Annotated in this window: 57 protein-coding genes, 1 tRNA gene and 1 pseudogene (1 of these 59 cut by a window edge); 35 read left to right on the top strand and 24 right to left on the bottom strand. The window is 66.2% G+C overall.

Going from position 1 to position 54838, the window contains the following annotated elements; genetic code table 11:
* Positions 1 to 385 carry the 5' portion of a dienelactone hydrolase family protein gene (locus tag MUB46_RS22180; protein ID WP_261618160.1) on the bottom strand. Its footprint begins 278 nt before the window's first position, so the window shows 385 of its 663 coding nt (coding positions 1–385); its start codon is at positions 383 to 385; the stop codon falls past the left edge of the window.
* A gap of 84 nt (positions 386 to 469) precedes the next feature.
* Between MUB46_RS22180 and MUB46_RS22175 the strand changes: the two genes are divergently transcribed.
* Entirely contained in the window at positions 470 to 1531 is a 1062-nt protein-coding gene (locus MUB46_RS22175) for a hypothetical protein (RefSeq protein WP_261618159.1), read from the top strand.
* A gap of 43 nt (positions 1532 to 1574) precedes the next feature.
* Here the strand turns inward: MUB46_RS22175 and MUB46_RS22170 are convergent, their stop codons facing one another.
* The gene (locus MUB46_RS22170) at positions 1575 to 2546 is read right to left on the bottom strand and encodes a ribose-phosphate diphosphokinase (RefSeq protein WP_261618158.1); all 972 of its coding nucleotides are present in this window, start codon (positions 2544 to 2546) and stop codon (positions 1575 to 1577) included.
* A gap of 21 nt (positions 2547 to 2567) precedes the next feature.
* Positions 2568 to 3032: a YbhB/YbcL family Raf kinase inhibitor-like protein gene (locus MUB46_RS22165; RefSeq protein WP_261618157.1), complete on the bottom strand. Its 465-nt coding sequence runs from the start codon at positions 3030 to 3032 to the stop codon at positions 2568 to 2570.
* A 121-nt stretch (positions 3033 to 3153) separates the two neighbouring features.
* Here MUB46_RS22165 and MUB46_RS22160 point away from each other — a divergent pair, with 121 nt between their 5' ends.
* Positions 3154 to 3645, top strand: a complete 492-nt coding sequence (locus tag MUB46_RS22160; RefSeq protein ID WP_261618156.1) for a CDP-archaeol synthase — start codon at positions 3154 to 3156, stop codon at positions 3643 to 3645.
* Between the two features lie 3 nt (positions 3646 to 3648).
* Here the strand turns inward: MUB46_RS22160 and MUB46_RS22155 are convergent, their stop codons facing one another.
* Positions 3649 to 4590, bottom strand: a complete 942-nt coding sequence (locus MUB46_RS22155) for a metallophosphoesterase (protein ID WP_261618155.1) — start codon at positions 4588 to 4590, stop codon at positions 3649 to 3651.
* A gap of 216 nt (positions 4591 to 4806) precedes the next feature.
* On the opposite strand from MUB46_RS22155, the gene MUB46_RS22150 reads away from it, so the two are divergent.
* Together MUB46_RS22150 and arcC are read left to right on the top strand one after the other, a co-directional pair.
* Positions 4807 to 4932 carry a hypothetical protein gene (locus tag MUB46_RS22150; RefSeq protein WP_261618154.1) on the top strand — a complete coding sequence of 42 codons (126 nt, stop codon included), beginning with the start codon at positions 4807 to 4809 and terminating at the stop codon, positions 4930 to 4932.
* Positions 4929 to 5876, top strand: a complete 948-nt coding sequence (arcC, locus tag MUB46_RS22145; RefSeq protein ID WP_261618153.1) for a carbamate kinase — start codon at positions 4929 to 4931, stop codon at positions 5874 to 5876. The genes MUB46_RS22150 and arcC overlap by 4 nt, the downstream gene beginning before the upstream one ends.
* On the opposite strand, the gene MUB46_RS22140 is transcribed toward arcC, so the two are convergent.
* On the bottom strand, positions 5873 to 7219 hold the full coding sequence (locus MUB46_RS22140; RefSeq protein WP_261618152.1) for a cyclic 2,3-diphosphoglycerate synthase: 1347 nt from the start codon (positions 7217 to 7219) through the stop codon (positions 5873 to 5875). The two genes, arcC and MUB46_RS22140, sit on opposite strands and share 4 nt — an antisense overlap.
* A gap of 175 nt (positions 7220 to 7394) precedes the next feature.
* Between MUB46_RS22140 and MUB46_RS22135 the strand changes: the two genes are divergently transcribed.
* The 4 genes from MUB46_RS22135 to MUB46_RS22120 all read left to right on the top strand — a co-directional run bounded on the left by MUB46_RS22135 (position 7395) and on the right by MUB46_RS22120 (position 12852).
* On the top strand, positions 7395 to 8030 hold the full coding sequence (locus MUB46_RS22135) for a DedA family protein (RefSeq protein WP_261618151.1): 636 nt from the start codon (positions 7395 to 7397) through the stop codon (positions 8028 to 8030).
* Between the two features lie 83 nt (positions 8031 to 8113).
* Positions 8114 to 10597, top strand: a complete 2484-nt coding sequence (locus MUB46_RS22130; RefSeq protein WP_261618150.1) for a DUF3772 domain-containing protein — start codon at positions 8114 to 8116, stop codon at positions 10595 to 10597.
* Complete coding sequence (locus MUB46_RS22125) at positions 10594 to 11121, top strand: CAP domain-containing protein (protein WP_261618149.1); 528 nt, start codon at positions 10594 to 10596, stop codon at positions 11119 to 11121. Before MUB46_RS22130 ends, MUB46_RS22125 begins: the two co-directional genes overlap by 4 nt.
* A gap of 102 nt (positions 11122 to 11223) precedes the next feature.
* Complete coding sequence (locus MUB46_RS22120) at positions 11224 to 12852, top strand: acyl-CoA synthetase (protein ID WP_261618148.1); 1629 nt, start codon at positions 11224 to 11226, stop codon at positions 12850 to 12852.
* A gap of 12 nt (positions 12853 to 12864) precedes the next feature.
* Here MUB46_RS22120 and MUB46_RS22115 read toward each other — a convergent pair whose 3' ends face one another.
* From MUB46_RS22115 to MUB46_RS22100, 4 genes are all read right to left on the bottom strand, one after another.
* Positions 12865 to 14073 (bottom strand): GNAT family N-acetyltransferase, encoded by a 1209-nt coding sequence (locus MUB46_RS22115; RefSeq protein WP_261618147.1) that lies wholly within the window; start codon positions 14071 to 14073, stop codon positions 12865 to 12867.
* A gap of 83 nt (positions 14074 to 14156) precedes the next feature.
* Positions 14157 to 15548: a lipopolysaccharide biosynthesis protein gene (locus MUB46_RS22110; RefSeq protein WP_261618146.1), complete on the bottom strand. Its 1392-nt coding sequence runs from the start codon at positions 15546 to 15548 to the stop codon at positions 14157 to 14159.
* 91 nt (positions 15549 to 15639) lie between these two features.
* Positions 15640 to 16188: a DUF924 family protein gene (locus MUB46_RS22105; RefSeq protein WP_261618145.1), complete on the bottom strand. Its 549-nt coding sequence runs from the start codon at positions 16186 to 16188 to the stop codon at positions 15640 to 15642.
* A gap of 81 nt (positions 16189 to 16269) precedes the next feature.
* The gene (locus tag MUB46_RS22100; protein WP_261618144.1) at positions 16270 to 18069 is read right to left on the bottom strand and encodes a long-chain-acyl-CoA synthetase; all 1800 of its coding nucleotides are present in this window, start codon (positions 18067 to 18069) and stop codon (positions 16270 to 16272) included.
* Between the two features lie 197 nt (positions 18070 to 18266).
* Here MUB46_RS22100 and MUB46_RS22095 point away from each other — a divergent pair, with 197 nt between their 5' ends.
* Positions 18267 to 18521, top strand: coding sequence for a sulfurtransferase TusA family protein (locus MUB46_RS22095; RefSeq protein ID WP_261618143.1), 255 nt, complete (start codon positions 18267 to 18269; stop codon positions 18519 to 18521).
* Between the two features lie 17 nt (positions 18522 to 18538).
* Here the strand turns inward: MUB46_RS22095 and MUB46_RS22090 are convergent, their stop codons facing one another.
* The 4 genes from MUB46_RS22090 to MUB46_RS22075 all read right to left on the bottom strand — a co-directional run bounded on the left by MUB46_RS22090 (position 18539) and on the right by MUB46_RS22075 (position 23708).
* Entirely contained in the window at positions 18539 to 19780 is a 1242-nt protein-coding gene (locus MUB46_RS22090; protein WP_261618142.1) for a D-alanyl-D-alanine carboxypeptidase family protein, read from the bottom strand.
* A gap of 62 nt (positions 19781 to 19842) precedes the next feature.
* Complete coding sequence (locus MUB46_RS22085; RefSeq protein ID WP_261618141.1) at positions 19843 to 21525, bottom strand: PAS domain-containing protein; 1683 nt, start codon at positions 21523 to 21525, stop codon at positions 19843 to 19845.
* A gap of 102 nt (positions 21526 to 21627) precedes the next feature.
* A complete protein-coding gene (locus MUB46_RS22080) occupies positions 21628 to 22992 on the bottom strand; it encodes an ATP-binding protein (RefSeq protein ID WP_261618140.1) in 1365 nt (454 codons plus the stop codon).
* Positions 22989 to 23708 (bottom strand): response regulator, encoded by a 720-nt coding sequence (locus MUB46_RS22075; RefSeq protein ID WP_261618263.1) that lies wholly within the window; start codon positions 23706 to 23708, stop codon positions 22989 to 22991. Before MUB46_RS22075 ends, MUB46_RS22080 begins: the two co-directional genes overlap by 4 nt.
* A gap of 241 nt (positions 23709 to 23949) precedes the next feature.
* Between MUB46_RS22075 and MUB46_RS22070 the strand changes: the two genes are divergently transcribed.
* The gene (locus MUB46_RS22070) at positions 23950 to 24567 is read left to right on the top strand and encodes an EF-hand domain-containing protein (protein ID WP_261618139.1); all 618 of its coding nucleotides are present in this window, start codon (positions 23950 to 23952) and stop codon (positions 24565 to 24567) included.
* 571 nt (positions 24568 to 25138) lie between these two features.
* Here the strand turns inward: MUB46_RS22070 and MUB46_RS22065 are convergent.
* A tRNA-Leu gene (locus tag MUB46_RS22065) sits at positions 25139 to 25225 on the bottom strand.
* Positions 25226 to 25339: 114 nt separating this feature from the next.
* On the opposite strand from MUB46_RS22065, the gene MUB46_RS22060 reads away from it, so the two are divergent.
* Both MUB46_RS22060 and MUB46_RS22055 read left to right on the top strand, forming a co-directional pair.
* On the top strand, positions 25340 to 25921 hold the full coding sequence (locus tag MUB46_RS22060) for a YqaA family protein (protein WP_261618138.1): 582 nt from the start codon (positions 25340 to 25342) through the stop codon (positions 25919 to 25921).
* Positions 25922 to 25956: 35 nt separating this feature from the next.
* A complete protein-coding gene (locus MUB46_RS22055) occupies positions 25957 to 26466 on the top strand; it encodes a disulfide bond formation protein B (protein WP_261618137.1) in 510 nt (169 codons plus the stop codon).
* 58 nt (positions 26467 to 26524) lie between these two features.
* Here the strand turns inward: MUB46_RS22055 and MUB46_RS22050 are convergent, their stop codons facing one another.
* Positions 26525 to 27082 carry an HNH endonuclease gene (locus tag MUB46_RS22050; RefSeq protein ID WP_261618262.1) on the bottom strand — a complete coding sequence of 186 codons (558 nt, stop codon included), beginning with the start codon at positions 27080 to 27082 and terminating at the stop codon, positions 26525 to 26527.
* Between the two features lie 156 nt (positions 27083 to 27238).
* Positions 27239 to 27892, bottom strand: coding sequence for a DNA-3-methyladenine glycosylase family protein (locus MUB46_RS22045; protein WP_261618136.1), 654 nt, complete (start codon positions 27890 to 27892; stop codon positions 27239 to 27241).
* Positions 27893 to 27969: 77 nt separating this feature from the next.
* Between MUB46_RS22045 and gluQRS the strand changes: the two genes are divergently transcribed.
* Positions 27970 to 28854 carry a tRNA glutamyl-Q(34) synthetase GluQRS gene (gene gluQRS / locus MUB46_RS22040; protein WP_261618135.1) on the top strand — a complete coding sequence of 295 codons (885 nt, stop codon included), beginning with the start codon at positions 27970 to 27972 and terminating at the stop codon, positions 28852 to 28854.
* Between the two features lie 2 nt (positions 28855 to 28856).
* On the opposite strand, the gene MUB46_RS22035 is transcribed toward gluQRS, so the two are convergent.
* On the bottom strand, positions 28857 to 29822 hold the full coding sequence (locus MUB46_RS22035; RefSeq protein WP_261618134.1) for an AEC family transporter: 966 nt from the start codon (positions 29820 to 29822) through the stop codon (positions 28857 to 28859).
* A gap of 236 nt (positions 29823 to 30058) precedes the next feature.
* Between MUB46_RS22035 and MUB46_RS22030 the strand changes: the two genes are divergently transcribed.
* The 3 genes from MUB46_RS22030 (at position 30059) to MUB46_RS22020 (ending at position 31978) form a co-directional block, all read left to right on the top strand.
* A complete protein-coding gene (locus tag MUB46_RS22030; RefSeq protein WP_261618133.1) occupies positions 30059 to 30646 on the top strand; it encodes a response regulator in 588 nt (195 codons plus the stop codon).
* Positions 30647 to 30848: 202 nt separating this feature from the next.
* Complete coding sequence (locus MUB46_RS22025) at positions 30849 to 31298, top strand: cysteine rich repeat-containing protein (protein WP_261618132.1); 450 nt, start codon at positions 30849 to 30851, stop codon at positions 31296 to 31298.
* Positions 31299 to 31390: 92 nt separating this feature from the next.
* Positions 31391 to 31978 (top strand): OmpA family protein, encoded by a 588-nt coding sequence (locus MUB46_RS22020; RefSeq protein WP_261618131.1) that lies wholly within the window; start codon positions 31391 to 31393, stop codon positions 31976 to 31978.
* A gap of 69 nt (positions 31979 to 32047) precedes the next feature.
* Here MUB46_RS22020 and MUB46_RS22015 read toward each other — a convergent pair whose 3' ends face one another.
* The 3 genes from MUB46_RS22015 to MUB46_RS22005 all read right to left on the bottom strand — a co-directional run bounded on the left by MUB46_RS22015 (position 32048) and on the right by MUB46_RS22005 (position 35743).
* Positions 32048 to 34033 carry a protein meaA gene (locus MUB46_RS22015; RefSeq protein WP_261618130.1) on the bottom strand — a complete coding sequence of 662 codons (1986 nt, stop codon included), beginning with the start codon at positions 34031 to 34033 and terminating at the stop codon, positions 32048 to 32050.
* Between the two features lie 123 nt (positions 34034 to 34156).
* The gene (locus MUB46_RS22010; RefSeq protein ID WP_261618129.1) at positions 34157 to 34411 is read right to left on the bottom strand and encodes a GlsB/YeaQ/YmgE family stress response membrane protein; all 255 of its coding nucleotides are present in this window, start codon (positions 34409 to 34411) and stop codon (positions 34157 to 34159) included.
* A gap of 108 nt (positions 34412 to 34519) precedes the next feature.
* Positions 34520 to 35743: a hypothetical protein gene (locus MUB46_RS22005; protein ID WP_261618128.1), complete on the bottom strand. Its 1224-nt coding sequence runs from the start codon at positions 35741 to 35743 to the stop codon at positions 34520 to 34522.
* A 182-nt stretch (positions 35744 to 35925) separates the two neighbouring features.
* Here MUB46_RS22005 and ccrA point away from each other — a divergent pair, with 182 nt between their 5' ends.
* Both ccrA and MUB46_RS21995 read left to right on the top strand, forming a co-directional pair.
* Entirely contained in the window at positions 35926 to 37221 is a 1296-nt protein-coding gene (ccrA, locus tag MUB46_RS22000; RefSeq protein WP_261618127.1) for a crotonyl-CoA carboxylase/reductase, read from the top strand.
* A gap of 102 nt (positions 37222 to 37323) precedes the next feature.
* Positions 37324 to 37791, top strand: a complete 468-nt coding sequence (locus MUB46_RS21995) for a hypothetical protein (RefSeq protein ID WP_261618126.1) — start codon at positions 37324 to 37326, stop codon at positions 37789 to 37791.
* Here the strand turns inward: MUB46_RS21995 and MUB46_RS21990 are convergent.
* On the bottom strand, positions 37786 to 38757 hold the full coding sequence (locus tag MUB46_RS21990) for a YihY/virulence factor BrkB family protein (RefSeq protein ID WP_261618125.1): 972 nt from the start codon (positions 38755 to 38757) through the stop codon (positions 37786 to 37788). The two genes, MUB46_RS21995 and MUB46_RS21990, sit on opposite strands and share 6 nt — an antisense overlap.
* A gap of 112 nt (positions 38758 to 38869) precedes the next feature.
* Here MUB46_RS21990 and MUB46_RS21985 point away from each other — a divergent pair, with 112 nt between their 5' ends.
* Entirely contained in the window at positions 38870 to 39784 is a 915-nt protein-coding gene (locus MUB46_RS21985) for a DMT family transporter (protein ID WP_261618124.1), read from the top strand.
* Positions 39785 to 39878: 94 nt separating this feature from the next.
* Entirely contained in the window at positions 39879 to 41552 is a 1674-nt protein-coding gene (locus MUB46_RS21980; RefSeq protein WP_261618123.1) for an acyl-CoA dehydrogenase family protein, read from the top strand.
* A gap of 42 nt (positions 41553 to 41594) precedes the next feature.
* Here MUB46_RS21980 and MUB46_RS21975 read toward each other — a convergent pair whose 3' ends face one another.
* Positions 41595 to 41885: a hypothetical protein gene (locus MUB46_RS21975; RefSeq protein ID WP_261618122.1), complete on the bottom strand. Its 291-nt coding sequence runs from the start codon at positions 41883 to 41885 to the stop codon at positions 41595 to 41597.
* A gap of 134 nt (positions 41886 to 42019) precedes the next feature.
* Positions 42020 to 43018 carry an NAD-dependent epimerase/dehydratase family protein gene (locus MUB46_RS21970; protein ID WP_261618121.1) on the bottom strand — a complete coding sequence of 333 codons (999 nt, stop codon included), beginning with the start codon at positions 43016 to 43018 and terminating at the stop codon, positions 42020 to 42022.
* A 143-nt stretch (positions 43019 to 43161) separates the two neighbouring features.
* On the opposite strand from MUB46_RS21970, the gene MUB46_RS21965 reads away from it, so the two are divergent.
* The 13 genes and pseudogenes from MUB46_RS21965 (at position 43162) to MUB46_RS21900 (ending at position 51535) form a co-directional block, all read left to right on the top strand.
* A complete protein-coding gene (locus MUB46_RS21965) occupies positions 43162 to 44055 on the top strand; it encodes a LysR family transcriptional regulator (protein WP_261618120.1) in 894 nt (297 codons plus the stop codon).
* A gap of 12 nt (positions 44056 to 44067) precedes the next feature.
* The gene (locus MUB46_RS21960) at positions 44068 to 44910 is read left to right on the top strand and encodes an SDR family oxidoreductase (RefSeq protein WP_261618119.1); all 843 of its coding nucleotides are present in this window, start codon (positions 44068 to 44070) and stop codon (positions 44908 to 44910) included.
* A gap of 74 nt (positions 44911 to 44984) precedes the next feature.
* A pseudogene (locus MUB46_RS24470) lies at positions 44985 to 45487 on the top strand (TspO/MBR family protein).
* A 34-nt stretch (positions 45488 to 45521) separates the two neighbouring features.
* Positions 45522 to 45719 (top strand): twin transmembrane helix small protein, encoded by a 198-nt coding sequence (locus MUB46_RS21945; RefSeq protein WP_261618117.1) that lies wholly within the window; start codon positions 45522 to 45524, stop codon positions 45717 to 45719.
* A gap of 12 nt (positions 45720 to 45731) precedes the next feature.
* The gene (locus MUB46_RS21940; RefSeq protein WP_261618116.1) at positions 45732 to 46319 is read left to right on the top strand and encodes a cob(I)yrinic acid a,c-diamide adenosyltransferase; all 588 of its coding nucleotides are present in this window, start codon (positions 45732 to 45734) and stop codon (positions 46317 to 46319) included.
* A 38-nt stretch (positions 46320 to 46357) separates the two neighbouring features.
* Entirely contained in the window at positions 46358 to 47077 is a 720-nt protein-coding gene (locus MUB46_RS21935) for a rhomboid family intramembrane serine protease (RefSeq protein ID WP_261618115.1), read from the top strand.
* Between the two features lie 232 nt (positions 47078 to 47309).
* A complete protein-coding gene (locus MUB46_RS21930; RefSeq protein WP_261618114.1) occupies positions 47310 to 48059 on the top strand; it encodes an electron transfer flavoprotein subunit beta/FixA family protein in 750 nt (249 codons plus the stop codon).
* On the top strand, positions 48059 to 49003 hold the full coding sequence (locus MUB46_RS21925) for an electron transfer flavoprotein subunit alpha/FixB family protein (protein ID WP_261618113.1): 945 nt from the start codon (positions 48059 to 48061) through the stop codon (positions 49001 to 49003). Before MUB46_RS21930 ends, MUB46_RS21925 begins: the two co-directional genes overlap by 1 nt.
* Before the next feature lie 89 nt (positions 49004 to 49092).
* Complete coding sequence (locus tag MUB46_RS21920) at positions 49093 to 49995, top strand: 3-hydroxybutyryl-CoA dehydrogenase (RefSeq protein WP_315902773.1); 903 nt, start codon at positions 49093 to 49095, stop codon at positions 49993 to 49995.
* Between the two features lie 340 nt (positions 49996 to 50335).
* Positions 50336 to 50539, top strand: coding sequence for a hypothetical protein (locus MUB46_RS21915; RefSeq protein WP_261618112.1), 204 nt, complete (start codon positions 50336 to 50338; stop codon positions 50537 to 50539).
* Between the two features lie 129 nt (positions 50540 to 50668).
* The gene (locus MUB46_RS21910) at positions 50669 to 50872 is read left to right on the top strand and encodes a hypothetical protein (RefSeq protein WP_261618111.1); all 204 of its coding nucleotides are present in this window, start codon (positions 50669 to 50671) and stop codon (positions 50870 to 50872) included.
* An 87-nt stretch (positions 50873 to 50959) separates the two neighbouring features.
* Positions 50960 to 51163: a putative motility protein gene (locus MUB46_RS21905; RefSeq protein WP_261618110.1), complete on the top strand. Its 204-nt coding sequence runs from the start codon at positions 50960 to 50962 to the stop codon at positions 51161 to 51163.
* 21 nt (positions 51164 to 51184) lie between these two features.
* Positions 51185 to 51535, top strand: a complete 351-nt coding sequence (locus tag MUB46_RS21900; RefSeq protein ID WP_261618109.1) for a hypothetical protein — start codon at positions 51185 to 51187, stop codon at positions 51533 to 51535.
* Between the two features lie 12 nt (positions 51536 to 51547).
* Here the strand turns inward: MUB46_RS21900 and tlpA are convergent, their stop codons facing one another.
* Positions 51548 to 52204 (bottom strand): thiol:disulfide interchange protein TlpA, encoded by a 657-nt coding sequence (gene tlpA, locus MUB46_RS21895; RefSeq protein ID WP_261618108.1) that lies wholly within the window; start codon positions 52202 to 52204, stop codon positions 51548 to 51550.
* 69 nt (positions 52205 to 52273) lie between these two features.
* Between tlpA and argH the strand changes: the two genes are divergently transcribed.
* Positions 52274 to 53656: an argininosuccinate lyase gene (argH, locus tag MUB46_RS21890; protein WP_261618107.1), complete on the top strand. Its 1383-nt coding sequence runs from the start codon at positions 52274 to 52276 to the stop codon at positions 53654 to 53656.
* Positions 53657 to 53698: 42 nt separating this feature from the next.
* Positions 53699 to 54811, top strand: coding sequence for a 3-isopropylmalate dehydrogenase (gene leuB / locus MUB46_RS21885; RefSeq protein ID WP_261618106.1), 1113 nt, complete (start codon positions 53699 to 53701; stop codon positions 54809 to 54811).
* The last annotated feature ends 27 nt before the right edge of the window (positions 54812 to 54838 follow it).

The following is a 54838-nucleotide window of genomic DNA, read 5'->3' as shown; positions in this document are numbered from 1 at the left end:
CCGGCATGCCGGCCGCCGCCACCAGCGCCGCCGCCGCGCCGGTGCTGGCGCCGAACAGGCCGAGCGGCAGGGCCGCCGTGTCGGCCTCGCCGTGTGTCCACGCGATCGCCTCGACGAGCCGCGCCGCCAGCCTGGGGATGTCGAAGACGTTGTGCCGGTCGGCGGCCTCCGTCTCCGTCAGGAGATCGAACAGCAGGGTGCCGAGGCCGCGCGCGCGCAGTTCGCCGGCGACGAAATTGTTGCGCGGGCTGAACCGCGAACTGCCGCTGCCATGGGCGAACACGACGAGCCCGCCCGCCCCGTCCGGCAGCTCCAGCCGGCCTTCCAGCGCCTTCGGCCCGATTACGACGTCCCGTGCGGTATTGCCCATCGACGACCGTTCCATGGTTGAATGCTCCCATTGGAACCCGGAATCCGCCTTGATGGCAATCAAGGCGCGGGCGGATGCCGGCAGGATAACGAAGAAGCGATGTCCGATTCCGATCATGCGCCCCCGGCCGGCGCCGCAACCAGGCCGCCGTCGCTTGCCGACAAGGTCCGCTACCTGAGCGACCCGGCCAGCTATCCGCACCGCCCCCGCGCCGTGCGCGCGGTGGAGACCCACATGTCCTGGGTCTTCCTCGCCGGCCCGCTCGTCTACAAGCTGAAGAAGCCGGTCCGCTATCCCTTCCTCGACTTCGGCACGCTCGCGGCCCGCGAGCATTTCGTCCGCGAGGAGGTGCGTCTCAACCGCCGGCTCGCGCCCGACGTCTATCTCGCCGTCACGCCGCTGTCGCGCGATGCCGCCGGCGCGCTGGCGCTCGGTCCGGGCGTTGCCGTAGTCGACTGGCTCGTCGCCATGCGCCGCCTGCCCGAGCAGCAGATGCTCGACCAATTGATCCGCACCGGCGAGGCAACCGGGCCGATGATCGCGCATCTGGCCGACGTGCTAAGTGATTTCTTCGCCCACGCGCCGTCCGAGGCACCCGACCCGCACGACTACACCGAGCGCTACCTGGTCGAGCAGGCCGAGACCGCAGCCGTCCTGAGCGACCCCGCCTATCGCTTCGACGGCGCCCGCATCGAGGCGGCGTTCGCCCGGTTCGACGCGGCCTTCGCGGCCGCCCGCCCCCTGATCGAGGCGCGCATCCGCGCGGGCCGCATCGTCGAAGGCCACGGCGACCTGCGCCCCGAACACGTCTGCCTGGACGAGCCGGTGGCGATCATCGATTGCCTCGAGTTCAACCGCGACCTGCGCCTGCTCGATCCGTTCGAGGAGATCGCGTTCCTCGGCCTCGAATGCGCGCGCGACGGGGCGGACTGGATCTTCCCGTTGCTGCTGGAGCGCTGCGCCGATGCCCTGGACGACCGCCCGCCGGCGCCACTGATCCGCTTCTACTGGATCTATCGCGCCCTGCTGCGCGCCCGCCTGTCGCTGGTCCACCTGGCCGAACCGACCCCGCGCACGCCGGAGAAATGGCGCCCCCTCGCCTGGCGCTATGTCGCGCTGGCCGAGCGCGAGGACATCGTCCCGACCCCGTTCAATCCATAAGCCCGGTTCAATCCGTAGGCCCAGCTCAATCCATATGCCGGGTTCAGTCCATCGGCCCGGCCAGGCCGCTGATGGAGCCGCCGCCGGAAAGCCGGCTGATCGCCTTGGCCACCGCCGGCGCCGCCGACACGATCTCGACCCGGTCGCGCGCCTCTCCACCCAGGCGGAACGGCGGCACCGTATCGCTGACGACGATGCCCGACAGCACCGGGTCGGCAAGCGTCTCGGCGGCATGGCCGGTGAACAGCCCGTGCGCGGCAAGCGCCCGGACATCGGCCGCGCCGTGCGCGCGGCAGGCCTGAGCGGCGCGCGTCATCGTCCCGCCCGAGGCGATAATGTCGTCGACGACGAGCACCCGCGCGCCGGCGACCTCGCCGACCAGCAGGTCGCCGCTGACGACGCCGGCGCTGCGCCGCTTCTCCATGAAGGCCTGGCCCACTGGCCGGCCGATGCGCGCCTCCAGCGCCTCGCGGAAAAGCTGCGCCCGCTTGACCCCGCCGGGATCAGGCGAGGCAACGACGATATCGCCCCCGGCCAGCGCGGCGGCGCGATCGAGGAAGACCGATCTGAGATCGAGATGCACGCTCTGGCAGCGGAAGGCGTTCTGGAAGGCGACGACATTGTGCACTTCCAGCGTCATCACCCGGTCGACGCCGACGGCCTCGAAGAGCTGCGCCACGTAGCGCGTCGTCACCGGATCGCGCGGCTTGGTCTGCCGGTCCTTGCGGGCATAGGCCAGATAGGGGACGACGGCGGTGACCCGCGCCGCGCCGTTCTCGCGCAGCGCCGCCAGGAAGAACAGCAGCCGCACCAGCTTGTCGTTCGGGCTCTCGTCCGGCCCGCCGTGCAGGCTCTGGATCACATAGGCATCGGCCCCGCGCACGCTGACGAGCGGACGCGCCTTGTGCTCGCCGTCCTCGAAGGCGCGCTCCTCATGCGCGTCGAGATCGACGCCGATTGCGGCGGCGACGCTTTCGCCGAAGGCGCGCGAGGCATTCAGCGCGAACAGGCGCATGAGGCGGTCCCCAACTGGTGATCAGCGGCCATAGTAGCCGATCAGTTCCACGGCCTCGATCTCCAAGGGACGGGCCATCCGCTGGATCTCGACGCAGCCGGCACCCGGTCCCGCCGCGGTGATGCGGCCGTTCAGGGCGCTGAGCCGGAAATGGTAGGCATGCGGCCTGTGCCCCCTGGGCGGGCACGGGCCGCGATAACCCGGCGAACGGAAATCATTGATCGCCTGCGCGACGTCGGTCTCCGGCGTCTCCGGACCGTAGCCGCCGCTCAGGCTCCGCCGGTCGGCGGGAATGTTGTAGGCGGCCCAGTGATGGAAGGTGCCGCCGGGCGCATCCGGATCGTCGCAGACGAGCAGGAAGCTCTCCGTTCCCTCCGGCACGCCGGCCCATTCGAACGGCGGCGAGCGGTCGTCTCCCTCGCATGTGTATTGCTGCGGAATACCGCCGCCCTCCGCGAAGGCCGTGGTTGCGAGCGTCAAGGCCATGGTGGTCCTCCCGGTTGCGGTGCCGGATCTCCCGATAACGGCGCGGGATGCGGAAAACCGCGCGCGTGGCCGCGCGATACGGTATTCCTCTGACACCGCCATTCAACGACGTTCTCCATCCATGTTGCAAATCGTCCCTGTGTTCGAGGTCCTGGCGCTGCTGGCGCTGGCGAACGTCAGCCCGATTGCGGCCAAGCGGATCATGGGAGACCGGTTGTCCCGGCCGCTCGACGGCGGGATCCGCCTTTTCGACGGACAGCCGCTCTTCGGCGCCTCCAAGACCATCCGCGGTCTCGTCGTCGCGCTGGCTATGACGGCGCTCGGCGCCGTCCTGCTCGGCGAACCGTGGACGCTGGGCCTGGCCATCGGGGCGGCCTCGATGGCGGGCGACTTGGCGTCGAGTTTCATCAAGCGCCGGCTCGGCCTTCCCCCCAGCGCGCGCGCGACCGGCCTCGACCAGATACCCGAGGCGCTGCTGCCCGCGCTCGCCGCCATGCCGCTGCTCGGCCTGACATGGCCGGATGTGGCGCTGACGGTCGTGTTGTTCTGGCTGGGCGGGGTGGTCCTGTCGAAATGGCTTTTCCGGCTGGGCTTCCGCGACGAGCCGCACTGAGGCTCAGCGCGCCACCTCCAGGCGATGCAGGGTGATTTCCGGCGCGCAGTTGAACCGCACCGGCACGATCGACGTGCCCGCGCCCCGCGAGGTGTAGCCGGCCATGCCGTGATGCGCCCAGGCGCCCGCCCCGAGCCGGCGCGGCAGCTCCGAATCCAGGGTGATCGGGATGCCGCCGGGCAGGCAGATCTGGCCGCCATGGGTATGGCCGCAAAGCATCATGTCGAATCCGGCATGCGCCGCCTGGCGGTAGATTTCCGGCGTGTGCGCCAGCAGGATCGAGAAGTCGTCGTCCGGCACCGTGGCGACCGCCTTCTCGATGTTCTCGGCGCGGTAGAAATGCGGATCATCGACACCGACGACGTGGATCCGCGCCCCGTCGCGCTCAATCACCGCCGCCTCGTTCATCAGCATGCGGATGCCGAGATCCTCGAGATCCGGCACCATGCGCACCGTGTCGTGGTTGCCGAGGATGCCGAACACCGGTGTCGTGATCGCCGGCAGCAGTTCGGCGACGATCTTGACCGCGGGGCCGTGCGGGCCGTGCGTCGGCCCGCGATAATCGCCGGTCAGGACGCAGAGATCGTAGGTGAGGCCGCCGATCATCTCGCGCACCCGCGCCATCGCCCGCAGGCTGGCGTCGCCGTGCAGGTCGCTCAGCTGCAACACCGTGTAGCCGTCGAAGGCGGGCGGCAGCACGGCGGATCTGACGATGTTCTCGCGCAGGACGACGCGGGTCGCGTTGCGCTTTCCCCGCCAGTACAGACCGGTGGCCTTCAGGCCATATTCGACGGCGAGCGCGAACAGCCGCGAGTTTTCCAGATGGAAGAAATTGCGGCCGTATCCGAAGATCTGGGCCTCGTGATCCGTCTCCACGCCCAGGCGCTGGCGCGCGTGCAGCCGGCCGAGCCGCGTCTCCAGGCGGGATAGATCGGGGTCGTTCAACGTTCTCGGTCCGATATGCGGCGTGGCGTTCCGGTGGCGTTGCGATGCCGTGGCCGAAGCCGGCGCCTCCTCATATAGGCGATTATCGGAAAAAATGCTTGTCGCACCGCTCCGGCATCGGCGCGGCATCGGCGCGGAGCCTCGACAGGACCGCGGCCGGACCGGTTTAGTGCGCTAGTATCACGCCTGCCCCCTTGGCCGCGAAGGAGACCGGCAATGCCCACGCCCAGCCATGAAGAGGGTCGAAAATGGCGCGGCGACATATCCCGCCGCGCGATCGCCGACATCATGGCCACCGGCGCTGCCATTCCGGACCGCGAGGTCGCGCCGCCGTGCGGATGAGGCCGCCATCGACGCGTCTCGTCGCCGCGCTCGGCGGCAACGCCTTGCTCAGGCGCGGCGAACCGCTGACCGCCGCCAACCAGCGCCGCAACGTCGCGGTCGCCGCCAGCGCGCTCGCCCCGATCGCGGCGTCCCACAGCCTCGTCGTCACTCACGGCAACGGCCCGCAGGTGGGCCTCCTCGCCCTTCAGGGGGCCGCCTACCGCGCCACGGACGCCTATCCGCTCGACGTCCTCGACGCCGAGACCGAAGGCCAGATCGGCTACCTGATCGAGCAGGAGCTGATGAACCGGCTGCCGGCCGGCCGTCGCTGCGCGACGGTACTGACCCAGATCGAGGTGGACCGGAACGACCCGGCCTTCGCCGCGCCGACCAAGCCGATCGGCCCGGTCTATTCGCAAGCCGACTCGCGGCGACTCCAAGACGACCGCGGCTGGACCTTTTGCCGCGACGGAGTCGGCTATCGCCGAGTGGTTGCCTCGCCGGAGCCCAGGCGCATTTTCGAGATCGGCGTCATCGAGCTGCTCGTCGAAAACGGCGTCATCGTCATCTGCGCCGGCGGCGGCGGCATCCCGGTCGTGCGCCGCGACGACGGCGGTCTCGTCGGCGTCGAAGCGGTGATCGACAAGGACAAGGCAAGCGCCCTGCTGGCCACGCAAGTGCGGGCCGGGGCGTTGCTGCTGCTTACCGATGTCGACGGTGTCTATCTCGACTGTGACACGCCCAAGGCACGGAGAATAAAGCGGATTTCGCCGGACGCGATCCGCCGGCACCGCTTCGCCGAGGGCTCCATGGGCCCGAAGGTCGAGGCCGCCTGCCGCTTTGTCGAGGCGACCGGCGGCACCGCCGGCATCGGCGCGCTGAAGGATGCCGCGGCGATACTTGCCGGCGCGGCCGGCACCGCGATCACCGCGCGCGCGACCGCAACGGAGTTCTGGGATTAACCGCGCTCGCGCCGTTCGAGGAACGCCTCGACAAGGTCGCCGAGCCCCGGTTCGTCCATTTCCGCATAATCGTAGCGCACCCGCACGATCGGCACGCTCACATCGATCAGACCGGCAAGATCGCAGGGCGTGGCCGAGATCACGACATCGACCTTCGCGGCGTTGATGGTTCTGCGTAGCGCGTCGAGCTGGTCGTCGCTGTAGCCGACGGCCGGCAGAACCGCCCCGATATGCGGATACTTCGCATAAATCGCTGCGATTTCCGGCGCCGCCGCCGCCGCCGCGCGCGGATCGACGATCTCAGCGCCGGCACGCATTGCCGCGACATAGCCCGCGCCGTAGGCCATGCCGCCATGAGTGATCGTCGGCCCGTCCTCTATCACCAGCACGCGCCGGCCCTTGACGCGCGCCGGATCGTCGAGCGTCACCGGCGAGGCCCCGCGCACGATCCGGGCGTCCGGATTGAGCCGCCGCGCCGTCCCGCTGACCTCGGCTATCGCGCCCGCGTCGACCGCGTCGGCCTTGGCGACGAGCACGATATCGGCCATGCGCAGCACGGTTTCGCCGGGGTGATAGGCCGTTTCGTGGCCCGCCCGCATCGGATCGACCAGGGTGATCATCAAATCGGGCACGTAGAAGGGAAAATCGTTGTTGCCGCCGTCCCACAGGATGATGTCGGCGTCGGCTTCCGCCCGTTTCAGGATCGCGCGGTAGTCGACGCCGGCATAGACGACGGTGCCGAGCGCCAGATGGGGCTCGTATTCCTCGCGCTCTTCCACAGTGCAGTCGGCCGCGTCGAGATCGCCGCGCGTTTCGAAGCGCTGCACCGCCTGCCGCTGGATATCGCCATACGGCATAGGATGCCGCACCACGGCCACCCGCAGCCCCTTCTCCTTGAGTAGCCGCGAAAGCCAGCGGGTTACCTGCGACTTGCCGCAGCCGGTTCTGACGGCGCAGACGGCGATCACCGACACCTGGGCGTTGAGCATCGTGTGCTTCGGCCCGAGCAGTGTGAAATCGGCGCCGGCGGCAAGCGCGATCGACGCCTGATGCATCACATGGGCGTGCGTCACGTCGCTATAGGCGAAGACGACGGTATCGATGGCCTCTTCCCGGCAAAGCGCGGCCAGGCCGGCCTCGTCGATGATCGGGATGCCTTCGGGATAGAGCGCCCCGGCGAGCGCGGCCGGGTATCGGCGCCCGGCGATATCGGGGATCTGGGCGGCGGTGAAGGCGACGACACGGACACTGCGGTCGCCGCGATAGACGGTGTTGAAATTGTGAAAGTCGCGCCCGGCCGCGCCCATGATCACGACGCGCCGCGGCGCACCCTCGTCGCGCATTGCCCGCCTCCCTGTTCGCAACGATGAAAACCGACGGACCAGCGAGATTGACCGCGGACCGTCCAGATAGCAAACAGGAAGGAGACGCGAGGCAGAACCGGACTTTCGGCATGACGGCACGGCCTTTGATATCGCTTGCGGCGCGAGCCGCGTCTCCGCCTGTCCCGCGGCCATGATGATCGAGTCGCTTTTCACCGATGCGGAGGGCTTCGTCCGCGCCCATGGCCCGGTCGCGGCCGGCGCGATCATCTTTCTGGAATCCTTTGGTGCCCCGCTTCCGGGCGAATCCCTGCTGATTCTGTCCGGAACGCTCGCCGCCCGCGGCGAGATATCCTTGATCGCCCTGCTCGTCTGGGCGTGGTGCGGCGCGGTCCTCGGGGACAGCGTCGGCTTTCTCGTCGGGCGCACGCTCGGCCGCACCCTGATCCTCCATCACGGGCGCCGCTTCGGCCTCACCCACGAACGGTTCGCCAAGGTCGAATCCGTCTTCACCCGCTACGGCCCGATCGCCGTCGTTTTCGCCCGTTTCTTCGACATCCTGCGGCAACTGAACGGTCTTGTCGCCGGTACCGCCGGCATGCCGTTCCCGCGATTTCTGCTGTTCAACGTGATCGGAGGCTTCCTTTGGGTTGGCACCTGGGGGCTCGGCGCCTGGTACTTCGCCGGACATGTCTCCAGCATCTCCGACCTTGCGCATCGCCTTGGCCCCTGGGGGATCGCTGCGGCCGTCGCCACGGCGCTCTGCGCCGTCGGCCTGGTCCTGCTCCTTGCCAGAACGGTGCCATCATCGGCCCCGACCGACCGCCCCTGATCCGCTGTTCCGCGCGATGGCCTGCCCTCGTCCCGCCTGGAATTCCTGTCTATTGTGACCGTCGATTCGGAAGGAGAGCGCCCATGACAGCGCGCCGCGGGCGATTTGCGGTGATTTTCACGATCCTGGCCGTCCTGGCGGTATCCCTGCCGGCGCATGGCTTCGCGCAAACCGGCACATCCGGCACGGCAGGACAACCGCAAGCCGGCACCGCGCTCTCGGCACCGGCTGCGGCGCAATCCGCGATCGGCCAGCGGGCCGACGCCTGGAAACTCAACCTCGACAACACCCTGCTCGCCATTCAGCGCGACGGCGTGACGGATGAGGAGCTCGCGGCCGCACGGACCGCAGCCGAGGACATCATCGAACAGGCGCGCGCCCTGGCCTCCCAGATCGAGCCCGATGTCGCGGCGATCCAGGCGCGGCTCGATCAACTCGGCCCGGCGCCCGGCGAGAACGATCCGCCGGAGACACCGGACATTGCCGAACGCCGCAGGGCGGAGACAGCCGCGCTGGCGGCGGCGGACGCGACCCTGAAGAAGGTCCGGCTCGCCATCGTCCAGGCCGAGCAGGTCGTTCGCGAAGTTGCGGCCGAGCGACGTGACCGCTTCTCCCGGTCGCTTTTGGTGCGCAACCACAGCATTCTCAATCCGTCTCTCTGGATTGACGGGCTGCAGGACGTTCCGAAAGTCACGCGCGGCTTTACCCTGCTGATCACAGATTCCTGGGCGGTCGCTGTTTCTCGAATGAACGTCGAATCAGCGCTAGTCATCGCCGTGGCATTCATCGTTGCGATCGTGATCGGCGTTTTCGTGCGCCGCTTCATGCGCAAGTTCGCCCCGCCGATCGGCGAAGCCGACACAGAGGTGCCGCGTCTTCAGAAGCTGTCCCGCGCGGTTCTGGTAATGGTGACGGACGGCATCCTACCGGTGGTCGCCATCGCGGTCGTCTATCTGGCGCTGGATACCAGCGGCCTGCTCACGCCCCGCCTGATCGAGATGAACCGCGGCATGTTCGCTGCGGTTGCCAGCTTCAGCTTCCTGTTTGGACTGGCCCGCGGCATCTGTGCGCCGCTGCGGCCGGCCTGGCGCCCCATCAACCTGTCCGATGCCGCTGCAGCCCAGACCGTTGCATCGGTGACCCTGATCGCCGGCGTTCTCGCCGTCGGCGGCTATCTGGAAACGGCCAACGACGTGCTGGTCGCGCCGGTTTCGGTCGAGATCGTAAAGCGCGCTCTGGCCGCTCTGTTGATCGCCGCCCTCATAGCGAGCGCATTGCGGCGGCTTGCCTCCGCCTGGCGCGAGATCCCTCTTGGCGAAGCCGGCCAGACCAGCCTTATCTGGCAATGGATGCACCGCATCATCTGGCTTTCGACCTTCGCCATCTTCGCGGCACTGATCACCGGATTCATCGCGCTCGCCAATTTCCTCGCTATCCAGCTCGTACTGGCCGGCGCCGTGTTCGCGATCGTCTGGCTGCTGCTCGGACTGATAGAAGAAACGGTCAATGCCGTTCTGGTTCCCACCAGCCGTATCGGCAGCTTCGTCGCTTCGGCTTTCGGCATCAGCGAAAGCGGTGTCATGCAGCTCGCTCTGGTGGCGAGCGGCCTGCTGCGCATTCTGGTCGTCATCTGCGGCGCCGTTCTGGTCATGCTGCCCTGGGGCTTCGATACCCGCCAGTGGAACCAATGGATCCAGAATGCCTTCTTCGGCTTCAGGATTGGCGGCGTAACGATTTCGCTGTCGTCGATCCTCGGCGCGCTGATCGTGCTCGTCATCGGCCTGGTGGCGACGCGGGCGATCCAGAGCTGGCTTGCCAATCGCTTCCTGCCCAATACGCAGCTCGATCTGGGCCTGCGCAATTCGATCCGGACCATTGCGGGCTACGCCGGCGTCATCCTCGCCGCGATCCTCTCCGTCACCTATATGGGCCTCAACCTGGAGAACGTCGCTCTGCTGGCCGGTGCCCTGTCCGTCGGCATTGGTTTCGGTCTCCAGTCGATCGTCAGCAACTTCGTTTCAGGCCTTATCCTTCTTGCCGAACGGCCGATAAAGGAAGGCGACTGGATCGTCGTCGGCGCCGAACAGGGCAATGTCCGGAAGATTTCCATCCGCTCGACCGAGATAGAGACCTTCGATCGGGCGACCGTCATCGTCCCCAATTCCGACCTGATTACCGGTACGGTCAAAAACTGGATGCATTCCAACATGATGGGCCGCGTCGTCATCCCCATCGGCGTGGCCTATGGCGCCGATCCGGAGACGGTGCGCGATATCCTGCTCGATATCGCCCGGGGGCATCCCAACGTTCTGGCCTATCCCGAGCCGCGGGTCTATTTCATGGACTTCGGCGACTCCTCGCTCGTGTTCAACCTCTTTGCCTATATCGGCGACGTGAACAACTCGCTGACCGTACGCAGCGACTTCCGGTTCGAGATCCTGAAGCGCTTCCGCGAGGCCAGCATCGAAATTCCGTTCCCGCAGCGCGACATCAACCTGCGCGACATCGACCGGCTCGAGGAAGCGATCGGTGGGCGCTCCCGCTCAACGGAGAAACCGGCCGAATGATCCCGTTCGCGCGCGCGTTCGTTCTGCGGCTGGCCATAGCGGCGGTCGTGCCGACATTGCTGACCGGCTGCTTCGGCCCGGACTCCGGGTCCCGGTCACCGCTCTACGCGAACCTCGCCGAGGTCGCCGGCGACCTCGACGAGGCCTCGGCACTCGGCATGGTTAACGCCTATCGCGCCAAGAACGGCCTGTCGGACGTCACACTCGATGACAGGCTGAACGGCCTCGCGCGCGACTACGCCCGCGATCTCGCGGCAGCCGCCAGCAAAGGCGCGGCGATCCGGCCCGACGGCAAGCTGGAAGCGCGGCTCGCCGCAGCCGGATATGAGACCGCAGAGGTCAAGGAATCGGTCAGCGCCGGCTACTACACGTTGGCCGAGGCGTTTTCCGGCTGGCGCGACAGCGAACCGCACCGGGACACCATGCTGTTCGAGCCCGCCGAGAACCTCGGCATTGCCGCGGTCTATCTGCCCGGCACCAAATACAAGGTCTACTGGGTGCTGATCATGGCCAAGCCCACCTGAGCCCCCCAAAAGGCCGTCTGCCCAGCAGTTTGTTACCCGGAACGTTGCAATAAACCGCTCCGGTTTCTACGATCCGGCCGCCTCTTACGATGAAGGCGCGCCATGCTGCCGAACGCCTCCTCTTACGACGAGCTCGTCAAACGGTTCCGCTGGGACATCCCGGAACGGTTCAATATCGCCCATTTCGCTTGCGACCGCTGGGCCGCGCGGGACCCCGGCCGGGTCGCGATCCTGAACAGGCTGGCCGACGGCTCGGTCGAGAAGATCACCTACGGAACGCTGAGCGACCGCTCGAACCGGTTCGCCAACGCGCTGTCCGCCGCCGGCGTCAAACGTGGCGACCGGGTGGCACTGCTGTTGCCGCAAGGCCCGGAAACGGCGATCGCGCATCTCGCAGCCTACAAACTGGGGGCGATCGTCATACCGCTCGCCATGCTGTTCGGCGTCGACGCGCTCGAATACCGGTTGACCGACTCCGGCGCCTGCGCGCTCGTCACCGGCGCGGACGGCCTTACCAAGATCGCCCGTCTCGAAAATTATCCCGAGACGCTGCACACCATCTTCTCCGTCGACGGGCCCGGCGGGGATAGTCCGGGTGGCGCCGAAGACTTTCACGCAGCCTGCGACCGCGCCTCGCCGCATTTCGAAATCGCGGACACCGGCCGAGACGACCCGGCCCTCATCATCTACACCTCCGGCACCACCGGCGCGGCGAAGGGCGCCTTGCACGGCCATCGCGTCTTCCCTGGCCATCTGCCCGGGGTGGAGATGCCGCACGAATTCTTCCCGCAGCCCGGCGACATCGCCTGGACGCCAGCCGACTGGGCCTGGGCGGGCGGCCTGCTCAATATCCTGTTTCCCGCGCTCTACCACGGCGTGCCGGTCGTCGCCTGCCGGTTCGAGAAGTTCGATCCCGAATTCGCCTTCGCGCTGATGGCCGAGCTCGGCATCCGCAACGCCTTCATCCCGCCGACGGCGCTTCGGATGATGCGCGGCGTCCGCAACCCGCGCGATCGCTGGAACATCTCGCTGCGCACGGTCGGTAGCGGCGGGGAATCGCTGGGCGCCGAGGTCTACGACTGGGCGAAGCAGGCGCTGGGCCTCACCGTCAACGAATTCTACGGTCAGACCGAATGCAATCTGGTGCTGTCCTCCTGCGCGGCCATAGGCGTGTCGAAACCGGGCGCCATCGGCAAGCCGGTGCCCGGCCACGACGTCGCGGTGATCGACGAGGACGGCAACGTTCTCGCTCCCGGCGAGATCGGTCAGATCGCCGTGCGCAGGCCCGATCCGGTGATGTTCCTGGAATACTGGGGCCGGCCCGAGGCGACCGACGACAAGTTCGTCGGCGACTGGATGAAGACCGGCGACCAGGGCCTCGTCGACGAGGAGGGATATTTCTTCTTCGTCGGCCGCGACGACGACGTGATCACCTCGGCCGGATACCGCATCGGCCCCGGCGAGATCGAGGACTGCCTGATCGCCCATCCCGCCGTGGCGCTGGCCGCCGTCGTCGGCAAGCCGGACCCTGTCCGCACGGAGATCGTAAAGGCCTTCATCGTTCCGCGAGAGGGCGTCGAGCCCGACGACGCGCTCGTGACCGATATCCAGGACTTCGTCCGCGACCGGCTGGCCGCCCACGAGTATCCGCGCGAGATCGCGTTCCTCGAGGAGATGCCGCTGACGACGACCGGCAAGGTCATACGCCGCCTGTTGCGCGATAAGAGCTGAGCCCGCGTCGGGCTAGCGCTTGCCGATCGCGGAGAGCGCCCGCTTGGCGAGCCATTCCATCCGACGCCGCCACGTTTCCAGGCGCCCGGCCATCCCCCGCAATCCGCCAAGCGTCGCCGGCGCGATCAGGACATCGGCATAGGGCCGGCGCTGGCGCCACAGCCGCTCGATCATCGGTATACCGGGCAGCGCGCAGGAGTCGTAGGTCTCGTCGTCCCGCGCGGCAATCGCGGCCTGGGTGATCTCGGCGACGAGCTGGACACCCGGGGAATAGGTAGCGAAGTCCTCGTCATAGGCGATCTTCCAGAACCACCAGTCGGTGCCCTCGCCGCAGCTCACCGCGACGGCGACGGGCTTGCCGTCGACCGTGAGCGCATCGACGCGGATCTGTCCGGAAGCCGCCAGGCCCGCGGCGATGGCCTTGAACATCCGCGCGATCTCCGGCGACAACGCTGCCGCCGTCCCCCGTGCGCCCTTCCAGCCGGCGGCCTCCAGCGCCAGGAACGCGTCTATCCCGGCGGCGACCGTGTCAGGGGCCTCGGCGCGGGTCACGGTCACTTCGCCATGATCCGCGAGCCTGCGGCGAAGGCGGCGATATTCCTTCCGCCGTTTGCTGCCAAGCGCGACATCCAGATAGCGCTCATCGACGCTGCCGCCGTCGAACACCGCCCGATGGTAGGCGCCATGACGGCTGAGCGCGGCTTTGCGCAGGCCGGCCGCATCGACAAAGGCCGCGTGCAAGGAGCCGTCTTCCGGCAGGAAGCGGAACAGCCAGGCCGCCGGCGACGTGTCGCCCTCAAGCCAGTCGAGGAAGGCTGCGACGGTCTCCGGGACCGCCTGCCTGTCGACCAGCGGAGCGGAGGACATGGCGTAGGGATGGATGAACGCCTCGCCGACGCTGAGCGGGACGCTCCAGCGCCGCTTCGCGATGAAGGGAAACACGCCGGTCAGCCTACGCCCGGACGGCCCGTCGTCGCACCACACCAGCAGTGCACGAATGGCGGCGCCGGCAACGAGGCCTTCGATCGCCGGCAACGCGAAATCCGGATCGTAGAAGACATTCGGCTCGGCGGCCCGGCCGGCGAGCGCCTTCCAGGCGTCGCGGATGCGGACAAGGCCCTCCCGATCGACCGTTTCGGTGACGAATCGAGCGACTTCGGCGCGCTCCGGCCGCGCGCCGGCGGATGCCGCTTTCGCCGCGCGGTCTGTGCCCTTTCGCATCAGTATCGCACCTGTGTCGACGGATGACGTCGCCATACCGTATTCCCGCACCGGATGTCCGGTGTCCCGTTTCGCGACGCGGATCAGCGCTTGCCGTTCAGAATGAAGACATGCAGGCCGAGCCGCGCCCTTGCCCCGAAGAACAGCAAGATCGATTCCGCGATCAGCGCGAGGCTCGTCGCCCAGGCGGCGCCGGCAAGCCCGAACAGCGGGATCAGGGTGAAGTTGAGCACCAGATTGAGCGCGAAGGCGACCGCGTAGATCAGCGCGCACACGTTCTGCTGGCCGAGCATGTTCATGACCCGGTCCACAGGCCCGACCATCGCCCGCGCCATCAGGCCCAGCACGAGAATGAACAGCAGCGGATAGCCGTCGACGAATTCCGGCCCGAACAGCCACAGCAGCGGCTTGCCGGCCGCGAGCATCGCCAGTGTCGCCGCGAGCGCCGGCCAGAACGTCCAGTTCACGGTATCGCGCACGAAGGCCTCGAGCTTGGCCCGGTCTCCGGTCGCGCCGTACTCAGCATATTTGTGCGCGGAGGCAGCCGTCACCGCGAAGGGGACGAACGAGATCAGCGCCAAGGTCTTCACCGCGGCATAGTAGATGCCGATCTTGTCCGGGCTTTCGTAGATCGACAGCACCAGCACGTCCGTATTGGTGAGTAGCATGTAGAAGCTCTCGACCAGGAAGATCGGCAGAGAGGTGATCACCCACGGCTTCCAGGCGTAAACACGCGCGACTTTCGGCACGCGACGCCGGAGCCGCAGTTCGAGTAACAGCGTTTGCAGCACACCGGTGAACCAGATCGCGCCGATCAGCGCGTAGGCACCGGTGATCGCGTCGGCGCTACCGGCGGCGAGCATGGTGCCGCCGACGATGGCGATGATGATCAGCGGCCGCACCAGATAGGGCAGGGCCAGCGCCAGGTCGATCCACGAGTAGTTGCGCGCGATGCCGTCCTGGACCTCCATCAGCGCATAGGCCGGCAGGCAGACGAGGATCAGGTAGAGCGGCAGCAGGTATTGCCGGTCGATCAGGTCGCCGAACAGCCATAGGCCGAGGGCGCCGAGCAGCGACACTGTCGTGCCGATCGCCACCATCAGCAGGCGGCTGCCGTCCAGGAAACCGCGCAGCAGGCCGGACTGGCCGGCTTCGGCATATTCGGCGATGAACCGCTGGCCTGCCGTCGGAAAGCCCATCGGCAACAGGCCGCCGACGATCACCAGCGTCACGAAGGCGAAGGCGAAGACGCCATATTCATGGCTGCCCAGCCAGCGCGCCAGCAGGATCTGCGAGACGAGCGCGATCGCCGCACTCGACGCACGGATGAAGAAGGCGATGACGGCGGTGCGCTGGGCCAGCGTCCGGTCGGTCTCGGCGCGCAGTATGTCGACGACCAGACGGCGCCCGCGGGCGATCCGCCCGCGCGGCACACCCGCATCGTCCTGCTGGTTCGCGGAGGTTATCTCGCTCACCCTGGCCCCTGTCCTGTCCGGTTCCGGAATACGGGCGGGAGCCTAGATAAAAGCGCTTAAGAAACGGTTCCGGACCGCACGTCAGGCCGGTTCAGGCAGAGAACCCGCCGGAGTCCAGGTAGGCCCGCTCCTCCGGCGTCGACTCGCGGCCGAGAACCGTGTTTCGGTGGGGAAAACGCCCGAAACGGCGTATCGCATCCAGGTGCACCAGCGCGTAGAAGTAGCCATCCTGGTCCGCATGGGCGCGGAAGAAGTCGCAGCAGCGCGCCTGCAGGTCGATATCCTCGGCATGCATGAATGGCATGTAGAAGAAATTGCGCGCTGGCACCGGCCAGAGTTTGTCGTAGCCTGCGGCGATCGCACGTTCGGAAACGCCGACCGCCCGTTCGTCCTGCGCAAAGGCGCGCGGGCTTCCGCGAAGAATATTCCGGGACAACTGGTCGAGCACGATGATGAGGGCAAGCGCCCCTTGCGGCGTGGCTTCCCAATCCTCGAGTCCACCTGACGCGGTGTGTTCAAGCAGGGCTTCGAAGCGCTGGCGACAGGCTTCGTCGAACGCCTCGCCGCCGGCGTACCATTTGGTCGGACCGGCCGACCACCAGAAGTCGAGGACGTCGGTCGGCGTGGCGAGATCGGTCATATGCGAAGTCTCCGTTCGAGATTGCAGGTTGGCAGGTCCCGGAAACCGCTCGGCCTGGCCGCCCGGCATCGGGTCTCGGTCCTAAAGGCGAATAGCCCTGGATTGGATTCGCCCGAAGAGATCGGGATCGATCAGTTCGAAACGGGCGGTATCGGGGTCGTTGAAATAGAGATCGTCGGAGATGCGGGCGGGGTCGAAGCCATCGTTGCGCAGATCCACCTTCTTCTGCTTGAACGTGGTGGTCACTTCCATCTCCTTGCGGATACGCACGAACAACGGCCGGGCATAGGGCGGTAGCTGGGCATTGATATGCTCGCGCAGGCCGGCGAGATCGAGGTCGTCGTCGGCCGCGATCGCCGCCATTCCGGCGCGTCCGTCGTGGCCGGGCACGTGGACGCCATAGACATTCGCCTCGCGAACGCCCGGAAACACATTGATCGTCTCGGCGACCTCTGAGGTCGACACGTTCTCGCCCTTCCAGCGAAACGTGTCGCCGATCCGATCGATGAAATAGAAGTAGCCGACCGCGTCCTTCTTCAGTAGGTCGCCGGTACGGAACCAGGCATCGCCCGTCTCGAACACGTCGCGCAGGATCTTCTTTTCCGTCGCCGATTTGTCCGCGTATCCGTCGAAACGCTGCGCGGGAGCCTTCGGATCGATGAGGATCCGGCCGATCGCCTCGCCGGTTTCGCCCGGCTTGCATTCAATGCAGAAGCCGTCTGCCCCGCGCACGACCGTCTCGGATTCCACATCGAACCGGATGATCCTGGTCATGAACCGCTTTTCCAGCCACTTCGGAATGCGGCCGATGGCGCCGGGGGTACCGTCCAGATTGAAGATCGTGACGTTGCCTTCTGTCGCCGCGTACCACTCTATGATGCGGGGGATCCGGAAGCGCTCCTGGAAGTCGGTCCAGATGTCGGGCCTGAGCCCGTTGCCGTTGCACAGCCGGATCTTGTGCCTGGTCTCGTTGGGATGGGTCGGCGCGTTGAGCAGGTAGCGGCACAGCTCGCCGATATACTGGAACATGGTGCAATCGTAGGCGACCACGTCGTCCCAGAACTGGCGCGCGGAAAACTTCTCCCGGATGAAGCAGGAGCCCCCGTTCATCAGCGCGATGCCTGGCGCGAGCACGCCGCCGGCAGTGTGATAGAGCGGCTGCGCGATGTAGATGCGGTCGCTCTCGCCGGAATGACACGCTGCGGCAAATCCGGCCATGATCGCCTGGACCCGGTAGTGGTTTATCACCGCCGCCTTGGGCAGGCCGGTCGTGCCCGACGTATAGATATAGAGTGCCGGATCATCGATCGTCAGATCGGGTTTTTCGTCATCCGGCAACGGACCGTCCGGCAACTGCTCGAGCACGACCTCGATGGGTTCGCCACCCGGATGCGACTTGCCCGCGACCCACAGGCGCGGCGGCGTTTCGATATGGGTAAGCGCGGACTCGAAATTGGCGACCAGATCGCCGCCGACGAGGATCTGGCGCGCGTTGACGATATTGAGGCAATGCGCCAGCCCGGCGCCGGACAGGTTGGTGTTGATCAGCGCGCAGACACCGCCGACGCGGATGACGCCCATCCATACGGCGAGATATTCCGGCTCGTTCGGCATCATCAGCGCGACCGTGTCGCCCTTGCCGATACCCAGGGAGCGCGCCCAGCGCGCGTACTGATTGGCGCGCGCCTGCAGCTGGCGGTAGGTCAACTGGGTACGATCGCTCAGCAGGGCGACGTTGTCGGCGTATCGGTCGGCCAGGGTATCCAGGATGTCCGGAAACGTACGTGTCCGGTTTTTGACGATAGGCGAAACCCTGCCGAGAATTCGAATGGCCGAAACAAGGTAGATGAATTCGCTGCGCAGCCGTTTAAGGAGCGACATCTCTTCCCCCGCGCCTCCCCCAAGCAGGCACTCTTCCTGATCGAGCGCCGCCAGCGACACTGGTCGCCCTTTGCGTCTTTCCTAGCATTCTGGAACGGCCTAGATAAGAGGGCGCGGGACGAGACCCCACGCGCCGGCGGCTTCTGTCGCCGACAAGACCGCAACGCATTCACGGGCTAAGAGGACGGACCGTTTTGATGAACGAGAAACAGCCGGACTCGTCTGCTGCCGACATTCTGGACGTCAAGGGCCTGATCTGCCCCCTTCCGGTCCTCAAGGCGCGCAAGATCCTGTCGGGTCTCGCCCCCGGGGCCCTGTTGACGGTCGAAGCGACCGATCCGGCCTCGGTGATCGATTTTCCGCACTTCTGTTCGGAAACCGGCCACGCGCTGGTCGAACAATCCGAAACGGAGGGCGTCTATCGCTTCACGATTCGCCGCAAGGCCGGATGACGGTCACCGATTAGCGGTCACCGCATCGGATTGGAACGCGGCCGCACGGTCAAGTCGGACGAACCCGCACTCGCGTTGCTCGGCTTGGCGAACAACTTGAACGGGTTGGTCTTCGGCGCTTCCACGGGGCGCGGACGCGGCAGCGGAACGTCGAACGCGATGACCGGCTTGGCCCCGGGCGTCATCGGTCCCAGGTCGATGGCCGAGGCCGCGGTCAGCGCCAGCGCGGTTCCGGCAGGATTGAGGGACCGCGAGGAATTCGCTTCGACCGTCGCCGCGGGCTCCGTTCCGAAAGACAGGTACTCCGCCGGCGCCTTCTTTTTCTGGCACACATATGGGCGCATATCGACAGGCGCGCCGATGGATGCGGGTCGCGGCAGGCTGTCGATCGTTGGGCGGCCCGACTTGCCGAACAGCGAGAAACCGCTGCCGGCCTCGAAACCGGCTTCCAGAAGCCCGGCCGTCACTTCGTCGCGCAGGCTTGATCGCACGCCGCCGAGCACGACCGCAGCCAGCCTGCGGCCACCGCGCGTGGCGGTCGCAACGATGTTGAACCCGGAGGCGCAGACGTACCCGGTCTTCATGCCGTCGGCGCCGCGGAAACGCCCGATCAGCTTGTTGTGGTTGCGCAGCACCTTCTGGCCGACCTGGATCGACTGGATTTCAAAAAAGGCCTGGTACTGGGGATAATCGCGGATCATCGCCCGGGTCAGCAGTGCGAGGTCGTGGGCGGTGGTCACCTGCCGTTCGTCATGCAAACCGTGCGAATTGACGTACCGCGTGTCCCACATGCCCAGACGCCGGGCCGTGGAATTCATCTTTGCGACGAAAACGTCGTAATTGCCGCCAACCGCCTCCGCCAGCGCGACCGCGATATCGTTGGCCGACTTCACCATGAGGATGCGTAGCGCGTATTCGATGCTGATTTCCGTGCCAACCGGAAAACCCATCTTGCTGGGCGGCTGCGACAGGGCCAGTTCCGAAACGCGGACCGGCGATTTCATCGTGACGGTACCGTCGCGGATCGCCTCGAAGGTGACGTAGGCCGTCATGATCTTGGTGAGCGACGCCGGATGCCACGGCGTGTAGGCCCCGTAAGCGTGCAGGACTTCTCCCGTTCCGGTATCGAACACCAGCGCCGGGCCGGCACGCCCTGCAGTCGGCGCGAGAACCAAGCTTGAGGCGGCGAACAGAACCGCAGCCGCAACGTGCCGCCAGCACCACCCGCCTCGCCGTCGGTTATGCCCAGAATAGACCATGACCCTTGTTAACGGGATTCCAGGGTCGACGCAAAGGTTGCGGCGCCACAACGCGGGAAAACTTAGGCAGCTTCAGATTCAGCAGGCACCTCGGAGGCGACCGTCAGATCGACTTTCAGCCGTATTGCGAGTTGGTTGGTCCCGTCCTTGCCGGTCATCGCCATCAGCGCCCCGCCCTGCCGGCGACACAGGACGCCGAGCGCGCCAAGCAGGATCGCCATGTCGACATCGGAGGCGATCTCGACATCGGCACCGTCTTCCGTGATTTCACGGAAGACGATAGCCACGTCGTCGCCGCCACCGGTGGCGGAAATCGCGATACGAGCGTCCGCGGCGCCGCTGCGACGCCGCACCACCTCCAGCGCCGTGTCGAAAAGGCGACGCAGGTCGGCCGGCACACCCTTGACCGGCGGCAGGTCGCCGATCTCCAGGCCCGAGGGCACAGGTTCGCCGTCCGCGGCCAATCTTTCCATCCACGTGTCTATCAGGCCACGCGGCTGCAACGTAACCGGACTGGGGCGCGCCGTACCGGTATCGTCCATTTCGGTGATGACGAGGCAGGCATCGAAATTGCGGCGCATCAGTCGCAGATCGCTGACCAGGTCCGTGACGCGCCGTTCGGCGGCTTCGCGCCGATGCACTTCGGCGCGCACCTGATCGACCAGATCACGCATGTCGACGAAGATCAGAAAGCGCCGCAGCACCGTCCCATCGGCGCGATTGACCGTGTCACCCGCGACCAGACACGGGAAATTCTCGGGCTCCTGGAGTATCTCTCCTGGACCGAGCATCCTGCCGCGGCCGGCGAACTCGACGCAATCCACCGCCTCGTCCCCGAACCGGAACAGGCTAGTGGGATCACGATTGAGCAGACCGGTGAAATTGCGTTCCCCGAACAACGCAAGCGCGGCCTGGTTCGCCGAAATCAGGTGCCCCTGCTCCGAGAAGGTGAGGATGCCGTGGGGCGACGTCTCGAGGATCGTCACCGCGGCGGCGAGCTCGTCGGTAAAGGTCGTGGATGTCAGAAACAGCAGCTGGTCGACCGCGCGCGCCAGCGCGCCGATCTCGTCTGTGCGCGAGATGCCCGTGCGAACCGCGCCGGAGTCTTCCGGCGCGTTGAGCGTCAGATCGACCACTTTGCGGATCGTTGCGACCGGCCGCACCACCTGATTGGCGACGATCAGCGCGGTGAGCACGCTCAAGACGACGGCCACCGCAAGCAGCAGCATCGCCTGCTGGAACAGATTTGCGGACAGCTTCCGCCAGTCCTCGGCCGCGTTCAGCCGCAGGATCACACCGTAGGGCAACCGCGATTGCTCGGGCGAGATGAAGATGTCGAATGCACCCGTGGCTGGAGAGAAGCGGACGACTTCGCCGTTCAGCCGCGCCTCCGCCCATGTCAGGCCGGGAACCGTTCCGAAGACGGCGCGGTCTTCACCCGCGCCACTGATGACCACCCCGCCATCGACCTTGGTGTTGCGCACAAGGTTCTCGCCCATCCGGGTCAGCGCTTCGATCCCCGGATACGCAGTCGAATCGACCGCCGCGGCGAACAGTGACAGCGCCTCTGCCGTCCGTTCGCGGACGAAGTCGTTTCTGTCGGTGTGATAGACGAATATCGTGACCGCGGCGTTGAGCACGATCACCGCCAGGAAGACGACGAGCGCAACCCGCCGGCAAACGCTCCCCGTGAGCGCCGACAATATCGAGGACGGATGCACCGTTTTCTTCAGTATCGTTCTCATACGAGACGACCCCTGCCGTTAGGCATACGGGGCGCATCGTCCCGGATCCGCTTGAAAATCCGGTAAACGGCCGCGAGCGGCTATTTCTCTCGATATTCGCCGTCAGGCTGGCAGCGTCATCACCACCCGCAACCCACCGGAAGGCCGGTTCTCCAGCCAGATGTCGCCACCGTGCGACCGGAGGATCGAGCGGGCGACGGCTAGGCCCAGACCGATGCCTCCGGTTTCCCGGCTTCGCGATGCCTCGCCGCGCACGAAGGGTTCGAACACCCGTTCGAGATCGCCTTCGGGCAGCCCCGGACCATCGTCCTCGACCAGGACCCGCGCTTCGGACGGGGTCTGCGTCATGTCGACGGTGACATGCGCCCGTTCGCCGTAGCGCACGGCGTTCTCGATGACATTGCGGATGGCGCGGCGAAGCGCCACCGTACGCCCGCGCACGACCGGACGCGCCGCCTCGGTCACCGCGATGCTCTGGCCGAGTTCGACGAGATCGGCGGCGAGGCTGTCGACAAGCGCGGCGAGATCGATCGAGCGGGTCTCCTCTTCGGCCTGATCTGCGCGCACGAAGGCCAGTGTCGCCTCCGTCATGTGCTGCATCTCCTCGACCGTCTCGATCATCTTCTCGCGCATCTCGACGTCATCGAGCAGTTCGGCGCGAAGTCGGAGACTGGTGAGCGGCGTCCTGAGGTCGTGCGAGATCGCCGCCAGCATGTGCGTGCGATCACGCACGAACCGATCGAGGCGTTCGCGCATCTCGTTGAAGGCACGAACCGAGCGCCGTGCCTCCTCCGGGCCCGTTTCGGGCAGCGCGCCAACCGCCTCGCCACGACCAAGCCCTTCGGCTGCGTCCGCAAGGGCGCGCATCGGCCGCACGATCCGGCGTGCCACCAGCATCGCCGCCACCAGTGTGGCGACAGTGGATATCAGCAGGCTGACAAACAGCGGTCGACCGAACGGCCGGGGACCGGGCGGCGGCGCCGTCGCGATATTCATCCAGCCGCCGCCTTCGAGCGCGATCGCCGCCTTGAACCAGCCGATCCTCTGCGGCGGAGGCGGCCGGCCGTCCCGGAACGACCACCAATGCGGCCTGTCCCCCGGTCTCTCCACGCCGATGGCGACACGCACGGAGCCGCGCGGCAGTTGGAGCGCGACCGCCAGTTCCGTGGCCAGGAAGTCCGATACCTTGTCCCGCCCGCCTCGGGTGCTCGGCTTGTCGCTCCCCCAGAACTTGACCCGCGGCTCGCTTGCCGCTTCCAGCAGACGCCCGTGCATGGCGGGCGGGATATCCTGCAGGAGTCGTTTAAGAGTGATGGCGCGCTCGACCACGGACTCCTGGTAGGACTGCTGCGCGGCGCGCATGCGCTCGCCGGCGAACAACACGAATGTCACGATCTGGGCGACCAGCAGGGCCAGAAACAGGAGCAGCGCAAGCTGGCCCGAGAAGCTTTTCGGTAGTAGCTTCATTGGCGCTCGACATCCGCCGAGAACGCGTAACCGCCGCCCCAGATCGTCTTGATCAGCTTGGGCTCCTTGGGCTCGTCCTCGATCTTGCGCCGCAGGCGACTGACCTGATTGTCGATCGACCGGTCGAAGGGAACCGCGTCTCGCCCGCGCGTGATATCGAGCAGCTGGTCGCGGCTGAGCACCATACCGGGCCTGTCGAGGAACGCGACGAGCAGCCGGAACTCGCCCGTCGACAGCGAGACGGCCACGCCGTCGGCACGGATGAGTTCCCGCCGCGCCGGGTCGAGCGCCCAGCCGGCGAACCGGTATGTCCCGCCCGTCCCGGGCTCGCGGTTGGGCGGCATCGCCTCGGTACGTCGCAGAACCGAACGGATCCGTGCCAGCAGCTCGCGCGGATTGAACGGCTTGGTCAGGTAGTCGTCGGCACCGATCTCGAGCCCGACGATACGGTCGGTCTCTTCGGCCATCGCCGTCAGAAGAATGACCGGTATCTGTGTCGATTCCCTGAGATAGCGGCAAAGCGACAACCCGTCTTCGCCGGGCATCATGACATCGAGCACCACCAGGTCGATGGCCGACGTTGCCAATGCGGACCGTGCGGCCCGCGCGTCTTCCGACGCCGTCGCGCGAAAGCCGTTCTTAACGAGATAGCGGCTGACCAGTTCGCGAATATCGCGATGGTCGTCGACCACGAGTATGTGCGGCTTGCCGTTCATGCCCTTGTGATACATCCACTGGCGGCCCACGCGCAGCCGAATGTGTATCAATTCGTACGTCGCCGTCGATGCCCGTCCGCCGCGGCCCCGGCGCCGACACGGGGCCGGCGGGCTCTAGATGACCGCGAAGCCCGCCGCCGGAGGGATACAAACTGATACAAAACAGGCTCCTGCCGACAAACTCCCGCGACGTCTGCGCGTTTCAATGCGCTCATCGAAAGACGAGCAATTGGAGTGAAGAATGAAAACCTCCACCAAACTACTGGCTGCCGCCGGCGCCGTCCTCGCGGTCGTCGGGGTCGGCTCGGCGGTCTACGCCGACAGCGGCTGGCGCGGCCACGGCTTCGGCCCCTGCCGCGACGGCGGAATGCGCGGCATGATGCATGGCGAACGCGGCCGGATGGGTCACGGGGTCGGCGGGCATTTCGGAGGCCCGATGGGCGGCATGATGGGCCCGATGGTCGCCAAGCGCATGTTCGAGCTCGCGGACACGGACAAGGACGGAAAGCTGACCCAGGCGGAAATCGACGCCGCCCGTACCCAGCGGTTCGACACCTACGACACAAACGGCGACGGGAAGCTCTCTCTCACCGAATTCTCAGCGCTGTTCAGCGAGATTACCGAGCCGGCGACGGTGCGGGCCTTCCAGTTCCTCGATCCCGACGGCGACGCCGAGATAACGAAGGAAGAGTTCGACACGCCGAGCACGAGGCTGGTCGAACGCTTCGACCGCAACGGCGACGGCGTCCTGTCTCGCGACGATCGCCCCGGCGACTTCGATCGGGGACGGGACAGTCGCGGCGGTTATGGCCCCAAGGACGGGATGCGCCGCGGCCCGCAGCAGGGGACCGAAAACTAGGGTTTCGTCCCTGACCTCAGTTTCCGCCTTGCTCTCGCAGACAGGCAAGGCGGGAATGCGCGGCCCGGCCATTGCCCCCGTCCGGGCCGCGCCTTTTTAGGCGTCGATCGCTATGGTTAAAACGGTCCTTTGATGAAAAGGCCCGTTTTGATCGTATACGAGTATTAAATCTTTTTGTTCCAAGCTGACCCGTATGCGTGCGGTTATCGTGGTGTTCATAATCACCTTGGCCGTCGTCTGGGACGTGGGACAAAATCACGGTTACTATATCAAGACCGTATCGACCCAGGTTTCCCAGACAATGCGGACCATAGGGATTCTCTAGCGACGCGACCCGACGGTTTCGGCGGAACCCGGTTCTTTAACCAAAAACACGCCTCCGGATATCCGAAAGATCGAAACCAGCGCTGGCGGCGCACGGTGAAGTGTGCCTGCGCAAGCACGCCCTGGTTCTCCCGCCTCGCCCTCTGGAATCGCCCCCCGCCGGGGCCTGCATCGCCGGGCGGCAGCGACCCGCCGCTCGCCGGACCAGCATCGGCGCGGAGGCTAAGTGTCTGGAGAGATTGAGGAGTGGTGCCCCTGGCCGGACTCGAACCAGCACTTCCTTGCGGAAAGCAGATTTTGAGTCTGCCGCGTCTACCAATTCCGCCACAGGGGCACGGCGCGCGATCATAGGGTTCGCGGGCCCATCGTCAACGCTTTCATACGACGATGCGCGACACGCGACGTCGCCGATGGACTTAGCCCCGGAAACCGCGTACATCCGCCCGCCATGCTGCGCCAACTCTACGATCGAACAATGGCTCTCGCCGCCAGCCGCCACGCCACCTGGGCATTGGCGGGGATCTCCTTTTCGGAGAGCTCGTTCTTCCCGGTCCCGCCGGACGTCTTGCTGATCCCAATGGTCCTGGCCAAGCGGGCGAAGGCGTTTTTCTACGCCACGATCTGCACGCTCGCCTCGGTCCTCGGCGGCATCGCCGGCTGGCTTATCGGCGCGTTCCTGTTTGACGCCTTGGCGGAGCCGATCCTGCAGTTCTACGGTTACGCGGACAAGTTCGAGGAGTTCGCCGCCCGCTACAACGAATACGGCGCCTGGATCGTGTTCTTCGCCGGCCTGACGCCGTTCCCCTACAAGGTGATCACGATCGCCAGCGGCGCCACCGGCCTGCCGATGCCGGTCTTCCTGGTCGCCAGTGCCCTTTCCCGGGGGCTTCGTTTTTTCGCAGTATCCGCCCTGCTATGGTGGCTCGGCCCGCCGATCCGCGACTTCATAGAGCGTCGGCTCGGACTGCTGTTCACGATCTTCGTGATTCTGCTGTTTGGCGGATTCGTCGTCGCGCGTTATCTGCTGTGATCCCCGGCCGCGATCGGCCAAACCCGGATGGATGCATGAGCAACGCCCCCAACTTCGGCACGCCGGTCGGCCGCGCCTCGGCCGCGGTGATTCTCGTGGGAGCCGCGACCATCATCGGCGCCTGGGCTTTCCAGATGGCCGGTTACGTGCCCTGTCCGCTCTGCCTCCAGCAGCGCATTCCCTACTATATCGGCGTTCCGCTCGCTTTCGTGGCCTTCGTCACCGCCCGCCGTATGCCGGGATCGACGGTTCCCCGGAGCCTGATCGGGATCGTCGGCCTCCTGTTTCTGGGTGGTGCGGGCCTTGCCGCCTATCACGCCGGGGTCGAGTGGAAATTCTGGCCGGGCCCGACCGACTGCGCGGCCGGTGCGGGGCGCGCGCTCGACACCGGCAACCTGCTGGAAAGCCTCAACGACGTCGTGCTCGTACGCTGCGACGAAGCGGCCTGGCAGCTCTTCGGCCTGTCGCTCGCGGGCTACAATTTTCTGATTTCGGCGGCGCTTGCCGCGATTTCGCTGGGCGCGGCGTTCAAGCGCGCCCGGTAAACACGCGCCCGGTAAGCAGGCCCCACGCAAACACGCCCCAGGCGAACACGCGCCAACCCTACGGCTCCAGCTCGGTATCCCAGTAGAGATAGTCTAGCCAGCTCTCGTGCAGATAGTTCGGGGGGAACAGCCGGCCGTTCTTCTGCAGGTCGAACACCGTCGGCCGATACGGCATCTGCGCCGGCCACATGTTGGTCTTGCGCGGGTGATGGCCGCCCTTCCTCAGGTTACAGGGCGAGCAGGCGGCGACGACGTTCTCCCAGGTGGTCTGGCCACCCAGCGCACGCGGGATCAGATGATCGAAGGTGAGGTCGTCGGAAGAGCCGCAATACTGGCAGCTGAAGCGGTCTCGGAGAAAAACGTTGAAGCGGGTGAAGGCGGGGTGACGGGCGGGACGGACATATTCTCTCAGAGATACGACACTGGGCAGGCGTATCTCCGAGCTGGGACTTCGTACGGTCCGTTCGTACTCCGAGACGATGTTCACCCGATCGAGGAACACCGCCTTCACCGCGTCCTGCCAACACCACAAAGACAACGGAAAGTAGCTCAGCGGACGGAAGTCCGCGTTCAGGACCAGTGCCGGACATGCCTCTGGTGAGACGACCGTCAAGATCTCTCCTCTCCAGCGTAGCTTCGACCCGCCCCTGATGTGGGAGAATCCGGAGCGGACGAGACAACATATGGTATGCGTATAATATATGCGCCGTGTCAGTCTTGTGAAGCTGTCTCATAAAGGCGTCGTTGCCGGTCCGATCCGACAATACGCCCATCAGACAGGCGCGCCGGAACCGCCCTTCAAGACCCGGTAGTATGCCCAGAACAAGAGCGCCGCGGCGCCACGCAAAGGCCGCCAGCGCGCCCCGATTTCCGCCATTTCCCTGGCATATGGCCGATGCGCGAGGCCGCTCGCGGCGCCGACCGCGTGTTGCAGGGCAAGATCGCCGGCAGGCCACGCATCGGCATGGCCGAGGCAGAACATCAGATAGATATCCGCCGTCCACGGACCGATGCCGTGCACCGCGCAAAGCGCCGCATGCGCATCTTCGGCCGCGAGGGATCGAAGTGATTCGAATCGCAGCGCACCGGTCTCGGCCGCCTCGGCGACGGCGCGGAGCGTCCGGATCTTGGGGCGAGACAATCCTGCCTCGCGTAGCGTCTCGTCCGAGGCAGCCGCCAGTGCGCACGCCTCGAACGGCTCCACGGCCGTCCTCAGCCTGGCCCAGATCGCCGCTGCACTCGCCGTCGACACCTGCTGCGCGACGACGATGTGGGCCAGCCCCTCGAACCCCGGCTCGCGCCGCCGCGGTGCCGGCACGCCGGTTTCGGTGAGCACGCGGGCGATCACCGGATCGCCCGCGGCAAGCGTCTCGAGCGCGCGCGCGATGTCGTCGGACGTTTCGAGTCGGGGGATGGTCACAGACATGGGCGCGAGACTAGCGGCAGCCTTTCGACGCGCATACCCATTTGCAGTTGCGCCACTAACGCGTATCTCTTGCCGTCATGTCGCCTCCCGTCCTGCGTTTCGCACCGAGCCCGACCGGTGCGCTGCACCTTGGCCACGCTCTTTCGGCGCTGCTGACCCACGACGCGGCCCGCGCTCGCGGCGGCCGCTTTCTGTTGCGCATCGAGGATATCGACCGGACCCGGTGCCGCCCGGCGTTCGAGCAGGGCATCCAAGACGACCTCGCCTGGCTCGGTCTCGCCTGGGAACGACCGGTGCGCCGCCAGTCCGACAATTTCGCCGACTACCGCGCCGCTGCCCGGGAGCTTGCCAACCTGGGACTGCTCTACCCGTGCACATGCACCCGCGCAGAGATCGCGGGGACGGTCGCCGCCCTGGAGGAGACCGAGGGACCCTGGCCGCGCGATCCCGACGGCACGCCACTCTATCCCGGCACCTGCCGGCCGCACGAGCCGGTGCGCCCCGATATCGGTCTGGCGGAAGCTGGCCACCACGCCCTGCGGCTCGATATGAGACGCGCGGCGGCTCTCGCCGGGTCGCTATCCTGGATCGAGCATGGCGATGCCTTCTATGACCGGGCCTCTGCTCCGGTGGAACACATCGTCGCCGAACCGGCCCGGTGGGGCGACGTCGTCATCTGCCGAAAGGAAACACCGACGAGCTACCATCTGTCGGTGACTGTCGACGACGCGCTGCAGGGTATCACCCACGTTACCCGCGGGCGCGACCTGTACGACGCGACCGCGATCCACCGCCTTCTCCAGACGCTGCTGGGTCTGCCCGCGCCAAACTACGCCCATCACCGGCTCCTGATGAACGACGACGGCCACAAACTGTCCAAGACGCGCGGCGACACGGGCCTGGCCGCCTTGCGCGACGCCGGCAGGACGCCCGCGGATATCCGACGGATGGTAGGGCTTTAGGCTCAGGCGCCGAGCACCCAGAGCCAGAACGGCAAGGTGAGGACCGAGCCCGCACTGGTCAGCGTGATCGAGTTGGCGGAGATCGCAAGCCCGGTGCGGAACCGGTTGGCGATCAGCCACGCGTTCACGCCGGTCGGACAGGCACCGATAAGGGTGACCACCGTCGTCCACATGGGCGGCAGCGCGAACACCCTGGCTGCAAGGAACCAGACGATCGCCGGCATCAGCAGTAGCTTGAAGGCGGAGATGAACACGGCCGGCAGCACGTGCCCGCGCACGCCGTATTTCGTCAGGCTCATCCCGAGCGCGAACAGCGCGCAGGGAACGGCCACCACGGCAATCTGATCGCCAAGCACCTGCAGCGGACCGGAATAGCCAAGGCCCAGAAAACGCCAGAAACTGCCGCCGACAATGCCGATGACGAGCGGATTCTTGACGAGATTGAGCGCGATGGACCCGGCAATACGCGGCACAGATATCGGCCCCGTCGCCGTGCCGTCGCGGTGCTCGGCCCATTCGATCAGCGCCGTGCTCACCGTCATCAGCACGGGCAGCTGCACCGCCACGATCAACAGGACGGGAACCGCGCCTTGCTCGCCGAAGGCAGTAAAAACGAGCGGAATGCCCAGCAGGACCGCGTTGGAGAACCCCGCCGATACGCCGGCGATGATGCCGGCCTTGGCATCGCGTCCGAACAGTTTGCGCAGCATCAGGTCCGAAAGCGCCCAGCATACCGCGACGCCGCCGAAATAGCTGATCCAGACCGGCCACGGCGAGATATCGGGGAAGTGCACGGTCGCCAGCGTCTTGAACAACAGGATCGGCAAGGCGACCATGAAAACGAAATCGCCCAGGCCCTCCCCGATCGACTCGGGCAGATAGCGGCTCCACGCGGCGGCAAAGCCGACTCCGATCAGGCCGAATACCGGCAAGACGATCCAGAAGATCTGGGCAATAGAGTCGTTCACGGCAATTGGTCCTCGGCGCTGTGTGGGGGCGAAATGCTGCCCTCGAGAGAAAACTCGTTTACCTTAAGTGCGATAAAGCACTCTCTTTGACCTTCCTTTAAAGGCTCGTCTCTAGCATGCTGCTCATAACACAGGGAGGCGCCGCCTCCGCCGGCTTGTTCGGTGACGAAGTCGGCGGAGGCGCTGCCAAATCTTTGTGTCCCAACGTACGGACGGACCACTAGGGGATTCCCAACTTGAGCGCAGACACCGGTTCGACCGGCAGGGCCATGACCGGCCCCGGTTGGGAAGACCAGGCCGGCATCGCCGCCCTGGCAGAGCTCGTTGCAGGCCTTCCCGAGCCGTCGGCCGCCTTGAGCGTTTCACTCTCCGCCCTCACCGACAGCTCGCTGCGCCGGCCCGCCACGCTCGATCACAGTGTCGCGGAGGGCCTTGCGGTGCGTCCGCGCGTGCTGCTGGTCGAGGACAATCCGATGAACCGACTAATGGTCGGCGTTCTGCTTGACCGTCTCGGTCTGGAGCATGTTGCCGTCGGCTGCGCCCAGGAAGCGATCATCCGGTTCGCGCGCGAGGCGTTCGACGCGATCCTGCTCGATGTCGAGATGGACGGCCTGGCGGGGCTCGCCACCGCCCGCGCGATCACCGGGCTCGCCGGTGACGCGACGCCTCCGCTCGTGGCTCTCGGCCGCGCCGATCTCGAAGACGAAATACTCGAGGAAGCCGGCTTTTCGGCAATAGCCGAAGCCCCGTTCGATACGCGCCGCCTCGCCGCTGCACTGATTGCCGCCGTCGAGACCAGCCTGATCGAGTCCGACGCGCAGTAGAACCCGCCTACAGCCTCCGCCTTCCGCAGTGTCCACAAGGCGATTTTGTCGGCAGCCCCGGTTGCTCCCCGGCGGCGGTATCGTAAGATTTCCTTATCACGCGACGTCTATATCGGCTCGTGTTTCGCGCGGCATCCAGTATGCTGCCTAAATATAACCTTTCCCGTCAAACGGAACATCTTCCCATTCTGAGAGGAATCACATGACTTCTCACAATCAATCGGCCCTGACGAATTCGGCGACAGCATTCGCCGTGTTTTTCCTCGTTGCCGGCATGCTCGCCATCGCGCCTGCACGGGCCCAGACGATCAGCTACGCGCAGTCCGTCGACGAACTGGCCAAGGCCTGCGGCGCCGACATCGGCAAGTTCTGCAAGAACACGAATATCGGCAGCGGCATGGGCGCCTGCATGGAAAAGAACCTGTCGAAGGTATCCGAGCAGTGCAAGGCCACGTTCGTCGCCACGCAGGCATCGCTGGCCAAACGCGCGGCCGCGCAGGCCGCCACGGAGCAGCTGTGCGCCAACGACATCAAGCGGTTCTGCAAGGAATACGATCCCGGCAACGGGCGCTATCTGCGCTGTCTCCTGAAAACGGGCAGCAGGGTCAGCGCACCCTGCACCCAGGCCCTCACGGACGCCGGTTGGCGCTGACTCGTTTCCACGATGCCGGTTCCGCATTCCGTTACCACGGTAAGCGCTCGCGCGGCGCGCCGGACCGGCCGAGCGATTTTCGGAGATACAAGATGAAAGCTTTCTATTCGACGCTGGCGGCCTTGGTCGTCGCCGCCCTTTCCACGGGCGCGGCCCATGCCCAATCAGCCGTTACCCAGGGCGACCTGATCCGAGACCTGCAGGGACTGAGCAACCGCACCACGGTCCTCGACGTCAACAAGATGCGCAATGACGTGCTGGTCAAGATCCGGACCGAGAACACCGAGGAAAATGTCGGACGTGACGAGTACCTCGACTATTTCGCCAACCTGCCGAATTTCGATGTCGAGATCCTGTTCGACTTCGATTCCGACATCATCAAGCCGGAATCCTACCGGATCCTCGGCGCCATGGCGGACGCCCTGCACCACCCGGTCCTGGTCGGAGACCAGTTTCTGATCGTCGGCCACACCGATGCCAAGGGCAAGCGCGAGTACAACCTCGGGCTCAGCCAGAGGCGCGCCGACGCCATCCGCAATGCGCTGGTCTCGTACTTCAAGGTCGCGCCGAATCGCCTGAGGGCCTTCGGCCTCGGCGAGGAGCAGCTGAAGGACCCGGCCAATCCCGAGGGCGGCATCAACCGTCGCGTCCAGCTCGTCAACCTCGGCCCGCTGCCGTAGCGGACAGAAAAGCACACACCGGAGCGGCGCCGCGCAACCGCGGCGCCGTCAGGCCACTGCCGTCTCCCGTCAGGCGACTTCCTTCTCGATGCCCTCGTCGACGATGCGCACGACGTCGGTCATGATGTCGTTGAGGCGGAAGTCCTTGGGCGTGTAGACCCCGGCGACGCCGGCCTGTTTCAGCGCCTCGGCGTCCTCCGGCGGAATGATCCCCCCGACGACGACCGGCACATCGTCTATGCCCGCCGCCCGCATGCGTTCCATCACTTCGGTGACGAGCGGCACGTGGCTGCCGGAGAGCACCGACAGGCCGATGATGTGGACCTTGTCCTCTTTCGCCGCCTCGACGATCTCGGCGGGCGTCAGGCGGATGCCCTCGTAGACCACGTCCATGCCGGAATCGCGGGCGCGCACGGCGATCTGCTCGGCTCCGTTCGAATGACCGTCGAGTCCCGGCTTGCCGACCAGGAAGGCGAGCTTGCGGCCGAGCCGCTTGGACACCCGATCGACCTCGGCGCGGATCTCGTCGAGCCCCTCGGTATCGTTGCGCGGCGCGCGTCCGACACCGGTCGGCGCGCGGAACTCGCCGAAGGACTGGCGCAGCGCCCAGCCCCATTCGCCGGTCGTAACCCCGGCCTTGGCGCAGGCGACCGACGCCTCCATGACGTTGCGGCCTTCGTTCGCGGCCCGGCGCAGGTCCGCGAGCGCGGCCTCAGCGGCAGCCTCGTCGCGCTGTTCGCGCCAGGCGTTGAGCCGCTCGATCTGGTCGCGCTCCACCCATTCGGGAACGGTCAGCACCGCGCCGGTGCCGGTCGAAAGCGGCGACGGCTCGGTCTCGGTATAGGCGTTCACGCCGACGACCATCTTGCCGCCGCGCTCGATCTGCTCGAGCCGCTCGGTGTTGGAGGCGACGAGCGCCTGCTTCATGTAGCCGGACTCGACCGCCTCGACGGCGCCGCCGACGGCGAGCACGGACTCCAGTTCGGCGCGCGCGGCGGTCTTGAGTTCGTCCACCTTCGCCGCGACCACCGTCGAGCCGTCGAAGAGGTCGCCGTATTCGAGCAAATCGGTCTCGTAGGCCAGGATCTGCTGCATGCGCAAAGACCACTGCTGGTCCCAGGGCCGCGGCAGGCCGAGCGCTTCATTCCACGCCGGCAGCTGCACCGCGCGGGCACGCGCACCCTTCGACAGCGTAACGGCGAGCATCTCGATCAGGATTCGGGTGACGTTGTTCTCGGGCTGCTGCTCGGTCAGTCCCAGCGAGTTGACCTGCACGCCATAGCGGAAGCGGCGATAGCGGGCGTCTTCGATGCCGTACCGCTCCGCCGTGATCTCGTCCCACAACTCGGTGAACGCCCGCATCTTGCAGATCTCGGTGACGAAGCGGATGCCCGCGTTGACAAAGAACGAGATGCGCCCCACCGCCTCGGGAAACTGATCCTCCGGGATCGCGCCCGACGCCTTGACGCTGTCGAGAATGGCGATCGCGTTGGCAAGCGCGAAGGCGAGCTCCTGCACCGGCGTCGCACCGGCTTCCTGCAGGTGATAGGAACAGACGTTTACGGGGTTCCACTTCGGCACTTCCCGACAGGTCCAGGCGATGACGTCGGTGGTCAGCTTCAAAGACGGCGCCGGCGGGAACACGTAGGTGCCGCGCGACAGGTATTCCTTGATGATATCGTTCTGCGTCGTCCCGGTCAGCTTGGACCGGTCCGCTCCCTGCGCGTCGGCGGCGGCGACGTAGAGCGCCAGCAGCCAGGCGGCCGTGGCGTTGATCGTCATCGAGGTGTTCATCTTCTCGAGCGGAATGCCGTCGAGAAGGGCCTGCATGTCGCCGAGATGGGAGATGGGCACGCCCACCTTGCCCACCTCGCCGCGCGCCAGCACGTGGTCGGAGTCGTAGCCGGTCTGCGTGGGCAGGTCGAAGGCGATCGACAGGCCCGTCTGGCCCTTGGCGAGATTGCCGCGATAAAGCCGGTTCGATTCCGCAGCCGTCGAATGGCCGGCATAGGTCCGGAAGATCCACGGGCGATCGCGGTCGGGCGTGTCGGTCATATTAGGGTCCCCATTTAACCGGCCCCTATAAAACCGCCACCTTCGCTGCAATGCAATAAGACAAAGACCACGCTCTCGACGGCCCGGTCCGGGCCGTCGTCGATTCGCCGCTTGCCGCCCGGATCAGGCCTTCTTCACCAGCCCGATGATGAACAGCAGGATCACGGCGCCGATCACCGAGTTGATGATCGCGGAAACCCATGTGCCGCCTATCATGATGCCGAGCGCCCCCAGGACATAGGTGCCGATCAGCGCACCGACGATGCCGACGGCGATATTGCCGATAACGCCGAAGCCGCGGCCCTGCATGATGAGACCCGCCAGCCATCCCGCGACCGCGCCGATGACCAGAAGCGAAACAATCGATTCTATGCCCATAATTGGCCTCCTGTGGGTCTGCCGCGGGCGACACGGGCGAATCACCGGGTGCGCCATGCTCCCGCGGCGACACTATAGCCGATCCCTCGTGAAACGCGCAGAACGGCGCTATTCGCCGCCCTCCGACGGCAGCCCGAAAACGGCGGCGGCGAATGCCAAGACGGCGAGCACGACGAAACCCAGCGCCCGCAGCCGGCGACGGTCGACGTCGGGCGCCCGCAAGGCCACCTGCGCGGCCACCACGCATTGCAGCGCGTAGAACAGCGCAAAGGCACGCGACGACAGCGCGATGATGGAGAACACGTCGGTGCTCCAGACGATCAGCACGCCGATTGCCGCGATGACCGGATACGCGCCACGCCGCCGGATCGCTCCTCTCGTTTCCTCCTGGATCAGTCCGGCACTCGCGATCGCATCGGCGATCGCGGCCGAAAGCTGCGCGAAGACGGCACCCGCGGCCAGCATGATCGGCAGCACCGGCGCGGCCGCGGCGACCAGATCGATCATCACCGCGACATCGCCGTTGACCGGGTGTTTCTCTGCGACGACCAGGGCAAGCGCGAAGAAGGCCAGGTAGATCGCGCCAGCGATAAACTGCGCGAGTCGCATCGTGCGGATGCGGGTGTCCGGCGGATACTCGCCAGCAAGGAACCGGGAGGTCTCGAAGCCCTGCACCACGATCAGGAGCCCCAGCACGATGCGGACATCGTCCCATTCCACGACGCCTGGAACGTGCGCCGGCGCCCAGTCGCCGGCCACGAGAAGATTGATGTTGAGGAGGGCAAGGGCCGCCAGCACCGCGGCGATGATCGCAAGCTTCAGCCCGACGGCATATTCCTCGACGCCCTCCAGCCCGTGCAGGCCCTTCCACAATCCGAACGCCCCGATGGCGACCAGGATCGCCGTGGTGATGGACTGCGCCAACAAGGGATCCGGCAAGCCGATCGCCTTCAGCAGGAAGGCCGAAAGAAGCGTCAGGTAGTAGGCGACGGAAATGAAGTAGGCGAAGGCGAGCGCGATGTGCGACATGCGCTCGACCGGCATGAGGTGGCTCGGCCCCTCCTCGGCGAACATCGGCTCGCCGTAGCGGATGTTGAACCGGATGGCGCTCCCGAACAGGTAGGACAGTCCCAACAGCGCCGCCATCGCCACGATCGCGTAGTGCCCCACGGCGCTTGTGAGGATCGGCAGCGAGACGAGGAAGCCCGACCCGATGATCGAAGCCAGCGGCGTGACCGTCGCTCTCCAATGCGACGAAGCGCGTACGCGCGGCGACAAGACGAAAGCCGCGACGGCGAGGGCGGTTGTGATGGCAACGGCATTCGCGATCAAAGCGACGGCGCCTCCGGGCCGAAGTATGTCACGAAAACAGACCGGCATGGTTCTTGTTGCACTGCAACACCAGTTTGGGGCATGTGTAGGACGCGTACGGTCCGGGACCGTCCGAAAGGACGTAGCGGGCCATCGAACTCGATTGGTCTCGCGGAAAGCCCCGCGGAAATGGGAGGTGAACTATGGCGACGAACGTCGCGGAGCAGGCCCAACCCCCGGTCTACGAAGCCGAAAAGAAAGACCTTTACGAAGTGGGGGAGATTCCGCCGCTCGGCCATGTACCCAAGAATATGTACGCCTGGGCAATCCGGCAGGATCGCCACGGACCGCCGGACGAGGCGATGCAGGTCGAGGTGGTGCCGACCTGGGAGATCGATTCCAACGAAGTGCTGGTGCTCGTGATGGCGGCCGGCGTGAACTACAACGGCATCTGGGCCGCGCTCGGTCAGCCGATCACGCCTTTCGCCGTCCACAAGGCCGACCTCCATGTTGCCGGCTCCGATGCCTCGGGCATCGTCTGGGCCGTCGGGTCCAAGGTGAAGCGCTGGAAAGTCGGCGACGAGGTCGTCATCCACTGCAACCAGGACGATGGCGACGACGAGGAATGCAACGGCGGCGACCCGATGTTCTCGCCGACCCAGCGGATCTGGGGCTACGAGACGCCGGACGGCTCCTTCGCGCAGTTCTGCCGCGTACAGGCCCAGCAGCTGATGCCGCGCCCCCAGCACCTGACCTGGGAGGAATCGGCCTGCTACACGCTGACGCTGGCGACCGCGTACCGCATGCTGTTCGGCCACCCGCCGCATGACCTCAAGCCCGCCGACAACGTGCTGGTCTGGGGCGCGTCCGGCGGCCTGGGCTCCATGGCCATCCAGCTCATCGCCGCCGCCGGCGCCAACGCCATCGGCGTCATTTCCGACGACGACAAGCGCGAGTTCGTTACCTCGCTCGGCGCGCGCGGCGTCATCAACCGCAGGGACTTCGACTGCTGGGGCCAGATGCCGACGGTCAACACGCCGGAGTACGCCGAGTGGCTGAAGGGCGCGCGCGCGTTCGGCAAGGCGATCTGGGACATCACCGGCAAGGGCAATGACGTCGACATGGTCTTCGAGCATCCCGGCGAGGCGACCTTCCCGGTCTCCTGCCTGGTGGCGAAGCGCGGCGGCATGGTCGTCTTCTGCGCCGGCACGAGCGGGTACAACCTGACCTTCGACGCGCGCTATGTGTGGATGCGCCAGAAGCGCGTCCAGGGCTCGCACTTCGCCCATCTGAAGCAGGCCAGCGACGCCAACAAGTTCGTCATCGAGCGGCGCATCGACCCGTGCATGTCCGAGGTCTTCCCCTGGGCGCAGATCCCCAAGGCGCACATGAAGATGTGGAAGAACGAGCACGCGCCGGGGAACATGGCCGTTCTCGTGCAGTCGCCGGCAACGGGACTGAGAAGCTTCGAGGACGTTCTGGAGGCGAGCGCCGACTGACCGGCGCCGCCGCGATCACCGGTCAAGAATTTCTTCGAACCGGTGTAACCTGTCTCCCGGGATTCGGCGCGGAGCCCTCCGCGCCGGACGCGGGAGACAGTCATGACCCAATCGCAATCGCAACCCTCGTTCGGCGCACGCCTCGGCCGAACCATCGGCAATCTGCTGCTCGCCCTTTTCAATGCGACGCTGCTGCTGTTCATCGTCGCCGCGATTTCGGGCATCGTTCTGATCGGCAAGGTCCGCACGTTCTCGACCGACATCGCCGGCGACGTGACCCAGGCCGCCATCGCCTCCACCGGACTCAATCCCGCCGACGCGCTGGCCGAATTGCGGGTCGCCTCGACGGAGATCGCCGAGCTCCGCGTCGCGATCGAGGAGCGCCGTAGCGACCTGGACGCCCGTGTCGACGCGCTCGGCGTGCGGCTCGACACGATGCAGGCCACGCTTCAGTCGCTGCGCGAGCGCAAGATCGCGATCACCGACGCCGTTATCGACAAGGCCGCGACGGCGGCCGGAACCGCGTTGAAGGATCTGCGCGACTGCCGCCCCGCCGACGCCGGTTCATGAACCGGCCGCCCGCTCCCGCCGCCCTTCCTGAACAGCCCGGTTGAGCGCACCGGCGAACAGCAGAATGGCGCTCGCCAGATAGAAAAAAATCAAAGCCGCCACGATGCCGGCAAGGCCGGCATAGACACGCGCATAATCGGCGAACGAGGCCAGGTACCAGGAGAACGCGCGTGCGGAAAGCCACCAGAGCGCCAGGGTCGCCAGAATGCCCGGCCAGACCGGGGGATGGCGCTTCTCGTAATCCGGTAGCAGCACGTGCAGGGCAAAGAGCAGAGCCGCCAGGATCAGGGCCAGGAAAACCTGGCGCAGGAGATCGAAGGTCGGATGAAGGTCGACCGCATCGGGAACGAACGAGAGCAGCGCGGCATAGCTGACCGGCGCGACCACGGCGACGAAGGCCACGACCGTCAGCGCGACGGTGGTCAGGATCACGAACACGATCGACTCGATTCGGGTGCGAAACACCGAGCGTGTTTCGGCCAGGCCGTAGGCACGATTGAGCCCACCGCGCACCGTCTCCACCGCGCCGGACACGCTGATCAGCATGACGAGCAGCGAAAAGGTAAGCAGGCCGCCGCCGGCATCGCGAATCAGGACATTCCAGATTTCCGGTTCCAGCGCCTGCGCGACCTGATCGGGCAGCGTGTCGAAAAGGGCTCTGGTGATCCATCCCGCCAGTCGCGGGCCGCCGAGGAAGCCGGTCAGGGCCGTCATGAAGATGATGAAGGGAAAGATCGCCAGAACCAGCGAAAAGGCGAGAGCGCTCGCCATGTAGAGGCCGTCATCCATCAGGAACCGCTCCCCCGCGCGGTAGATGACCTTGGATATCCACCAGGCGTCCTTGCGGGAGGCTTTCCAGTGGAGATAGCGGCGCATGCCCGCCGCCGTCGCCGGCCGGCCGGCATCCGGCTCCGCGTTCGCCATCTCCGCGTTCTCGTTTCCGGTCGAATTCTTCGTATCCGCCATTGCGTCCATTCTGAGATTTTCGGTCCACCGCCGACAAGCCCGGTCTTCAACGCATGGCGGCCACTGCTTTCCGGCGCTTGTATACCGTAATGTGAAACGATAACCGGCTGTAATGCGCACCGATCCGCCCGCCCCCGCCGCCGCTCCGCCAGATGAGACGGTTTTCGTCCGGATCATGCCCGGCCTGTTCGTGCTGCTCTGGTCGACCGGCTATATCGGCGCGCGGGCGGCCGCAGGCGGCGCCGAGCCGCTGAGCTTCCTTTTCCTGCGTTTCGTCCTAGCCGGCGCGTTGCTGCTGATCGCCGCGCTCATCGGGCGCGCCAGCTGGCCGCGGCGGGGGCGCGCCACCGCCGATTCCATGATCGCCGGCGCCTTGTTGCAGGGCGGCTATCTCGGCGGCGTCTTCTGGGCGGTCTACCATGGCCTGCCGGCAGGCATCGCCGCGCTGATCGTGGCGCTGCAGCCTATGCTGACCGGGCTTCTGGCCGGGCCGTTCCTCGGCGAGAAGGTCACCCGCTCGCACTGGTTCGGCCTTGTCGTCGGCCTCGTCGGGCTCGCGCTGGTACTCGGCCCCAGGATCGAGATGACCGGCACCGGCATCACGCCGGTCACCGTCGGCGCGACCCTCTTCGCGGTCTTGAGCATCGTGCTGGGCTCGATCTGGCAGAAGGCGCATGCCGCGAACACCGACCTGCGCACCGGCACATTCCTGCAATATGTCGGCGGCGCCATCGTCGTCGGCGTCGGGGCGCTGGCGACCGAGGACCTGCGCATCGACTGGACCGGCGAAGTGATCTTCGCCATGGCCTGGCTCGTTCTGGTGCTGTCGATCGGCGCGATCCTGATCTACATGGTCCTGATCCGCCGCGGCGCGATCGCCAGGCTGTCGACACTGTTCTACCTGGTGCCGCCATGCACCGCGCTGATCGCCTGGGCCCTGTATGGCGAGACCCTGACCCTCGTGCAGATCGCCGGCATGGCCGTCACCGTCGGCGGCGTCGCGATCGCCACGCGCCCGGCGACGTGAGGAATTTCGGTCACCACAAACCAAAGTCGGTTTGCGTTGGCCGCCGCAGGCGTTATTTTCGCCGCACTGCAACATAGGAACCGGATCGCCAAGAATGTCGCTTGCCGCCGCCTCGAATGCCCAGTCCGATCTCGCCGCCGCTCTCACGCAAGCCGCAGACGCGGCGGGCCGCCTGCTCGCCCAGGCGCGCAGCGCCGTCGCCGCGCACGTCTCCGAGGCCGGCAAGGTGTCGCCGGCGAAACTGGAGGCGAACCAGCGTGCCGCCCATGGCCTGTCGTGGCTGGGGACCTATGCCGAGGCGATCCGTCAGCTCGCCGCCTATACCGAGCGCATGGGCGCCGAAGGCCGCTTCGGCGAGGCCGAAGAGCTGTGCGTGCGCATCGGCGCGTCCGAATACCTGGCACAGATCGCCGGCGGCATTCCGATGAGCCAGGGCGAATTCGTGCGCCCCGGCGATCTCGGCCTGAGCGACGGCGACATCGCCCAGTTCATGACCGAGACCGTGCGCGAGCTGATCGCCGGCGGCAATACGCCGGAAGCACGCGCGCGCCTCGTCGCGCTGATGCGCGACAAGGGCCCCGGCGACATCGGCGACCCCGGTCTCGACGAAACGCTCGAGGCGATGCGCGTCGAGATGCGTCGTTTCGCCGAGTCCGAAGTGGTGCCGAGCGCACAGGAATGGCACCTGGAGAACGCCTACATTCCGATGGAGGTGGTCCAGCATGTCGCCGAGCTCGGCGTCTTCGGCCTGACGATCCCGGAGGAATACGGCGGGCTCGGCCTCGGTAAGGAATCCATGTGCGTCGTCTCCGAGGAACTGTCGCGCGGCTGGATCGCCGTCGGCTCGCTCGGCACCCGCTCCGAGATCGCCGCCGAGCTGATCCTGGCCGGCGGCACCGACGCGCAGAAGCAGAAATGGTTGCCGCTGATCGCCTCCGGCGAAGTTCTGCCGACCGCCGTCTTCACCGAGCCGAACACCGGTTCGGACCTCGCCTCGCTGCGGACCCGCGCGACCCTGGAAGGGGACGTCTACAAGGTCACCGGCCAGAAGACCTGGATCACCCATCCCGTCCGCGCCGACCTGATGACGCTGCTCGTGCGCACCAATCCGGACGAGAAGGGCTACCGGGGCCTGTCGATGCTGCTCGCGGAGAAGCCGCGCGGCACCGACGAGGATCCGTTCCCCGCGGCCGGCATGTCCGGCGGCGAGATCGAGGTGCTCGGCTATCGCGGCATGAAGGAGTTCGACATCTCCTTCGACGACTTCGAGGTGAAAGCGGAGAACCTGCTCGGCGGCGAGGAGGGCCAAGGCTTCAAGCAGCTGATGCAGACCTTCGAGTCAGCCCGCATCCAGACCGCGGCACGCGCCATCGGCGTCGCCCAATGCGCGATGGAGCTCGGCCTCAACTACGCGATGGAGCGGATCCAGTTCGGCAAGGCCACCGTCGAGTTCCCGCGCGTTTCCGACAAGCTGGCGATGATGGCGGCCGAAATCCTGATCGCCCGCCAGCTCACCTACTATGCCGCGCGGGAGAAGGACGCCGGACGGCGCTGCGACCTCGAGGCAGGCATGGCCAAGCTGCTCGGCGCGCGCGTCGCCTGGGCCGCCGCCGACAACGCCGTCCAGATCCACGGCGGCAACGGCTTCGCGCTGGAATTCCCCGTAAGCCGCGTTCTCTGCGACGCGCGCATCCTCAACATCTTCGAGGGCGCGGCCGAGATCCAGGCCCAGGTGATCGCACGGCGCCTGCTCGACGGCGGGAACTAGGGTCCCGCCGGCCTCCGCGTCATCTCGGGTACGCCTGCGCGATCACTCGATCGCGCAGAGCGACTCGCCGTCCTTGGCTTCACAGCACCGCCAGTCGCTCCAGGCCCCGCAGGTGTCCGGCGGTTCGGAAACCCGGTAGCAGATCTTCGATGCGTCGAAGGACTGCTCCCACGGCTGTTCGATGCCGCCGAACTGCTGCACCGGCGCGTTCGGCGCGTTCTCGCCGACGGAGACCTCGAGGCCGCAGATACTCGGAGAGTAGTCGTTCCTGAGGATGATTGGACCGGCAAGCGCCGCCTGCGCAATCAGGACGCCAGCACCCGCCAGTGTCATTAGTTGGATCGCTCGTCGCATCCGGACGCTCCCTCTTGCTTCGCTGTTCCGAAAGCATAGCACAGGACGCACGACAGATCGGTAGAGGACAGGCTCGCCGGCCCCCCGGCGGCTCGACGATCCGGCAACACGCCCTAAACGGCAGCCAGTTGCGCCGCGGCAGGCCGGGTCGGACGGGTATCGATGCCCAGAGCGTCAAGGCTCTCGCGGATCGCACGGTCGAACGACGTGTGCGGAATCTCACCGATCGCCATTTCGAGCTTGGCTCCGTCCAGCCTGTGCGCCACGTGCCAGAGGTAGGCGAGCTCGGAAAGCTCCCGCCATGAGCGCACGACCGGCGCGGCGAGCCGCATCACGCGCCACGGCAGCCGCCCGACGGACAGCGGTCTGCCGATCGCCGTCTCCATCGCCGCCGCTACATCGGCGCCGGTCGCCGTGTGCCCGGCGAAATGGAACGTCTCGAAGGTACCGAATTCGTCGCGCTGGCGCGCCAGGGCTTCGAAGGTTGCCGCAAGGTCCGGAAGATAGGCCCAGGCATGGGCCAGGTTGAGCGGTCCCGGATAGGTCATCTTGCCCCGCGCCGCCTTGCCGGCGATGACCTGGTCGAACCAGCTGCCGCGCCCATCGCCGCCGAAATAGTCGCCCGCCCGCAGCACGATCGTGCGAACGCCGTAGAGATCGGCGGCCTCGCGATAGCGTCGCTCCGCCTCCACCCGTATCGCGCCTTTCCGCGTCGTCGGCCGTTGCGGCGTCGTCTCGCTGATGACATCCGGCATCGGCCAGCCGTAGTTGTAGATATTGCCGGGAAACAGATGCACGGCACCGCTCGTTCGTGCGGCCGAGATCACCGCCTCGGTGATCTCGAACACTGCCGGTTGCCAGGCCGGAAACGGCGGATTGGTCGCGTTGACGATGACGTCGACGCCCTCGGCGGCGGCGATAAGGTCGCGCCGGGACCGGGCATCGCCCTCGATCGCCACGACATCGTCCAATGCCGGCACGCCCGTGGCGGATCGCACCAGGGCCCGCACCCGCCAGCCACGCCGGACGAATTCGTCCAGGACGACTCGCCCGAGCCGGCCGCGCGCACCCAATATCAAAGCTGTCTTCCGGTCCTGATGGCGTTCGATCATGGCCTTCTCCTCCAAACGTGGCTTACCCGCTCGACACGGATGGAGATGGACACCACAAAGCCGAATGAACATTCGCAAGAGTTGACATGCAGCTATTCAAAAATGAATGATCTGGCGAAACCAGTGCTATCCGAGGGTGTTCCATGGTGTCACGGAACCTGGACTGGAACCTGATCCCCTCCTTCCTCGCCACCGCCGAAACCGGCAGCCTGTCCGCGGCGGCGCGCCGGCTTGGCATCAGCCAGCCGACCGTCGGCCGCCATGTCGCCGATCTTGAGCAGTCGCTCGGCGTGCGTCTGTTCGACCGCACGTCATCGGGGCTGCGCATCACCGAAACCGCCCTTTCGCTGGTCGAGCACGCTCAGGACATGCGCGAGCGCGCCGAAAGCCTGCGACGCGTCGCCGAAGGCAAGGCCGAGGCCATCGAAGGCACCGTCCGCATCACTGCGAGCGAGATGGTGGCGATCTATCTGCTGCCCGATATCCTCGCCGCCCTGCATCTCGCCGAACCGCGGATCGGGATCGACGTGGTGGCCAGCATGACGCCGGACAACCTGCTTCTGCGCGAGGCCGACATCGCGCTCAGGATGTTCCGCCCCGAGCAGAACGACGTCATCACGCGCCACGTCAACGACCTTGAGATCGGCATGTTCGCCCATCCCGACTACCTGGCGCGGCGCGGCACCCCCACCGAACTCTCCGATCTCGACCGACATTCCATGATCGGTTTCGACCGTATCGACGTCATTGTCCGCGGTTTCCGTCGCGTCGGCATTGAAATCGATCGCGACTTCTTCAGCTATCGCTGCGATTCCCAGTCCGCCGGTTGGGAAATGGCGAAAGCCGGTTTCGGCATCGGCTTCGGCCCCGCCTATCTCGGCCGCCGCGACGGCCTCGTTCGGCTGTTCCCCGACATAAAACACGAGGTGCTCGAGCTGCCGATCTGGTTGACCGCCCATCGCGATCTGCGTCATTCACGCCGGATCCGCTTCGTCTACGATTTCCTCGCCGAACGCCTCTCCGCGCTCGACCTCTAAGGCAGCAGCCCCGTGACCGATCGCTCCATACTGATTACCGGCTGCTCGAGTGGCATCGGCGCCCATTGCGCCGAACGGCTGCGCGAAACCGGCTGGCGTGTCTTCGCCGCCGCCCGCAAGCCCGCCGATGTCGACCGGCTCCTCAGCGCCGGCTTCGAGGCGGTCCGGCTCGATTATGCGGATGAAGCCTCGATCCATGCCGCAGCCGACGCCGTGCTCGCCGCCACCGGCCACCGCCTCGACGCCCTGTTCAACAACGGCGCCTATGCCCAGGCCGGCGCCGTCGAAGACCTGCCGACCGACGTCTTGCGGGCCGAGTTCGAAGCGAATTTCTTCGGCTGGCATACGCTGACCCGCCGCCTGATCCCGGTGATGCGCGAGCAGGGGCATGGCCGCATCGTCCAGTGTTCCTCGGTGCTCGGCTATATCCCGATGAAATACCGCGGGGCCTACATCGCCTCGAAATACGCGCTGGAGGGCTTGAGCGAAACGATGCGGCTGGAACTTCTCGGCACCGGCATCCATGTCAGCCTGATCGAGCCGGGACCGATCGACAGCCGCTTCGAGCCGAATGCGCTGGAGGTGTTCCGCCGGACGATCGATATCGACGGGTCGATTCACCGCGAGACCTACCGCACCCGCATGGCCCGTATGGAACGCGGCGGCTCCGCGTCGCGGTTCAAACGCGGGCCCGAGGCGGTGTTCGTGAAGCTGCGTCACGCGCTGGATGCGCCCGCCCCCCGACCGCGCTACCGGGTCACCGTCCCCGCGGGCGTGGCCGCTGGGCTGCGGCGGGCGTTGCCGACCCGGGCATTGCACGCGTTTCTCGCGCGCGCCTCGGACGCGGAAAAATGACGTCGGAGTGATCTTGCCGGGCGTCCGGCGCCGTATGTCCGGTGAATGTGGAGGAGTAGCCGCCCGTGACAGGCATGAGCCAGCAGGGTCCCGAACGATCGCGCCTCGTCGATGCCGCCGCACTCGGCGGCCTCGTGGCGCTGTGCCTGATCGTCGGTTTTCTCGGCTCGCTCGCCACCACGCCCAACATCGATCCCTGGTACGCCGGCCTCGCAAAGCCGGCATGGACGCCGCCGCCTCTCGTTTTTCCCATCGTCTGGACCGCGCTCTACATCATGATGGCGGTCGCCGCCTGGCTTGTCTGGCGCGCCCCGGCTTTCGACTGCGGCGAAGGCGCGGTCTTTTCGCCTTCGCGGTGCAATTGACCCTCAATGCCCTTTGGTCCTGGGCGTTTTTCGGAGCCCAAAGCCCGCTCCTCGGCCTTTTGATCATCCTGCCCCTGCTAGCGGCCGTCGGGCGCACCACCTTGCTGTTCCGAGCGGTTTCGCATCCCGCCGGGCTGTTGATGGCGCCTTATCTCGCCTGGGTCGCGTTCGCGACGGTGCTCAACGCAACAATCTTTGCTATGAACGCTTGATGCCGGCGCACCGACCGGCGAGAAAGCGTCCGAAATGTCCGACCTGTTCGTCTCCTACATCGTACCCCTCGCCATCGCCGCCGTGGCCGTCGTCCTGCTGCTCGGCCTGTGGAACATGATGCGCGGGGGCAGCCCCAATATGTCGCAGAAGCTGATGCGCTGGCGCGTCGGCCTGCAATTCCTGGCGATCTGCGTGATCATGGTGACGATCTGGCTGATGAGCCGGCACTAGCGGAAGCGCACCATGGTCATCCTGAACAAGATCTACACGAAGACCGGCGATGCCGGCACGACCGCCCTGTCGACCGGCGAGCGCCGGCCGAAGCACGATCTCAGGGTCTCGGCATACGGCACCGTCGACGAGACCAACGCGACGATCGGCATCGTCCGCCTCCACACCGCGGCCGATCCCCAGTTCGCCGAGCTCGACACGATGTTGGGCCGCATCCAGAACGACCTGTTCGACCTCGGCGCCGACCTGTGCACGCCCGACACGGGCGAGACACTGGAGTGGGAGCCGCTGCGTATCGTCGAGGCTCAGGTGACGCGCCTTGAAAGCGAGATCGATCGCCTGAACGCCGATCTGAAGCCGCTGCGGTCCTTCGTCCTGCCGGGCGGCACGCCGGCCGCGGCGCATCTGCATCTGGCCCGCACGGTTTCGCGCCGGGCCGAACGGCTGATGGTCGAACTGGCCATGAGCGAAGGCGAGCGCGTCGGCGAGATGGCGCTGAAATACGTCAACCGGCTGTCGGATTTCCTGTTCGTCGCCAGCCGCTGGGCCAACGGCAAGGGCAGTGACGAGGTCTTGTGGGTGGCCGGACAGAACCGCTGAGCCCTAGGCTTGGCTAGCGGAATACGGGGGAGCCGGACATGTTCGTGCCGATCAGCGACAACAATCCGCTGCGTCATCTCCCGTTCCAGTACGTCACGGTCGCGCTGATCGTCGTCAACGTCTTTGTCTACGTCGTCTTCGTCAGCGGGTTGTTCGCCGATGCGCTCGAGACCACGGCCTATACCTTCGGCCTCATCCCGGCCGTGTTCAACGACTACCGGGAACTGCCGGCCCAGTACGCCGTCGTACCGGAGAGCTTCACGCTCCTGACCTACCAATTCGTGCACGGCGGTTTCCTGCACCTGGCCTCCAACATGCTGTTCCTGTGGGTCTTCGGCGACAATGTCGAGGATGCCATGGGGCATTGGCGCTTCCTAACCTTCTATCTCCTGTGCGGTGTCGCCGCCGCACTGGTTCACGATTTCGCCCAGCCACAGTCCGTTGCCCCGCTGGTCGGCGCCAGCGGCGCGGTTTCCGGCGTCATCGCCGCCTACCTGATGCTGCATCCCAACGTGAAGGTCTGGGTACTGGTGCTGTGGCGCGTCCCGCTCCGGCTGAAAGCGGCCTGGGTGCTCGGATTCTGGGTGGTCCTGCAGGTTTTCTCGGTCCTGACCGCGGCCGAGAACGAGTCCGTCGCCTGGTGGGCGCATATCGGCGGTTTGGCCGCCGGCGCGGTGTTGGTGGTGTTCATGCGCCGGCGCGGCGTGCCGCTGTTCGACCGCGGCCTCGTCACGGCCGTGCCGCCATCGCGTTCCTGAGCGCCGCCCCCGAGAGCGCCGCACCCCATCGCGTCGCACCCCATAGCATAGCCCCGGCGTTGACACTTTGCTGCACCGCAATTACCGTCCGCCGCGCTTTGGCCGGCTGTCGATTGTATAGAGGCGCGAAGCACGGATTTCGCGTCCGTTCAGACCTTGTCGGTGTGCACTGCGTCAAAGTCTTGTGACACATCGTTTTCTTTCTGTGTCCCCACTGAGGGAGTTGCGCTCTATGAAGGTATTGGTGCCCGTCAAGCGGGTGGTCGACTACAACGTCAAGATCCGCGTCAAGGCGGACGGAACCGGCGTTGAGCTGGCCAATGTGAAGATGTCGATGAATCCGTTCGACGAAATCGCCGTCGAGGAAGCCATCCGGCTGAAGGAGGCCGGCAAGGCCGAGGAGATCATCGCCGTGTCGATCGGTCCGGCCCAGGCAGCCGAGACCATCCGGACGGCACTGGCCATGGGCGCCGACCGCGGCATCCTGGTCAAGTCCGACGCGCCGGTCGAACCGCTCGCAGTCGCCAAGATCCTCAAGGGCGTTGTCGAGGCCGAAGGCCCCGGCCTCGTGATCCTCGGCAAGCAGGCGATCGACGACGACGCCAACCAGACCGGCCAGATGCTGGCCGCCTTGCTCGGCTGGCCGCAGGGCACTTTCGCCTCAAAGGTCGAGATCGGCGACGGCTCGATCACCGTCACCCGCGAGATCGACGGCGGCCTGCAGACGGTGAAGCTGAACGCCCCGGCGATCGTCACCACGGACCTGCGCCTCAACGAGCCGCGCTATGCCTCACTGCCCAACATCATGAAGGCCAAGAAGAAGCCGATCGACGAAAAGACGCCCGGCGACTACGGCGTCGACGTCACCCCGCGGCTCGAGGTCGTCAAGACCACCGAGCCCCCCGCGCGCCAGGCCGGCGTCAAGGTCGGCTCCGTCGCGGAACTGGTGGACAAACTCAAGAACGAGGCGGGTGTAATCTGATGGCCGTTCTTCTCATTGCCGAACACGACAACGCCGCCCTGAGCGACATGACCGCCAAGGCCATGAGCGCCGCCCAGGCCATCGGCTCCGACGTCGACGTTCTGGTCGCGGGCCAGGGCTGCGCGGCCGTTGCCGAGGACGCCGCCAAGCTTGCCGGTGCCCGCAAGGTGCTACTGGCCGAGTCCGGTGCGCTCGAGCACCGCCTGGCCGAGCCGCTGGCGGCCCTCGTCGTGTCGCTCGCCGGCGACTACGACGCCATCGTCGCCGCCGCGACGACCAGCGCCAAGAATTTCATGCCGCGCGTCGCGGCCCTGCTCGACGTCATGCAGATCTCCGAGATCACGGCGGTCGAAGGTCCCGACACGTTCGAACGGCCGATCTACGCCGGCAACGCCATCCAGGTGGTGAAGTCGAACGATCCCAAGAAGGTCGTCACGGTGCGCGCCACCGCGTTCCCGGCCGTCGAGATGAACGGCTCGGCTTCGGTCGAGGCCACCACGGTGCCGGATCTGCCGGCTGTTTCCGAATTCATCGGCGAGGAATTGACCAAGTCGGATCGCCCGGAACTGACGTCGGCGAAGATCGTCGTTTCCGGCGGCCGCGGCATGGCCTCGGGCGAGAACTTCGAGACGGTGCTGATGCCGGTCGCCGACAGGCTCGGGGCCGCGATTGGCGCCAGCCGCGCCGCCGTCGATGCCGGTTACATGTCGAACGACTACCAGGTGGGCCAGACCGGCAAGGTCGTCGCACCGGAGCTCTACGTGGCGGTCGGCATCTCCGGCGCGATCCAGCATCTCGCCGGCATGAAGGACTCCAAGGTGATCGTCGCCATCAACAAGGACGAGGAGGCACCGATCTTCCAGGTCGCCGACTACGGCCTGGTTGGCGACCTCTTCCAGATCCTGCCCGAACTGGACCAGGAACTGGCCAAGATCGGGAAGTAGTGACCGGGTGTTGGTGCGTTGCAGCATGAAGCCACTTCACGCGGCATGCCGAACGTGATAGCTCGTGCTCGACCGCATGATGGAGTGAAGTGAGCGTGACAGACGGCACGACAGGCACAAAGATCCGCACGGTCGGCGTTATCGGCGCCGGCCAGATGGGCAACGGCATCGCGCATGTCTGCGCCTTGGGTGGGTTCGACGTCATGCTCCATGACGTCAATGTCGACCGCATCGAGTCCGGGCTTGCCACCATCAATGGCAACATGGCCCGGCAGGTGTCCTCCGGCCGCATCTCCGAGGAAGAACGCCAGGCCGCGCTCGGCCGTATCTCCGGGTGCCCGACGCTGCCCGGTCTCGGCGAAGTCGATCTCGTGATCGAATCCGCCGTCGAGAACGAGACCGTCAAGCGCGAGATCTACAAGGCGCTCTGCCCGGTCCTGAAGCCGGAGGCGCTGCTCTCCACCAACACCTCGTCGATTTCGATCACCCGACTCGCCGCTTCGACCGACCGGCCGGAGCGCTTCATCGGCATTCATTTCATGAATCCGGTGCCGGTCATGGAACTGGTGGAACTCGTCCGTGGCATCGCCACCGAGGACGCCACCTTCGAGACCGCCCGCACGTTCGTCGACGAGCTCGGCAAGACCATCGCCGTGTCGGAAGACTTCCCGGCCTTCATGGTCAACCGCATCCTTCTGCCGATGATCAACGAGGCGGTATACGTCCTCTACGAGGGCGTCGGTTCGGTGGAAGCCATCGACACCGCCATGCGTCTTGGCGCGCGCCACCCGATGGGCCCGCTCGAGCTCGCAGACTTCATCGGCCTGGATACCTGCCTGTCGATCATGCAGGTGCTTTACGAAGGCCTCGCCGACTCCAAGTACCGGCCCTGCCCGCTCCTGGTGAAATACGTCGAGGCCGGCTGGCTCGGCCGCAAGGCCCAGCGCGGTTTCTACGACTACCGCGGCGAGACACCCGTCCCCACCCGCTGATCCCGACCGTCCCTTCGGGCACGGTCGTTCGGATTTGACGCGACGAGGGGACGCCTGTCGCCCTCGCGCCAACCGGGTTGACGGTGCCGCCGGGTTCACACTGCTGCCGGCACGGTTCCCGGTCCCCGGCTCAATCAAATCTTAAGGCGACGACGGTAGTCTCGCATACCATCCGAGCGGACATCCCGGTCCGGCACGCCCTCTCAGCAGTGCCGGTCGGACGCGAAGATCCGGCCAAGGGCGCCTGAATAGGCCGCGGCCGTTTACCTTTTATTTAAAGGTCCCGTTAATCCGGCAGCGAGACACTCTCGACGTTATCGGTCCAGAGGCTCGTAACACCATGATATCTCAGATCGCCGTATCGATGCTGCTCGCCAAACATCGAGCCGAATTGGCCATGGCGTTCGCGGCCAAGATGCAGAACCCGGATCCGCAGGACGCCAAGGACCTGGTAAAGGCCGTCGACGACACCGTCGCATCGGTGGAACGCGAGGTGGACGAACTGGCCAAAGGCAGCGGCGGGTCCCTGGACATCACGGTCTGACCGCCATCGCGCAGCCTGTTCGGGCGCGGCGGACGCACGAGCAGTCAACGTTTACCGTTTCTTGAAGGTCCGCGTTAAGCCGACAGCCCGAAAATCCGGGTTACCCGTAGCCGAAAGGATCGCAATCCGATGGATCCGACGCTTGCCGTTTCGGTACTTCTCGCCCGCCACAAGGCGGACGTCGCGCTCGCGGTCGCCGCCAAGATGATGGACATGAACCCGAAGGCGGCCGAACGCGTGCTCGAGGCATTCCACGAAAGCGCCGACGACCTGGAGCGCATCGCCGCCGACGTGGCCGCGGGCACGGGCGAGGTTCTCGACATCTCGGTTTGATCGGCGCGTCTTCGCAACCTCGATCGCGCTTAGCGGAAACTTAAGCGCTCCCCTTCAAGGTTCCCTCCGCCCATATCGGAGTAGCCCATGGAACCGAGCGCCATCGCCGCATCGTTCGCATCCGTCAGCGCGGCCAAGGTACAGACGGCAGCCGCCGCCAAGATGCTGAAGATGAATGCCGAGGCCGGCAAGACTGTCGTCGCCATGCTCGAGCAGAGCAGCGAGACTCTCACCCAACTGGCAAAGAGCACCGCGGCAGGGGTTGGCGGAAACCTGGACGTAACGGTCTGATGGAACCATCCGGCGAAGCGATTGTCGGCGCTCGCCACGCCGGTCTGTCAACGCTTTTCCGTAGGACCCGGCGTTATTGGAGGTGAACCGGTGGCGATCGGCGGGAAGTTCTACCTTGCAAATCAGACGACGCAGTCCAAGCGCTTCAACAATGGTGCGCGGATGAACCGTCAGGCCGTCCAGCAAGGCGCAGCCTCGGCGAAGTCCTACGCAACGTCCCTGTTTTCGATCAATGCCTCGGCCGGCCAGGAACTCGTCAACCTCGCCATGCGACAGGCCGTCACGCGCATCGAGGCTGACATCCAGGCGCGTAATCGCGAACTTCTGAAAGCGGCCGAAGATTTCAACGCCATGACCGATATCTTCGCCTGACGGCGCGCCAGCCTACTGTTGGCTGCCACCGATCAGCGCGCGCACGACGCCTTTCGCGTCGTCCGAATCCCATTCCGCAGGCCCGGCCATGTGCGCGATCTCGCAGCCATTCCTGTCGATGAGCAGCGTCGTCGGCAGCCCGAACGCCCGGCCGGCCTTCTTCAGTTCGCGGAACACGTCCGTCGTATGGTCGGCATAGTAGGCGAGGTCATCGACCTTCACCTCTTCCAGGAATCTCTTCGGCTTTTCGTCGCCCCCGGTATCGATGTTGACCGCGACCACCTCGAAATCGTCCCCGCCGAGCGCGGCCTGCAGGTTGTCGAGCGCCGGCATCTCGTGGCGACAGGGTGCGCACCATGTCGCCCACAGATTGAACAGGACCGCCCTGCCCTTCCAGTCCGAGAGCTTTCTGGTGGCACCCGTATCGTCGACGAAGGTCAGGTCCGGCGCCGGCTTCGGTGTCTGATTGACGATCAGGGCCGCCACATCGCCGGTCGCCAGGCCGTCGACCGTTGCCGCCAGTTCGCTCGAACTCGCGCAAAGACCGGCCTCGCCGTTGCCATTCGGCCCAGCGATCCCGTATATGCCGACGGCAGCAATCGCGGCGGCGACGCCCAATGCGCCGATCAAGACGATGCGTCCGCGGCCGGAAGATCTGTTCTGGTCCATCGTGTCTTCTTAGTCCCTAACCGGCACCGGGGTCCGCCCCCGGGGAAATAACGCCATGAGAGTGACGCCATGAGCAACAAGATGTGGGGCGGCCGTTTCGTCGCAGGTCCCGATGCTGTGATGGAAGCGATCAACGCGTCCATCGATTTCGATCGCCGCCTGTGGCAACAGGACATCGCCGGCTCCAAGGCGCATGCGGCCATGCTGGCGGAAACCGGCATCCTGACGCCCGAAGATGCGAAGGCGATCACTCACGGTCTAGACACGATCGCGTCAGAGATCGAGTCCGGATCGTTCGATTTCTCGACCGCGCTCGAGGACATTCACATGAATGTCGAGTCGCGGCTCTCCGAGCTCGTCGGCCCCGCGGCCGGCAGGCTGCATACCGCCCGCTCGCGCAACGACCAGGTGGCGACCGATTTCCGCCTCTACGTCCGCGACGCGCTCGACCGGCTGGACACGGCGCTCGCCGCCCTGCAGCGTGCGCTGGCCGGGAAGGCCGCGGCGCACTACGACGCGGTGATGCCGGGCTTCACCCACCTGCAGGCGGCGCAGCCCGTCACCTTCGGCCACCACCTGCTCGCCTATGTCGAGATGACGGGGCGCGACCGCGGCCGCGTCGTGGATGCCCGCAGGCGGCTCAACGAAAGCCCGCTCGGATCCGCCGCGCTTGCCGGCACCTCGTTTCCGATCGACCGGGAGATGACCGCGAAGGCACTCGGCTTCGACCGGCCGACGGCCAATTCGCTCGATGCCGTCGCCGACCGCGATTTCGTGCTCGAAACCCTGTCAGCGCTGTCGATCATGGCGATGCACCTGTCGCGCTTCGCCGAGGAGATCGTGATCTGGTCGTCGGCCCAGTTCGGCTTCGTCCACCTGTCGGACGCCTGGACCACCGGGTCCTCGATCATGCCGCAGAAGCGCAATCCCGATGCCGCCGAGCTGGTGCGCGCCAAGACCGGCCGCATCTTCGGCGCGATGGTCGGCCTGCTGACGGTGATGAAGGGCCTGCCGCTGACCTATTCGAAGGACATGCAGGAGGACAAGGAGCCGTTCTTCGACGCCCTCGATGCCGCGGAACTCGCGGTGGCGGCGATGACCGGCATGGTCTCCGACATGGAGCCAAACCGGGAACGGATGCAGGCGGCCGCCGGCGCCGGCTACTCGACCGCGACCGATCTCGCCGACTGGCTCGTGCGCACGCTCAACATGCCGTTCCGCGAGGCCCATCACGTCACCGGCCGTGTCGTCGGTCTCGCCGCGCAGTCCGGGCGCGATCTCGACGCTCTGGCGCTGGACGATATGCAGGCGATCGAGCCGAGGATCACGGCGGAGATCTTCGAGGTGCTCGGCGTCGAGAATTCGGTGAAGAGCCGCACAAGCTATGGCGGCACCGCGCCCGCCAACGTCAAGGCGCAGGCGGAAGCCTGGCTGGAAAAACTCAAGGCCTGACGGCCTTCGCAAAACGGTTGGTTTCAAGACAAGGGAAGAACTATGGCGTCCTTCAATCTGCTCCTTTTGCCCGGCGATGGCATCGGCCCCGAGGTGATGACCGAGGTTGGCCGCGTGCTGACCTGGCTCGACAAGAACTCCGGTGCGACCTTCGAGACCGAGACCGACCTCGTCGGCGGCTCGGCCTATGACGCCCATGGCGAGTCGATTTCCGACGACGCCATGGACAAGGCGCAGAAGGCCGACGCCGTGATTTTCGGCGCCGTCGGCGGTCCGAAGTGGGATTCGGTGCCCTACGAGGTGCGCCCGGAAGCGGGCCTGCTGCGGCTCAGGAAGGACCTGGAGCTGTTCGCCAATCTGCGCCCGGCGATCTGCTATCCCGCGCTCGCCGACGCCTCCAGCCTGAAGCGTGACGTGATCGAGGGCCTCGACATCCTGATCCTGCGCGAGCTCACCGGCGGCGTCTATTTCGGCGAGCCGAAGGAGATCGTGACCCTGGAGAACGGCGAGAAGCGCGCCGTCGACACGCAGCTCTACACGACGCACGAGATTGAGCGCATCGCCCGTGTCGCCTTCGAACTCGCCCGCGCCCGCAACAACAAGGTGACGTCGATGGAGAAGCGCAACGTCATGCGCTCCGGCGTCCTCTGGAACCAGTTGGTCAGTGCGGTCCACAAGGCCGAGTATCCCGACGTCGAGCTTGAGCACATGCTGGCCGACGCCGGCGGCATGCAGCTCGTCCGCTGGCCCAAGCAGTTCGACGTCATCGTCACCGACAACCTGTTCGGCGACATGCTGTCCGACGTTGCCGCCATGCTGACCGGCTCGCTCGGCATGCTGCCGTCGGCCTCCCTCGGCGCACCGGACCCGGAGACCGGCAAGCGCAAGGCGCTCTATGAGCCCGTGCACGGTTCCGCGCCGGACATCGCCGGCAAGGGCATCGCCAACCCGATCGCCATGATCGCATCGCTGGGCATGGCCCTGCGCTATTCCTGCGACATGGGAGACGCCGCCGATCTCGTCGACGGCGCCATCGCCGACGTGCTCGCCTCCGGCGCCCGCACCGCCGACCTGGCCGCCAAGGGCCAGAACTCGGTCTCGACCAGCGACATGGGTGACGCGATCCTCGCGGCCATGTCGAAGCGGGCCGGCTAGGACACGATCGGTCGCGGTCCGCACGGG

The organism is Microbaculum marinisediminis (assembly GCF_025397915.1).
In the GTDB taxonomy this organism is placed as follows: domain Bacteria; phylum Pseudomonadota; class Alphaproteobacteria; order Rhizobiales; family Tepidamorphaceae; genus Microbaculum; species Microbaculum marinisediminis.
Note: the sequence above shows the minus strand (reverse complement) of the source record. Positions and strands in the feature narration are given on the sequence as shown.

Bases quoted from the DNA above. Each gene is read 5' to 3' on its own strand.
- leuB (WP_261618106.1), top strand. From the start codon at position 53,699: ATGGCGTCCTTCAATCTGCTCCTTTTGCCCGGCGATGGCATCGGCCCC.
- MUB46_RS21935 (WP_261618115.1), top strand. From the start codon at position 46,358: ATGTTCGTGCCGATCAGCGACAACAATCCGCTGCGTCATCTCCCGTTC.
- MUB46_RS21985 (WP_261618124.1), top strand. From the start codon at position 38,870: ATGCGCACCGATCCGCCCGCCCCCGCCGCCGCTCCGCCAGATGAGACG.
- MUB46_RS22165 (WP_261618157.1), bottom strand. From the start codon at position 3,032: ATGGCCTTGACGCTCGCAACCACGGCCTTCGCGGAGGGCGGCGGTATT.
- ccrA (WP_261618127.1), top strand. From the start codon at position 35,926: ATGGCGACGAACGTCGCGGAGCAGGCCCAACCCCCGGTCTACGAAGCC.
- MUB46_RS22105 (WP_261618145.1), bottom strand. From the start codon at position 16,188: ATGACCGATCTCGCCACGCCGACCGACGTCCTCGACTTCTGGTGGTCG.
- MUB46_RS21965 (WP_261618120.1), top strand. From the start codon at position 43,162: ATGGTGTCACGGAACCTGGACTGGAACCTGATCCCCTCCTTCCTCGCC.
- MUB46_RS22175 (WP_261618159.1), top strand. From the start codon at position 470: ATGTCCGATTCCGATCATGCGCCCCCGGCCGGCGCCGCAACCAGGCCG.
- MUB46_RS22070 (WP_261618139.1), top strand. From the start codon at position 23,950: ATGAAAACCTCCACCAAACTACTGGCTGCCGCCGGCGCCGTCCTCGCG.
- MUB46_RS22075 (WP_261618263.1), bottom strand. From the start codon at position 23,708: ATGAACGGCAAGCCGCACATACTCGTGGTCGACGACCATCGCGATATT.
- MUB46_RS22080 (WP_261618140.1), bottom strand. From the start codon at position 22,992: ATGAAGCTACTACCGAAAAGCTTCTCGGGCCAGCTTGCGCTGCTCCTG.
- MUB46_RS22045 (WP_261618136.1), bottom strand. From the start codon at position 27,892: ATGTCTGTGACCATCCCCCGACTCGAAACGTCCGACGACATCGCGCGC.
- MUB46_RS21910 (WP_261618111.1), top strand. From the start codon at position 50,669: ATGGATCCGACGCTTGCCGTTTCGGTACTTCTCGCCCGCCACAAGGCG.
- MUB46_RS22100 (WP_261618144.1), bottom strand. From the start codon at position 18,069: ATGTCGCTCCTTAAACGGCTGCGCAGCGAATTCATCTACCTTGTTTCG.
- MUB46_RS21925 (WP_261618113.1), top strand. From the start codon at position 48,059: ATGGCCGTTCTTCTCATTGCCGAACACGACAACGCCGCCCTGAGCGAC.
- MUB46_RS21915 (WP_261618112.1), top strand. From the start codon at position 50,336: ATGATATCTCAGATCGCCGTATCGATGCTGCTCGCCAAACATCGAGCC.
- MUB46_RS21980 (WP_261618123.1), top strand. From the start codon at position 39,879: ATGTCGCTTGCCGCCGCCTCGAATGCCCAGTCCGATCTCGCCGCCGCT.
- arcC (WP_261618153.1), top strand. From the start codon at position 4,929: ATGAGGCCGCCATCGACGCGTCTCGTCGCCGCGCTCGGCGGCAACGCC.
- MUB46_RS22095 (WP_261618143.1), top strand. From the start codon at position 18,267: ATGAACGAGAAACAGCCGGACTCGTCTGCTGCCGACATTCTGGACGTC.
- MUB46_RS22020 (WP_261618131.1), top strand. From the start codon at position 31,391: ATGAAAGCTTTCTATTCGACGCTGGCGGCCTTGGTCGTCGCCGCCCTT.
- MUB46_RS21990 (WP_261618125.1), bottom strand. From the start codon at position 38,757: ATGGCGGATACGAAGAATTCGACCGGAAACGAGAACGCGGAGATGGCG.
- gluQRS (WP_261618135.1), top strand. From the start codon at position 27,970: ATGTCGCCTCCCGTCCTGCGTTTCGCACCGAGCCCGACCGGTGCGCTG.
- MUB46_RS22060 (WP_261618138.1), top strand. From the start codon at position 25,340: ATGCTGCGCCAACTCTACGATCGAACAATGGCTCTCGCCGCCAGCCGC.
- MUB46_RS22140 (WP_261618152.1), bottom strand. From the start codon at position 7,219: ATGCGCGACGAGGGTGCGCCGCGGCGCGTCGTGATCATGGGCGCGGCC.
- MUB46_RS22115 (WP_261618147.1), bottom strand. From the start codon at position 14,073: ATGCGAAAGGGCACAGACCGCGCGGCGAAAGCGGCATCCGCCGGCGCG.
- MUB46_RS21995 (WP_261618126.1), top strand. From the start codon at position 37,324: ATGACCCAATCGCAATCGCAACCCTCGTTCGGCGCACGCCTCGGCCGA.
- MUB46_RS22055 (WP_261618137.1), top strand. From the start codon at position 25,957: ATGAGCAACGCCCCCAACTTCGGCACGCCGGTCGGCCGCGCCTCGGCC.
- MUB46_RS21905 (WP_261618110.1), top strand. From the start codon at position 50,960: ATGGAACCGAGCGCCATCGCCGCATCGTTCGCATCCGTCAGCGCGGCC.
- MUB46_RS21975 (WP_261618122.1), bottom strand. From the start codon at position 41,885: ATGACACTGGCGGGTGCTGGCGTCCTGATTGCGCAGGCGGCGCTTGCC.
- MUB46_RS22125 (WP_261618149.1), top strand. From the start codon at position 10,594: ATGATCCCGTTCGCGCGCGCGTTCGTTCTGCGGCTGGCCATAGCGGCG.
- MUB46_RS21930 (WP_261618114.1), top strand. From the start codon at position 47,310: ATGAAGGTATTGGTGCCCGTCAAGCGGGTGGTCGACTACAACGTCAAG.
- MUB46_RS22015 (WP_261618130.1), bottom strand. From the start codon at position 34,033: ATGACCGACACGCCCGACCGCGATCGCCCGTGGATCTTCCGGACCTAT.
- MUB46_RS21940 (WP_261618116.1), top strand. From the start codon at position 45,732: ATGGTCATCCTGAACAAGATCTACACGAAGACCGGCGATGCCGGCACG.
- MUB46_RS21945 (WP_261618117.1), top strand. From the start codon at position 45,522: ATGTCCGACCTGTTCGTCTCCTACATCGTACCCCTCGCCATCGCCGCC.
- MUB46_RS22160 (WP_261618156.1), top strand. From the start codon at position 3,154: ATGTTGCAAATCGTCCCTGTGTTCGAGGTCCTGGCGCTGCTGGCGCTG.
- MUB46_RS22090 (WP_261618142.1), bottom strand. From the start codon at position 19,780: ATGGTCTATTCTGGGCATAACCGACGGCGAGGCGGGTGGTGCTGGCGG.
- MUB46_RS22010 (WP_261618129.1), bottom strand. From the start codon at position 34,411: ATGGGCATAGAATCGATTGTTTCGCTTCTGGTCATCGGCGCGGTCGCG.
- MUB46_RS22025 (WP_261618132.1), top strand. From the start codon at position 30,849: ATGACTTCTCACAATCAATCGGCCCTGACGAATTCGGCGACAGCATTC.
- MUB46_RS22120 (WP_261618148.1), top strand. From the start codon at position 11,224: ATGCTGCCGAACGCCTCCTCTTACGACGAGCTCGTCAAACGGTTCCGC.
- MUB46_RS22150 (WP_261618154.1), top strand. From the start codon at position 4,807: ATGCCCACGCCCAGCCATGAAGAGGGTCGAAAATGGCGCGGCGACATA.
- tlpA (WP_261618108.1), bottom strand. From the start codon at position 52,204: ATGGACCAGAACAGATCTTCCGGCCGCGGACGCATCGTCTTGATCGGC.
- MUB46_RS22085 (WP_261618141.1), bottom strand. From the start codon at position 21,525: ATGAGAACGATACTGAAGAAAACGGTGCATCCGTCCTCGATATTGTCG.
- argH (WP_261618107.1), top strand. From the start codon at position 52,274: ATGAGCAACAAGATGTGGGGCGGCCGTTTCGTCGCAGGTCCCGATGCT.
- MUB46_RS22135 (WP_261618151.1), top strand. From the start codon at position 7,395: ATGATCGAGTCGCTTTTCACCGATGCGGAGGGCTTCGTCCGCGCCCAT.
- MUB46_RS22130 (WP_261618150.1), top strand. From the start codon at position 8,114: ATGACAGCGCGCCGCGGGCGATTTGCGGTGATTTTCACGATCCTGGCC.
- MUB46_RS22170 (WP_261618158.1), bottom strand. From the start codon at position 2,546: ATGCGCCTGTTCGCGCTGAATGCCTCGCGCGCCTTCGGCGAAAGCGTC.
- MUB46_RS21970 (WP_261618121.1), bottom strand. From the start codon at position 43,018: ATGATCGAACGCCATCAGGACCGGAAGACAGCTTTGATATTGGGTGCG.